Origin of the sequence: Bariatricus sp. HCP28S3_F11, from assembly GCF_052065395.1 — a bacterium.
GTDB lineage: Bacteria > Bacillota > Clostridia > Lachnospirales > Lachnospiraceae > Allocoprococcus.
Map to the genome: position 1 here is coordinate 57,672 of NZ_JBQHUC010000003.1, position 57,671 is coordinate 115,342.

Annotated in this window: 50 protein-coding genes, 1 tRNA gene and 1 riboswitch (2 of these 52 cut by a window edge); of the genes, 5 read left to right on the plus strand and 46 right to left on the minus strand. The window is 44.0% G+C overall.

What is annotated here, in order from left to right:
* The 14 genes from ACTNBR_RS02265 to ACTNBR_RS02330 all read right to left on the minus strand — a co-directional run.
* Window positions 1–668, minus strand: partial view of a hypothetical protein gene (locus ACTNBR_RS02265; RefSeq protein WP_441015758.1) — the beginning only. The gene continues 1,237 nt to the left of window position 1, outside the view; 668 of the gene's 1,905 nt are visible here — the first part of the coding sequence; it begins with the start codon at window positions 666–668; its stop codon lies off the left edge, out of view.
* Between the two features lie 159 nt (window positions 669–827).
* A complete protein-coding gene (locus ACTNBR_RS02270) occupies window positions 828–4,397 on the minus strand; it encodes a hypothetical protein (protein WP_441015755.1) in 3,570 nt (1,189 codons plus the stop codon).
* 768 nt (window positions 4,398–5,165) lie between these two features.
* Window positions 5,166–6,461, minus strand: a complete 1,296-nt coding sequence (locus ACTNBR_RS02275) for a sensor histidine kinase (RefSeq protein ID WP_441042660.1) — start codon at window positions 6,459–6,461, stop codon at window positions 5,166–5,168.
* Between the two features lies 1 nt (window position 6,462).
* Window positions 6,463–6,813 (minus strand): LytTR family transcriptional regulator DNA-binding domain-containing protein, encoded by a 351-nt coding sequence (locus ACTNBR_RS02280; RefSeq protein WP_441015834.1) that lies wholly within the window; start codon window positions 6,811–6,813, stop codon window positions 6,463–6,465.
* Between the two features lie 4 nt (window positions 6,814–6,817).
* Complete coding sequence (locus ACTNBR_RS02285) at window positions 6,818–7,576, minus strand: LytR/AlgR family response regulator transcription factor (RefSeq protein WP_441015749.1); 759 nt, start codon at window positions 7,574–7,576, stop codon at window positions 6,818–6,820.
* Between the two features lie 187 nt (window positions 7,577–7,763).
* Complete coding sequence (locus ACTNBR_RS02290; RefSeq protein WP_441015746.1) at window positions 7,764–8,141, minus strand: hypothetical protein; 378 nt, start codon at window positions 8,139–8,141, stop codon at window positions 7,764–7,766.
* A gap of 199 nt (window positions 8,142–8,340) precedes the next feature.
* Window positions 8,341–8,772, minus strand: a complete 432-nt coding sequence (locus ACTNBR_RS02295) for a putative ABC transporter permease (protein WP_427805751.1) — start codon at window positions 8,770–8,772, stop codon at window positions 8,341–8,343.
* A gap of 59 nt (window positions 8,773–8,831) precedes the next feature.
* The gene (locus ACTNBR_RS02300) at window positions 8,832–9,320 is read right to left on the minus strand and encodes an ATP-binding cassette domain-containing protein (protein ID WP_427805752.1); all 489 of its coding nucleotides are present in this window, start codon (window positions 9,318–9,320) and stop codon (window positions 8,832–8,834) included.
* Window positions 9,277–10,002 (minus strand): ABC transporter transmembrane domain-containing protein, encoded by a 726-nt coding sequence (locus ACTNBR_RS02305; RefSeq protein WP_441015743.1) that lies wholly within the window; start codon window positions 10,000–10,002, stop codon window positions 9,277–9,279. Before ACTNBR_RS02305 ends, ACTNBR_RS02300 begins: the two co-directional genes overlap by 44 nt.
* 194 nt (window positions 10,003–10,196) lie before the next feature.
* Window positions 10,197–11,654: a tRNA (N6-isopentenyl adenosine(37)-C2)-methylthiotransferase MiaB gene (gene miaB, locus ACTNBR_RS02310; protein WP_427805754.1), complete on the minus strand. Its 1,458-nt coding sequence runs from the start codon at window positions 11,652–11,654 to the stop codon at window positions 10,197–10,199.
* Window positions 11,655–11,677: 23 nt separating this feature from the next.
* The gene (locus ACTNBR_RS02315; protein ID WP_427805755.1) at window positions 11,678–11,857 is read right to left on the minus strand and encodes a DUF4250 domain-containing protein; all 180 of its coding nucleotides are present in this window, start codon (window positions 11,855–11,857) and stop codon (window positions 11,678–11,680) included.
* Window positions 11,854–12,423, minus strand: coding sequence for a DUF5662 family protein (locus ACTNBR_RS02320; RefSeq protein ID WP_427805756.1), 570 nt, complete (start codon window positions 12,421–12,423; stop codon window positions 11,854–11,856). The genes ACTNBR_RS02315 and ACTNBR_RS02320 overlap by 4 nt, the downstream gene beginning before the upstream one ends.
* Window positions 12,424–12,431: 8 nt before the next feature.
* On the minus strand, window positions 12,432–14,129 hold the full coding sequence (locus ACTNBR_RS02325; RefSeq protein ID WP_427820347.1) for an alpha-amylase family glycosyl hydrolase: 1,698 nt from the start codon (window positions 14,127–14,129) through the stop codon (window positions 12,432–12,434).
* Between the two features lie 10 nt (window positions 14,130–14,139).
* A complete protein-coding gene (locus ACTNBR_RS02330) occupies window positions 14,140–15,126 on the minus strand; it encodes a sugar ABC transporter substrate-binding protein (protein WP_441015740.1) in 987 nt (328 codons plus the stop codon).
* A 126-nt stretch (window positions 15,127–15,252) separates the two neighbouring features.
* Here ACTNBR_RS02330 and ACTNBR_RS02335 point away from each other — a divergent pair, with 126 nt between their 5' ends.
* Complete coding sequence (locus ACTNBR_RS02335; RefSeq protein ID WP_427805759.1) at window positions 15,253–15,588, plus strand: DUF1292 domain-containing protein; 336 nt, start codon at window positions 15,253–15,255, stop codon at window positions 15,586–15,588.
* A 110-nt stretch (window positions 15,589–15,698) separates the two neighbouring features.
* Here ACTNBR_RS02335 and ACTNBR_RS02340 read toward each other — a convergent pair whose 3' ends face one another.
* The 18 genes from ACTNBR_RS02340 to ACTNBR_RS02425 form a co-directional block, all read right to left on the minus strand.
* A complete protein-coding gene (locus ACTNBR_RS02340; RefSeq protein WP_441015737.1) occupies window positions 15,699–17,555 on the minus strand; it encodes an ATP-dependent helicase in 1,857 nt (618 codons plus the stop codon).
* Window positions 17,556–17,580: 25 nt separating this feature from the next.
* Window positions 17,581–19,038 (minus strand): glutamate--tRNA ligase, encoded by a 1,458-nt coding sequence (gltX, locus tag ACTNBR_RS02345; RefSeq protein WP_427805761.1) that lies wholly within the window; start codon window positions 19,036–19,038, stop codon window positions 17,581–17,583.
* A 73-nt stretch (window positions 19,039–19,111) separates the two neighbouring features.
* Entirely contained in the window at window positions 19,112–19,618 is a 507-nt protein-coding gene (locus ACTNBR_RS02350) for a threonine/serine exporter family protein (protein ID WP_427805762.1), read from the minus strand.
* A gap of 15 nt (window positions 19,619–19,633) precedes the next feature.
* The gene (locus ACTNBR_RS02355) at window positions 19,634–20,392 is read right to left on the minus strand and encodes a threonine/serine exporter family protein (protein WP_441015734.1); all 759 of its coding nucleotides are present in this window, start codon (window positions 20,390–20,392) and stop codon (window positions 19,634–19,636) included.
* Between the two features lie 110 nt (window positions 20,393–20,502).
* The gene (gene grdD / locus ACTNBR_RS02360; protein WP_427805764.1) at window positions 20,503–21,657 is read right to left on the minus strand and encodes a glycine/sarcosine/betaine reductase complex component C subunit alpha; all 1,155 of its coding nucleotides are present in this window, start codon (window positions 21,655–21,657) and stop codon (window positions 20,503–20,505) included.
* 14 nt (window positions 21,658–21,671) lie between these two features.
* Window positions 21,672–23,204 (minus strand): glycine/sarcosine/betaine reductase complex component C subunit beta, encoded by a 1,533-nt coding sequence (gene grdC / locus ACTNBR_RS02365; protein WP_427820384.1) that lies wholly within the window; start codon window positions 23,202–23,204, stop codon window positions 21,672–21,674.
* Between the two features lie 171 nt (window positions 23,205–23,375).
* On the minus strand, window positions 23,376–23,849 hold the full coding sequence (gene grdA, locus ACTNBR_RS02370; protein ID WP_427805766.1) for a glycine/sarcosine/betaine reductase complex selenoprotein A: 474 nt from the start codon (window positions 23,847–23,849) through the stop codon (window positions 23,376–23,378).
* Between the two features lie 151 nt (window positions 23,850–24,000).
* Entirely contained in the window at window positions 24,001–24,318 is a 318-nt protein-coding gene (gene trxA / locus ACTNBR_RS02375; RefSeq protein WP_427805767.1) for a thioredoxin TrxA, read from the minus strand.
* A gap of 25 nt (window positions 24,319–24,343) precedes the next feature.
* Window positions 24,344–25,291: a thioredoxin-disulfide reductase gene (gene trxB / locus ACTNBR_RS02380; RefSeq protein WP_427805768.1), complete on the minus strand. Its 948-nt coding sequence runs from the start codon at window positions 25,289–25,291 to the stop codon at window positions 24,344–24,346.
* A gap of 147 nt (window positions 25,292–25,438) precedes the next feature.
* The gene (grdB, locus tag ACTNBR_RS02385) at window positions 25,439–26,752 is read right to left on the minus strand and encodes a glycine reductase complex selenoprotein B (protein WP_427805769.1); all 1,314 of its coding nucleotides are present in this window, start codon (window positions 26,750–26,752) and stop codon (window positions 25,439–25,441) included.
* A 19-nt stretch (window positions 26,753–26,771) separates the two neighbouring features.
* The gene (locus ACTNBR_RS02390) at window positions 26,772–28,052 is read right to left on the minus strand and encodes a glycine/sarcosine/betaine reductase component B subunit (protein ID WP_427805868.1); all 1,281 of its coding nucleotides are present in this window, start codon (window positions 28,050–28,052) and stop codon (window positions 26,772–26,774) included.
* A 76-nt stretch (window positions 28,053–28,128) separates the two neighbouring features.
* Window positions 28,129–28,515, minus strand: coding sequence for a GrdX family protein (locus ACTNBR_RS02395; protein WP_427805869.1), 387 nt, complete (start codon window positions 28,513–28,515; stop codon window positions 28,129–28,131).
* Between the two features lie 204 nt (window positions 28,516–28,719).
* Window positions 28,720–28,843: riboswitch (glycine riboswitch) on the minus strand.
* A gap of 171 nt (window positions 28,844–29,014) precedes the next feature.
* Window positions 29,015–30,376 (minus strand): alanine/glycine:cation symporter family protein, encoded by a 1,362-nt coding sequence (locus ACTNBR_RS02400; protein ID WP_427820386.1) that lies wholly within the window; start codon window positions 30,374–30,376, stop codon window positions 29,015–29,017.
* Window positions 30,377–30,669: 293 nt separating this feature from the next.
* Window positions 30,670–32,103, minus strand: coding sequence for an adenylosuccinate lyase (gene purB, locus ACTNBR_RS02405; protein WP_441015731.1), 1,434 nt, complete (start codon window positions 32,101–32,103; stop codon window positions 30,670–30,672).
* Between the two features lie 59 nt (window positions 32,104–32,162).
* Entirely contained in the window at window positions 32,163–33,593 is a 1,431-nt protein-coding gene (purF, locus tag ACTNBR_RS02410; protein WP_427805771.1) for an amidophosphoribosyltransferase, read from the minus strand.
* Between the two features lie 99 nt (window positions 33,594–33,692).
* Window positions 33,693–34,454: a hypothetical protein gene (locus ACTNBR_RS02415; RefSeq protein WP_427805772.1), complete on the minus strand. Its 762-nt coding sequence runs from the start codon at window positions 34,452–34,454 to the stop codon at window positions 33,693–33,695.
* On the minus strand, window positions 34,429–35,712 hold the full coding sequence (locus ACTNBR_RS02420; RefSeq protein WP_427805773.1) for a DUF5716 family protein: 1,284 nt from the start codon (window positions 35,710–35,712) through the stop codon (window positions 34,429–34,431). Before ACTNBR_RS02420 ends, ACTNBR_RS02415 begins: the two co-directional genes overlap by 26 nt.
* A 66-nt stretch (window positions 35,713–35,778) precedes the next feature.
* Window positions 35,779–39,063, minus strand: a complete 3,285-nt coding sequence (locus ACTNBR_RS02425) for a DUF5717 family protein (protein WP_427805774.1) — start codon at window positions 39,061–39,063, stop codon at window positions 35,779–35,781.
* A gap of 124 nt (window positions 39,064–39,187) precedes the next feature.
* On the opposite strand from ACTNBR_RS02425, the gene ACTNBR_RS02430 reads away from it, so the two are divergent.
* Entirely contained in the window at window positions 39,188–40,321 is a 1,134-nt protein-coding gene (locus ACTNBR_RS02430) for a pyridoxal phosphate-dependent aminotransferase (RefSeq protein WP_441015728.1), read from the plus strand.
* 58 nt (window positions 40,322–40,379) lie between these two features.
* Here ACTNBR_RS02430 and ACTNBR_RS02435 read toward each other — a convergent pair whose 3' ends face one another.
* The 6 genes from ACTNBR_RS02435 to ACTNBR_RS02460 all read right to left on the minus strand — a co-directional run bounded on the left by ACTNBR_RS02435 (window position 40,380) and on the right by ACTNBR_RS02460 (window position 48,493).
* Window positions 40,380–40,928 carry a Uma2 family endonuclease gene (locus ACTNBR_RS02435; protein WP_441015831.1) on the minus strand — a complete coding sequence of 183 codons (549 nt, stop codon included), beginning with the start codon at window positions 40,926–40,928 and terminating at the stop codon, window positions 40,380–40,382.
* A 370-nt stretch (window positions 40,929–41,298) separates the two neighbouring features.
* A complete protein-coding gene (locus ACTNBR_RS02440; protein ID WP_427805871.1) occupies window positions 41,299–41,643 on the minus strand; it encodes a cupin domain-containing protein in 345 nt (114 codons plus the stop codon).
* A 17-nt stretch (window positions 41,644–41,660) separates the two neighbouring features.
* Complete coding sequence (gene carB / locus ACTNBR_RS02445; RefSeq protein ID WP_441015725.1) at window positions 41,661–44,861, minus strand: carbamoyl-phosphate synthase large subunit; 3,201 nt, start codon at window positions 44,859–44,861, stop codon at window positions 41,661–41,663.
* On the minus strand, window positions 44,861–45,931 hold the full coding sequence (locus ACTNBR_RS02450; protein ID WP_441015722.1) for a carbamoyl phosphate synthase small subunit: 1,071 nt from the start codon (window positions 45,929–45,931) through the stop codon (window positions 44,861–44,863). The genes carB and ACTNBR_RS02450 overlap by 1 nt, the downstream gene beginning before the upstream one ends.
* Before the next feature lie 178 nt (window positions 45,932–46,109).
* Window positions 46,110–47,228 carry an aldo/keto reductase gene (locus ACTNBR_RS02455; protein WP_427805778.1) on the minus strand — a complete coding sequence of 373 codons (1,119 nt, stop codon included), beginning with the start codon at window positions 47,226–47,228 and terminating at the stop codon, window positions 46,110–46,112.
* Window positions 47,229–47,242: 14 nt separating this feature from the next.
* Window positions 47,243–48,493, minus strand: coding sequence for a transglutaminase domain-containing protein (locus ACTNBR_RS02460; RefSeq protein ID WP_441015719.1), 1,251 nt, complete (start codon window positions 48,491–48,493; stop codon window positions 47,243–47,245).
* A 120-nt stretch (window positions 48,494–48,613) separates the two neighbouring features.
* Here ACTNBR_RS02460 and ACTNBR_RS02465 point away from each other — a divergent pair, with 120 nt between their 5' ends.
* The 3 genes from ACTNBR_RS02465 (at window position 48,614) to ACTNBR_RS02475 (ending at window position 50,580) form a co-directional block, all read left to right on the plus strand.
* The gene (locus ACTNBR_RS02465) at window positions 48,614–49,876 is read left to right on the plus strand and encodes a peptidoglycan-binding protein (protein WP_441015716.1); all 1,263 of its coding nucleotides are present in this window, start codon (window positions 48,614–48,616) and stop codon (window positions 49,874–49,876) included.
* Between the two features lie 252 nt (window positions 49,877–50,128).
* Window positions 50,129–50,335, plus strand: a complete 207-nt coding sequence (locus ACTNBR_RS02470) for a small, acid-soluble spore protein, alpha/beta type (protein WP_427805786.1) — start codon at window positions 50,129–50,131, stop codon at window positions 50,333–50,335.
* A 172-nt stretch (window positions 50,336–50,507) separates the two neighbouring features.
* Window positions 50,508–50,580, plus strand: a tRNA-Thr gene (locus ACTNBR_RS02475).
* A gap of 291 nt (window positions 50,581–50,871) precedes the next feature.
* On the opposite strand, the gene recG is transcribed toward ACTNBR_RS02475, so the two are convergent.
* The 8 genes from recG to ACTNBR_RS02515 form a co-directional block, all read right to left on the minus strand.
* Window positions 50,872–52,932: an ATP-dependent DNA helicase RecG gene (gene recG, locus ACTNBR_RS02480; RefSeq protein WP_441015713.1), complete on the minus strand. Its 2,061-nt coding sequence runs from the start codon at window positions 52,930–52,932 to the stop codon at window positions 50,872–50,874.
* A gap of 114 nt (window positions 52,933–53,046) precedes the next feature.
* A complete protein-coding gene (locus ACTNBR_RS02485) occupies window positions 53,047–54,720 on the minus strand; it encodes a DAK2 domain-containing protein (RefSeq protein WP_441015711.1) in 1,674 nt (557 codons plus the stop codon).
* A 17-nt stretch (window positions 54,721–54,737) separates the two neighbouring features.
* Window positions 54,738–55,097 carry an Asp23/Gls24 family envelope stress response protein gene (locus ACTNBR_RS02490; protein WP_427820370.1) on the minus strand — a complete coding sequence of 120 codons (360 nt, stop codon included), beginning with the start codon at window positions 55,095–55,097 and terminating at the stop codon, window positions 54,738–54,740.
* A gap of 203 nt (window positions 55,098–55,300) precedes the next feature.
* Complete coding sequence (rpmB, locus tag ACTNBR_RS02495; protein ID WP_427805790.1) at window positions 55,301–55,489, minus strand: 50S ribosomal protein L28; 189 nt, start codon at window positions 55,487–55,489, stop codon at window positions 55,301–55,303.
* A 96-nt stretch (window positions 55,490–55,585) separates the two neighbouring features.
* Window positions 55,586–56,326, minus strand: a complete 741-nt coding sequence (locus ACTNBR_RS02500) for a CpsD/CapB family tyrosine-protein kinase (RefSeq protein ID WP_427805791.1) — start codon at window positions 56,324–56,326, stop codon at window positions 55,586–55,588.
* Window positions 56,327–56,330: 4 nt separating this feature from the next.
* Window positions 56,331–57,038, minus strand: a complete 708-nt coding sequence (locus ACTNBR_RS02505; protein WP_320813514.1) for a CpsB/CapC family capsule biosynthesis tyrosine phosphatase — start codon at window positions 57,036–57,038, stop codon at window positions 56,331–56,333.
* Window positions 57,039–57,128: 90 nt separating this feature from the next.
* Window positions 57,129–57,350, minus strand: a complete 222-nt coding sequence (locus ACTNBR_RS02510) for a hypothetical protein (RefSeq protein ID WP_441015709.1) — start codon at window positions 57,348–57,350, stop codon at window positions 57,129–57,131.
* A gap of 79 nt (window positions 57,351–57,429) precedes the next feature.
* On the minus strand, window positions 57,430–57,671 hold the final stretch of the coding sequence (locus ACTNBR_RS02515) for an LCP family protein (protein ID WP_320813516.1). It continues 742 nt past the right edge of the window; 242 of the gene's 984 nt are visible here — the last part of the coding sequence; the start codon falls outside the window, past its right edge; its stop codon occupies window positions 57,430–57,432.

The window sequence follows — 57,671 nt, forward strand, 5'->3', positions numbered from 1 at the left end:
GTCAGTTTGATCTGGATTGCTTCAATTCGAAGTGATTGTCCTGTGGTTCCGCATAATTCACCGCCATGAACCCATTCCTGCCAGCCAATATTTTGAACATGTGCGCGGTATTCGATCTGGGCGTTCAGCTCTTCGTCTCCAAAATCCAGTATCAGTGCTTCCATACGTCTGGATTCTCCGGTTGTCCCCGCCTGTTCTCCATTGGTCTTCCATTCCTGCCATCCAATCCCTTGAATATGTGCCTGATACTTTAAAACAATCGTATTTTCTTCTACTGAACTTTCACTATCTTCTGTCTCGGATGAAGAATCTGTATTGTCTTCATTGGTATCCTGATCATTCTCTTTCAAAACCAGATCGTCTTCTGGGTTTTCTGCCGGTTGTTCATCCCGAATACTTTCTTCTTCCTCTTGCAGAACACTGTCTGGATCTGTTGCTTCAATTTCATCTTCGGAAACAGATTGAGACTCATTGGACTGGTAATCTTCTAAATCCGGATCCTCTTCGGTACTTTCTGCTATTGTACTGTTGTTTTCCATAGACTCATCCGCGATGATACTCTGCTCATCTCCAGAGATCGACCCTTCACTGGCAAATGCAGGCGCTGCCTGTGCACACATACACAGAATCATTCCTATTGAAATCAGTTTACGTATCCTCTTTTTCATTTTTTCTTTCTCCCTGGTGCTTATTCTGGCTTTATTATGCACAATCCTTCATTCCTGGATTTTTTTTGCAAAGGATTTTCCTATTAACGTCTTGTGATATGATCCCCCTCAAAAAAAGGAAGCACAAAATCTGCGCTTCCTCTTCTGCAAAGATTAAACTTATTTTTTCTTACGGCGTTTCCATGCAGATACCACTGCGGTTAAACCGGATGCAACTGCGGTCGTTCCGAATACTCCGATCATAGAAGCATCTCCTGTTTTTACTGTATTTGACTTCGTTGATGCGGATTCTTTCTTGGTAGTGTCTTTCTTTGAAGCATTCTCCTTTGATGTCTGTGAATCTGTTTTCTGGTCAGATGATGCTGTTTTATCATCTTGATATTTTTCATAAAGCGCCTGGGCATAAGCGAGTTCTACAGCCGCACGTTCGCGGTTTACTTTTGCTTCTTCGTAAATCATCTTTTTTCGATTTGCAGCCTGAGCGCATTCTTCCAACTGAATCTGTGCATCAATGAGCTTTTCTTTTGTCTCTTTAATGTTAACAACATATCCATTCAGATAAACAAAATCTTCGTCGGTGATCTCATGTTCCATTGCATCTTCCAGAGAGAGTTTGGAGGCAGCTTCCTGTTTTGCAAGAGCACGTTCCAGGATCATTTCACCTTTGCGTACCGTTTCAGCAGCAGCTTCGGCATCCTTATCTGCCTGCTCAGATTCTGCTTTCGCCTGTTCTTCTGCTTTGACTGCTTCGTTATAAGCCGCTTCCGCTTCGGTTACTTCTTCGTATCCAACAGAGAGTTCATCGTACTCAGCCTGAGCCTTCTCAAGAGCGTTCTGGGCATCCTCTAATTTTGTCTCTTTTTCTGCAAGGTCTGATTTGGCATCTGCCAACTCATTCTCCAGTTTATTCAGAGCGTCTGTATTTTCTTTGATATCTGCGCTCAATTTCTCAATCTCGGCGCCCTTTTTGTCTACGATTGCCTGTTTTTCTTCTACTTCTGCTTTCTCATTTTCATAAGCTTCGCGTTTTTCTTTTACCGTATTGTCCCATTCTTTTTCCAGTGCATCTCTCTTGGAAATGGCTTCATCCAGCTTTTTCTGTTTCGTCTGGGTCTCTTCCTTGGCGGCATCCAGTTCTTTCTGTGCTTCATCCACTTTCTTCTGTGCTTCCGTCACTTTCTGGTCAGCCGCTTCTTTGGAAACTTTTGCGGATTTCAGCTTATCTTCTGCTTCAGCCATATGCTGATTTGCTGTGTCGGCATCGACGGTTTCATTGCCGGTAAGGTCGTAAAGATTCTGTTTAGCTGCTGTAAGTGCCTCTTCCTTTTCCTGTGCATCCGCCTGTGCTTTTTTCAGCTCTGATTTAGCATTGATCACGTTGTTTTCTTTTTCTTCCAATACAGAATATGCTTCCCGGGCTTCTGCCTGCGCGTCATCAAATTCTTTCTGTGCTTTATCAAGCGCTTCCTGTGCTTTTTTAAGCTCTTCACCTGATTCGCCGGAAGTAAGGTCGTCGATAGTCTTCTGGGCTGCATTGATCCGGTTCTGGGCGTCTGCCTTATCCTGTTTTTTCGTATCTAATGCAGACTGGGCGGAGGCGGCACTTGCTTCTTTCTCTTTTTCGGCATCCTGCGCTTTTGCGAGCGCTGCTTTTGCTTCTTCCAGAGCTTTCAGAGCTTCTTTGGTTTTTTCCGGTGCATTCATCAGAGAATTGTAATATTCATTAAACAGCGCAATATATTCATCAAGGGTATAAACTTTATCGCCTTCTGTGTAACCAAATTCCTGGGCATGCGTAACTGTACAAGCTCCGCCTTCTTTAGTACACATTGCAAGCCCCGTATTGTTACATGCTGAACTGGTCATATTAATGTAATGTCCAATTGAAGGATCACTAAGGTTCACTGCGGTTGGATCACCGCCAGCCTCTGCTACTTTTTGATCAAAAATTTCTTTTTCATCATAATACCATCCATCATATGGATCATCATATCCATACGCAAGGTTCTCACCGTATGGGCTGGTGTAAGTATGTCCCACTTTTTCATGTGTTCCATTTGCCTGGATCTGAGCGACTGCCATGGCACGGCTCGTGACCGTAATTTCTTCCAATGGCTCTCCAGTAACCGGATCTACTTTTTCTTCATTTACACGAATGTCATTGCATTCTTTCAATAATTCTAACGATGCGTTCATATTTTCCAGGGAAGTGGCATCGCCCTCTGCACCAACTTCAGTTTTGTCGATGATGTCTGCATATGCATCGTTTTCAAATTCTTCAGCTGCTTCCGTATCACCGATGTATTCAAAGAAACCAAGTGATCCTCTCGCAATCTGTGCCTTGGCTTCTGCTTCCTTCTTAACCGCTTCATCATAAGCCTTCTGTGCTTCGTCAACTTTCGCCTGGGCGTTTTCCACATCGGTACGGGCGGCAGTTAATTCCGCATTTGCTTTTTCAAGTGCCGCTTCTGATTCTGAGATTTCCTTTTCAGCCTGTGCAAGAGCTGCTTCCGCGTCTTTCTTTTCCTGCTCCGCTTTTTCAATGCGTTCACTTGCGTCTCCTGTATTTGCGGTAGCTTCTTCTACCGCTCTTTTCGCTTCATTTAACGCATTTTCTTTTTCTCTCACAACCGCCTCTTTTTCATCTACGTCTCTTCTGGCGGCATCGTATTCACCATTTGCAGCTTCTAAAGCAGACTGCTTTTCTTCAACAACAGCCTGAGCTGAGTCGTATTCTTCCTGAGCTTTTACCACTGCGGCTTCCGCTTCTGCGATATGCATCTCTTTTTCGGCTTCGGTAATACCATTTTCCGCATCTGTTGCAAGATTCTTAGCTTCCGCAAGGACGTTCTGCGCGGAAGTAAGCTCCGCCTGTTTCTCTTCTTCTGCAGCTTTTGCCTGATCTAATTCATTCTGCGCGGCTTCTACAGCTGCAACTGCATTATGATACGCTTCGTCGCTGTCTACAGTTTCTTCTAAGACCGCATCATATTCGGCTTTTGCTGCATCGCAAGCTTTCTGTGCGGCTTCAAGCTCTGCTTTTGCAGTTTCAAGATCTTTTTCTGCCGCTTCCTTTTCAGCCTGAGAATTCTCAATCGTATTTTTAGCATCTGTCATCTGCTGGTTCAGAGAATCTACTTTTGCTTTGGCATCATCTACCGCTTTCTGCTTTTCAGCTACTATCGCCTTATGCTGTTCCAGTTCGGCTTCTTTCTGCTTCATCTGTTCTTCAGAAACAGCTGTATTTTTCTTTGCTTCATCCAAAGCTGTTTTTGCCAGCTTGGTTTTATCCATGGCAGTATTCCATGCCTCTTTCTTTGCCCGCTGAACAGCTTCCGCTTTCTTCTGTGCTTCTTTCTGGGCTTCCAAATCTGCCTTTGCGTTTTCAGCTTCTGCGTCTGCTTTCTCTTTTGCTTCCTTAAAAGCTTCCTCAGCTTTCTTTACAGCTTCTTCCGCCTGCTTCTCTGCTTCTGCCTTTGCTTTTGATGCAGCTTCCTTGTCAGCTAACGCTTTTTCATAATCAGACTTTGCGTCTTTTTCTTCCTTTGCCGCCTGATCGTATGTAGACTGGGCAGAATCCAGGTTCGCTTTCGCGTCAGCTTTATTCGTCACTTGTAAAGCGGTGTCGGCTGCTGTAGCTACCATACTCATTGGTGCTGCTACGGAAGAAACGATCATGGCTCCTGTTGTTGCCACTGTGGTTAATTTGGTTACTGTTTCTTTTCTCATATGAATACCTCCGTGTTTATTATCTTGCTGTTTTATAAATATATTTGTACAATATGTTTCTCTGAAATTTTGCTGCAAGAATTTTTTCAGTTATTGTATCAATGCAATCCGATGGACTGCACTTACATGATCTGATTATATTTGCATCAAATAATCCTGATTTTTTCGTTCAAGAAAATCATTCGAACAGATATAGAAGATGCAGAATTTTTCTGGCGTGTTCAGGCCAAACAATCACTGCAGAGACATCATTGAAACACTCTGAATCACAGCGGATGAGAGATGAATATAAAATGACTCCATTTTTGTTTAGCCCGATGGAACCGCAAAAGAATCATCCAATTGGAGTTCTTGCATGATATCTGCCGACATATTTTTGGATTGGGTAAATACCGAACATTACCAGGAGTGTTTCAAGTCCTTTGTGAATCATAATCCCCCATAAAATATACGCATTCGTCTTCTAATCTTTTTTACAGATCTTCTGTTCCGTCGATTTACAAAAAGGACTTTTTCTTGCAAACGGTCCTAATTCTGTTCGAGTATGCCGCTCAGATATTTTGATATGATATATGACAGAGCGTTCATAAGAATGTGCCATCCATATCGCTTACAGTATATCAAGTGACTTTTTTATTTCAATGCATTTGGCATAACCGGGCAGTTTTGCGACATCGATTGTATGATTTTTTGATTTTATATGAAAAATTGCAAAAAAAGAAGAGGTGAAACGCCTCTTCTTCATTTATGGAATATGATTCCTCATAATCATAATTCAATATAGATTTTCTGTATAATAACATGTTCCTGTATTTCAAACTCAAACTCTATCTCCTCATGCTCCAGTATCATTTCATGGGCATAATACATTCCAAGTCCCCGGTCTGCTCCTTTTGTAGAATACCCTTTTTGATAGAGATGGGCTAAATCAGGTTTTGTGAAATATGTGTTTTGAATAATGATCTGGTATCCATGTTCCATCTTTGCGATCCGGATATCCACAGATTTCTCATCCGTTTCTTCCGCCGCTTCGATTGAGTTGTCAATGAGAATCCCAAGAATACGGCATAAATCTTTCATTGCTTTATATTGGATATTGAGCTCATAATCCGGTATAACGCGCATGTTTACGTCAGCCGCTACCGCTTTTAATACTTTTTCATACAGGATTCCTTTGAGTTCCGCCGGTTGAATATATTTTACAGACTGCCATGCTTTGCCTTTCTTATCAAGATCCACCCAGGTGTTTCTGATATTCTGGTCAAAATATTCTTTAAGACGATCCATATCTCCTTCTTCAATAAATCCTGAGATGGTAGCGATTAGGTTCTTATAGTCGTGCCGGAGCTCTCTTGATTCATCGATCAACTGTTCCAGGCCTGACACATAATTCTCTGTCATTTCCAAACGTGCCTGATCTGCTTTCTTTTCTTCTTCTGAGCGAATGGTTCTTGTGAAATAAAGGAGTACGATACTCGTGCTGAGAAAACAAAGACCAAAAAGGACGCTATTCATCAGTAGTACAGATTGACTATAATTCACAGTTTGCCCCATAACTATGTTCGCAATAAAAACTGCGACAAAACACAATAAGTTGAGCAGAACGCCATAATTCATTTTATTATCTTCGATTTTATTAAGTATATTCAATTTGTCATATACAATTTTTCGTAATACAAGCATGAATATAACTAAGAAGAATGTATATATACATGAAAAAATACACACTGCTGTAAAATCACTAAAATCTAAATGTACAAAATATAATATTATTTGATTCATAATCACATCAAGCATATAACCGAAGCAAGCTATACATAGATTTATTATTTTATGCATTTTAGTGCCAACACAAATAATAAATAATATTGTTAAAATAGTTGGCAAAGTCACTTTTTGTCCATAATGAGTCAGATATGAAATTATTCCAGCCATAAACGGAATAATAAAAAGAAAAATATAATATCGTTTCCTCATTATCTCCGTCAATAACCCACACATAGCAGCCATAATCCCAATAGCAGTACATAATGAACATAATAACACTTCAATATAATACAGCATATTATGTTCCCTCCTCACACAATCCCATTACTTCTTGAACATGCCTCTTTGATATCCCGCATTCATACCCATTCGTAAGATAAACGATTCTTCTGGCGGCATCGACGCCTCTGATGTGCCGCTTGGATATGATACAGAAATTACTTATCAGGATAAATTCATTTCCCAGCAATTCTCCCATTTCTTTGATTGTTTTCCTCGCAATAAAGGATTTTTCGGTTGAATAGATTTCAACACTATGTTTTCCTTTTATGGTTTGTACAAAAATGATCTGGTCTACGGGAACTTCTGTTTTTCTGGTTTTATCACCAACCCAGAGTCGTTCCGGCGTTTTCTTTCGTTCCCTTTCAATATCCTTATCTCACCTCGCATATTTTCAATACTTCCTGGATATGTCTTCTTGATATTCCGCACTCATATCCGTTTGTAAGATATGCGATTCTTTTCGCAGTATCCACTTTTTTAATATGTTTCTTGGATATGATGCAGAAATTACTTATTAAAATAAAGTCATTGCCAAGTATTTCTTCCATCTCTTTGATTGATTTTCTTGTAATATAATTATTTTCAGTCGAATAAATCTCAACACTATGTTTTCCTTTAACGGTTTGCACATAAATAATTTGATCTACAATAATCCCTGTACGGCTGGTTTTGTCGCTGATCCAGATTCGCTCCGGCGGTTTATTACGCTCCTTTTCAATTTGCTCAAAAATCGCATTAAACCTGTTAATTACTTCTTCGCTTACTTCATTTTTCTGGAATAGTTCCGGTTTCTTTACTAAATAATCTACGATCCTGAGCCGGTAATCAAATACTTTATATGCCAATTCGCTTTTCGCCGTTAGAAAAACATACCAGTAAGGAAATCGACTTTCTTCAAGTTTCTTAACTAACTGAAATCCATCCATTGAAAATCCCGGGAGCTCAATATCAATAATGAATAAAGATGGCTGACTGCCGATCTTCATGGCATCGTTATAGGTGTCCTCAGGATCTCTTCTGGCAGAAACCAGTCTCACATCTTTTTGGTTCTCTTCAATGTATTGGCTTATTTGATATCTGAAATATTCCAATTGCATTTCTTCATCTTCGCATAAAAATACATTAATCAAAGCAAACACCCCATTTTATTCCTACGACTATGAATGTTAACATAATCTGAGATTATTTACAAGATTGCTGTAAAATAATTGTTATTTCACAATTTTTACATATGAAAAAAGGATACCTTAACGGTATCCTTTTGACTCATTTTTCGGATGTGCCTGCCATTCTCTATTTGTTCGTGATATAATGTGCTCAATCCTGAATCTGTTCATGAAGGTGATTTAGAACCATTTGATCGAACCATGTTCTGAATCCTCCCTTTTTCGGATTATAGCATCGAAAATTTTTGATTGCTTTAATATAAATATCATTCATTAAATCTTGAACTTCATCCTCGAAATCACCGGGATGGTCATATGTATCCATCCTTTCTTTCACCAATCCCTTTACCCACTGCCAGGTATTACGATAAATTCTGCGGAAAGCTTCATTTTGAGTTTTAATATCACTACTGTTCTTCAAATAGATATATGCATATGTATCAAGAAAATCTGTATCACATACAGGGCATTTATTCATTCTTTCATTATCTTGTTCTAAAATTTCATATCCACATTTTATACATTTCAAAGCTTCTCCCCTCCCCCTTTTATGAAATCTTTGATCCTTTCACATGATATTTCTCTGCAAATTCAAAATTTTCAAAAAGATTCCAAGATTTTCCTCTTCATATTATCCCAATTATAACAAATATATGCATAAAATCAACCAATTCGACATGAACGGTCATGTTCACGACATAAACGGTTTAATGGAAAAATCAGAAATATCAAAGAATATGAAAATCCGGCTTTCTTTCCCCATAAATCCAATATGTCAATGTCCCGCCCAAAAGAATTCCAATCACAATCAGCCCGGAAAATAAGATCATAAACGGCACACAGATCTGCCCCCATAATTGAAACGGCTGGTCGCTATAGTCCCACACTTCAAGATGAAGCCATTTATTCACAATAATCCCTGTTATAAATTCCAGTGAAGTAACAAATACGACCGATCTGATGACCTGAATCCATAATGGCTCCGTCCACTTCATCGCCTGCCCCTGAAATGTACAGAAACAAAGCGCAAGTCCGCCAACCACAAACATACTCCAATGCGAAAAACCTCGCGTCACCATCTCAATCGTATAGTAAATCGTTCCGCCCAGTGCCCAGATAAACAACACTTCACTGATATATTTTGATCTTCTGCTCTTCATAAAAATCGCCCTCACTATGCAAATCTTCCTACATAGTGTGAGCGATTTTGGGAAAATTATTACAGCCGATATACATTTTCATAAAGCATTACATACTCTTCTTTCAAATGATGTATGATCAGAATTAAGGTAAGTTCCGGGCAGTTCAAAAGTGCATGTTCGATTATCAATGCATTTTCCTGATCCAATGCAGATGTTCCTTCGTCTACGAGTAGAATTTTACGATCATGAATTAAAGCTCTGGCCACCGCTATTCTCTGTTTCTGCCCTCCGGAGAGATTCTTCCCGTTTTCTCCGACTTTGGTATCCAATCCTTCCGGAAATGTCCGAATATCTTCTTCCAGTGCGCTCATTTTAAGCACTTTATCTATCTCGTCTTCACAATACGAATCCCCCAGTGTAATATTATTCCGGATAGAGGTATCGAACAGGAATACATTTTGTTCGATGTATGCCATCTGTTCATAAAATGTATTTATATCATAGCAAGACAATTCTTTTTTATCATAGAGGATACTTCCCTGATATCCCGTAAGCTGTCCGAGCATGAGCTTCAGTAAGGTCGTTTTCCCGCAGCCGCTTTTTCACGGGTACGTACCTGCATCTCTGCCTTTCCAGCTCCCTGGATGCCGTCTGGATATTTTCCTTAAAATCCATCTCGTGTCCGAATGATTTCAGAACATGTACTCCACCTACCTGCTCTTTTACCGCCTGCGTAAATGTCTCCCATCCCTTGGACACTTTCCCGGACTCTTCTTCCACATTTCCATGAAAATAGTGAGAAAACACATAAACCATTCCGGACGTCAGCAGCGTACATATTAATAATTTCCACTGGATCCGGGCAAGTACCGCGATATCGATGGTCAGTTTAATCACTGCGTCCACAGCAGAATAAAAATTCTGAAATCCCTGTGTTTCTGCTTCTTTTAAATCATTGGTGTACCAGGAGATATATTCTCCCGTGTCCGTTCCGTTAAGCTCTTCTGCATTCCTCTCTATGATCTGCCGATTGAGGCTTGCCCTTACATCCTGATTCATATGCGCTATCGTTCTGGCAGTCTGCACATCATAGATCCAGAACAGGAAATGCAGCGTCAGATACACGATAATTACAAAAATCATACATGCCACGATTCCCTCGAAATCTCCGTCCATCACCAGACGCGCCATGCGCATCGTAGTCAGAGTACTCGCTAAAAGAAGCAGATTCTGGAGTAACAACAGCATAATTATGAAAACATTCTGATATTTGTAACTTCTGATGAATGAAAGCATTATTTTTCAACTCCCATCCAGCATCCTTCTGCACCCACACCGTCTTCCGGCGGCACGAGCATTCCTTTTTCAATCAGAGCCTCCTAAAGACTGCTTTCCAATTCTCTTAGAATATTTCTTTTTTTCCGCTTACAAAAACCAAAGGGCTATGGTCGTGGCAAAAGAACCGTCCCCAAATAATAGAATCCCTTCGCCTCATCCAGATGAACCGGTACGATTTTCCCAATCAACTCTTTATCCCCAGGGAAATGCACCAGCAGGTTATTGCTAAGTCGCCCGGTAACAAGACTTGGATCGTGATCGTTCACGCTTTCGACAAGTACTTCCTGAACCGTTCCTTCATGTACAGAACATACTTCCGCGGAGATTTCCTGTACTTCTTTCAAGAGTCGGTCAAATCGGTCTTTTACTACATCTTCCGGTATCTGTTCTTCCATCGCCGCTGCCGGTGTGCCTGTACGTTTGGAATAGATGAATGTAAAGGCGCTGTCGTAACGTACTTTTCTGACTACGTCAAGTGTTTCCTGGAAATCTTCTTCTGTCTCTCCCGGGAATCCTACAATAATATCGGTCGTAAGTGAGATATCCGGAACTGCGGCGCGGATCTTATCTACCAGTTCGAGATAGTGTTCTTTGGTATAGCGGCGGTTCATCTTCTGAAGGATCCGGCTGCTTCCTGACTGGATCGGCAAATGCAGATGACGACAGATCTTCTTTGATTTTGCCATCACTGCGATCAATTCATCGGAAAGGTCTTTCGGATGTGATGTCATAAAACGGATCCTTTCCAGGCCATCGATTTTCTCAATTTCTTCCAGAAGCTGGGCGAAGCTCATCGGCTCATCCAGTGTCTTTCCGTACGAATTAACATTCTGTCCAAGGAGCATGACTTCCACAACTCCGTCCGCGACCAGCGACTCGATTTCGCGGATAATGTCTTTGGGATTCCGGCTTCTCTCGCGTCCGCGCACATACGGTACGATACAGTAGCTGCAGAAATTATTGCAGCCGAACATGATATTAACGCCTGATTTAAAAGAAAACTTTCTCTCACTCGGCAGATCTTCTACGATCTTATCTGTATCCTTCCAGAGATCGATCACCATTCGTTCTGATTCAAAACGCGTCACGATTAATTCCGCGAACTTGTAAATATTATGAGTCCCGAAAATCAGATCCACAAAACGATAGCTTTTCTTGATCTTCTCGACCACTTCCGGCTCCTGCATCATGCATCCGCAAAGTCCGATAAACATGTACGGTTTCTGCTTCTTTACACGGTTTAACTGCCCCAGACGTCCATACACCCTTGTGTTTGCGTTCTCGCGGACAGTACAGGTATTAAAGATGACGAAATCAGCCTTCTCCTCGTCCGGCTCCTCCACATACCCGATCTGTTCCAGCACGCCGACCAGCTTCTCGGAATCTCTGGCATTCATCTGACAACCAAAAGTGGTCACGCAGAACGTGAGATCTCTCCCCAGTTCCCTGCTCTTTTCCTGCACATAATGCCTTGCTTTGGCCATAAAATAGTATTGACGCTGCGGCTCTTCTACCGGCGGCTGCTTTGTCAAATCAATTTCATCAAAATTTATATCAAACATGTTATTATCCTTCCATAATCCTGTTATATGAACTGATTCGTTTCCTCATCATAGCGATAGTCGATCTGTTCCAGTTTCTTTTCAATCATTTCCCGATCCACTTCCATATCCTCACACAGCTCATCCAGCCCGGAATATGAGTCTCTCAGTTTCATGTTGATCACACTCAGCAGGATCATCGGATCATTTGGCAATGATATCATCTCCTACTCCTCCTGTTCTTCCCCATATTTTCATAATCGTGCGTCTTCAGCACCGTATTTTTAATATAGGCAAATGTCTCCCTTTCTCCCTTCTCGGCAAGCATATGCAGCAGTTCTTCCAGCAGTGCCCGAGTATCTTCATGAATAAGCTGTCCGGCAATCCCATTGTCATAATACTGAAGGGGAGAAGAATCCGTATAATTCTCTTTCATATATACTTTCGATGCCGCAATCCGATCCATAAACATCTCAATCACATATTTTTTCGGCATCTTCATACCGGTTAGTCCCGGTTGTTCTAATCCATAGTCGATCCAGTATTCATAATGATGCTTATTGCGTCCTTTATGATGTAGCCAGGCCGTCGAACAACCGGTTATTTCACGCTCCGCATTGTTCGGGCTTCTGGTTCCCTGATAGTATCTGCATCCCACAAGGAACTCAGACGGCATATATTTGGACATATCATGCAAAAGCCCCTGACGGTACAATCCTACCCGGAAACAATTCTTCATAACCAGAATTTTATGATTTGTAATGGTGCAAAAATGCTGCCAGGCTTTCATATTTCCTCCTACTTCACAATGAATACTTTGATGGTACGTTCCTCTACTTCCACACACTTTGCTTCTTCAATGAGTACCGGTTCTTTCAATACTCCATCATCCGTAGAAGCTGCAAGATACCAGTGTTTACCCTTTGGAAGTGCCGGAAGCGCAAAAAGATGCGAAACCCAGTGCATATTATATGCAACATAGCAGCTTTCCTCCTCGTCGCTGCCGTGATAGAATACACCGATCTGTCTACTTGAAACCTCGGAGGATGTCTGCCATGCGTTTTCACTGTGATAAGAGATATCCGGAATTCCGCAGCTGGTACTGTCAATTCCCATCATTTCATGTTCCGGATGCAGCACCTTATGTGCCTTGCGGAAAGCGATCAGATCTTTTACAAACTGATGCAACTTCTCTTCTTTTTGAAGTTTGCTCCAGTCAAGCCAGGAAACCGGATTGTCCTGGCAATAGACATTATTATTTCCCTTCTGGCTGTTCGCGAATTCATCACCTGCAAGAATACAAGGTGTTCCCTGTGCAAGGAGCAGGAGGAAAAATGCATTATAGATCTGCTTTCTTCGCAATTCCACGACAGAGCGTTTGCGGGTCGGCCCCTCTACGCCACAGTTCCAACTAAAATTATAATCCGGTCCGTCCTGATTCTCCTCTCCGTTTTCTTCATTATGTTTTTGATCATAAGAAACCAGATCATTCAGAGTGAAACCTGTCTGTCCGGTGATATAATTAAAGGTCTCTTCCTCTTCTGACTGATGTCTCAGCCACCACATGACCCCCGGAACCATACCCTCGTCTCCTTTCAGGAAGCGGCGCATGGTATTCTGGAAATCATCCATTTTCTTCATGATCTTGGTACCATAGAGAACAGGATCGTTGATCAGAGACTCTCTGTCTATAATACATGGATTGAGAATAAACCCATCAATATGATATTCCATCACCCAGAAACGAAGACATCCCAGAATCATCATTTTCGGAGTATCTCCCGTAAAAGGCATTTCAAGGATCAACTCCATATTCTCCGAATGAAGAGTTTTAATCAGATTCTTCAGTTCTGTAACTTCCTCTTTGGCAGCATAGGAGCTCTTAGGAGCGAAATAATACCCTTCTCCGTATCCCCAATAATTCAGGTAGGATTTATTCTCCTCAAAATCATATATTGGCATTACATGAATCTGATTCACTCCAAGATCCTTTAAATATGGCAATTTCTCCAGAACACCTGCAAAAGTTCCCTTATATCGCACCTTTGAAGAACTGTGTTTGGTAAAGCCACGAACATGAAGGCTGTATGCAATCACTTCATTTTGTGCCAGATGAGGCCTTTTATCATCCTCCCACGGAAATTCCGTATCAATGATCCGGGCACGGACTTCATGCTGTTCTATATTTCTGGCTTCACCCCAGACTTTACGTCCCGCAAAAGCTCTTGCATAACTGTCAATTACGATTTCTCCGTCAACTCTGTAATTATATTCATAAGCTTCAGCTCTTGGTATACGAAGCGCAATACAGCGAATCAGCCCGGAAGAACCCGTTTCCTGCATGTCAAATATCTGCTCCGGAACCTTCTTCCCCTTTTTATAAAGAAGGAGCTCACATTTTTTTCCAGAAGGAACACATACCGAAAAATTCACATTTTCGCCGCGCACTGTACAGCCCTGCGGCAATGGATAACCTGTTGTTACTTTTATCATCATCTTCTCCTCTTTACTGCCATCCGTCAGCACCATACATTTCTACATTATCTGCATCAATAAAAAAGACATCTTCATAAATCGCCTCTTCATATTTTTCCCCATTTAAAATGGCAAATGCTGTTTTTGCGGCATCTTTTCCTATATTAATAGGGGATTGACCACTTGTCCCCCGAATCAAGCTCCCCGGTTTCAAAAGCTCTTTTTTGAGATCGGGTGAACCGTCAACACCATAAATCATGATATCATGCAATGCTTCCGTACGAGCTGCCACCAGCGCACCAAGTGCGATCTGATCATTTCCGCACATGACCGCAGTGATGTCCTTATGCTCAGCAAAGATCTGGTTCGCCGCTTCTCTCGCCAGATTGAGATCCCCCTGCGTATCCATGCGAGCAACCACTTCAAAGCCTTTATCCATAATCGCTTCCTCAAATCCGGTAATGCGCTCATTGACCGAATTCTGAGTCGGACTTTCCAGGATCGCAACCTTTCCTCCTTCCGGACATTGCTTAATCAGATTTTCTCCACAAATATAACCTGCATTATAGTTGTTGGATCCTATAAAAGCATCTACATAATCCATTTCCTTTACTTCTGAGTCGATATTAATGATTTTGACATCCGCTTCTTTCAGATGTTCCAGCGCCGGTGTGATTTCTTCCCATTCGACCGGGCACAGAAAAATGGCATCGATTCCCTGCTCTATCATCTCATCGATCTGTTGAATCTGCGTATTCACATTCAGCTCCGGATCCATCGTAATCATCGTGCACCCTTCATTCTCCACATACTCACGAAGCGACTGCTCCAGTGTAATAAAATAAGGATTCTCCATTGTGATACAACTGAACCCAAAGGTATAAGACACCGTTTCCTCCTGATCTTCTTCCGGCTTTATTGCATTATCCTCACTGGTCCCCACATTTTTCTTACAACCTGTAACCATCATACAACACATAAGAAGTGTAAGAAACAGTGCTATTTTTCTCTTATACATACCAAACCTCCCTAAACCTTTCTTTTATTGTAACTTTTTTATCGTCAATGTCAATAGTTTTTCCCCTTGCAAATCCTTGCATAGTCTGTTAGAGTGGAAGTATCATATGAAAGGAGAAGCCGAATTATGGGACATAATCATGAAGGCGGAAATGAAGATAACGATCTTCTTGAAACACAGGTAGTCACGATTACTCTTGACGACGACGAGGAGATTGAATGCTCCATCATTACTACATTTGAGGTTAATTCAAAAGAATACATTGTACTTCTTCCATTAGACGAGAACGGGGAGAACGAAGACGGCGATGTATGGATTTATCGTTTCATCAGGGATACGACCGGTGGAAACAATCATGATCTCGAAAACATCGAAGATGATGATGAATACGAACTTGCTGCGGATGCATTCGATGAATGGCTGGACGAGCAGCAATTCGAAGAGTTTGGTATTGATGACTAGAACCGTCTGTTTCAATCCATTAAATGAAAGAGTCTGGCATGCCAGGCTCTTTCCTGCTCTATAGAAAACTGCATTTTTAAAGAGATAAATATCCGGTGAACATCGTGTTGTCAAACATGTCTTCCCAGAAGCTCTTCTACAAACCGGGAAGCTTTGACTGCATTCCCATTTTTTTCTGTTATATAAGAAATTGTAAGATGCTCCTTTGCTCTTGTCATTGCAACATAGAACATACGTCGTTCTTCTTCCATCTGTTCTGGTGTCACCGCCTTCTGATAAGGCACTTCTCCCTCATTGGCATGAATCAGAAATACAGTCGTAAATTCCAGACCTTTCGAGGAATGCATCGTCATTAACTGTACCTTTTCAGGATCTGCCGACTGTCGATTTCTACGAGCTTTCTCCTGCTCTTCCAGATCAGCGGTGTATGTATCAATATGACACATCCAATCCTGAAAGGTACGATAGGGCTTGCATCGTTCTTCCAGTTCGGTCATGACTTCAAGCAGAGTATTCCAGGGAACTTGATGTTCTTTCGCATATTCTTTCAGAAATGTATCGTAACCGATACGCTTCCTGATATACTGGATCGCCGAATAGGGCGTCATGTTCTCCAGCATTTTGATATCAACCTCAAACTGGTCAATGATGTCCTGCATCCATTCTTTATCCAGATAAAATCTTCGCAGATCTTCAAATTCCACTCTGGCACCATCCATACTGTTTCTGGCAAGATATCGCACTGGCCTGTTTGCAATCATCAAAAACCAACGTCTTTCCCGATTCCCGGCCGCAAGCTGCATATAAGCGATCATATCCCGGACAATGAAATGATCATAAAAATTAGGAATATGTTCTTTCATCTCAAACGGGATCCGGTATTCATTCAGGATCTCCGTCAGCATCCGCGCCTGAATTCCGGCACGGAAAAGTACTGCAATCTCTCCCGGCTTCTCACCAAGATCCAGATGTTTCTGAATCTCACCTGCCACATATCTGCTTTCTTCATTCTCATCCAGCACTTCCTGAACATGGACACTTTCTCCTTTTCCTTTCGATGACTGGACCCTTTTATAGAATCTCGACTCATTATGCAGGATCACCCGCGATGCGGCACCTACGATAAACTCGGTAGAACGGTAATTTGTTGTAAGCGGAATCTGCCTGATATTTGGAAATTCCTGCTTCATGTAAAGCATAAGTTCAGGCTTTGCCCCACGGAATCCATAGATAGATTGGTCATCATCCCCTACAACAAACAAATTGTATTCAGGAGCCGCAATCATCCGAATCACCTCATACTGCACCCGGTTGATGTCCTGAAACTCATCGATCAGAATATATCGGAAACGTTCCTGCCACGCTTTTAAAATGTCCGGACGTTTCTGAAACAATGCATAGCACTGAACCAGCATATCGTCAAAATCAAATTTCTTTCGTTCTTTTTTCTTTTTTTCATACTGGCGGAACAAAAGCGTAAATTCTTCCTGATTCAAATATTGACTGTGAAAGTCCTTCAAATGGAGAAGGCTGTTCTTCACGATTCCGATTTCCTGCATCAATTCATGTGTCAGTTCTTCATCGTCTTCCGGTCCTTGGAGTGATTCAAGTTTCAGTTCATCCATTGCCTGTTTCAGGATCTCAAGTCCTTCCTGCTCGGCAAGCAGATTCGAACCGTTGATGCCATAAGCACATTTCAGTATCCCATAAAAAACACTGTGGAAAGTTCCGAACGTGACCGGATAATGCTTTCCTTCGGTCAAAGAAGTAAATCGTTCTCTCATTTCACGCGCAGCAAGCCGTGTAAATGTAATCACAAGTATCTGACCGGGATCGATTCCGGCCTCTTCAATCAAATACCGGATTCTTCTGGTTATGGTCAGTGTCTTACCTGACCCCGGCGGTGCAATCACCATACATGGCCCCTCCAGGTGATGTACCGCCTCTTCTTGTCCTTTGTTCAGCATTCACCAAAACCCCTTATTATATTAATTATTTACTCAGCATTTCAATTGCTTTTCTGATTCTGGCACAGGATTCTTCTCTTCCAAGTATCTCCATCAGTTCGGTCGCTCCGCCCGGTGTGTTCTGTTTACCGGAAACCGCCGTTCTGACAGGCCACATTACATAGCCGTTCTTACAACCTTTTTCTGCCACATAATCCTTCAGAAGACCGTACAGCGCATCATTACTGTAATCGTCCCATGCTTCCAGACGCGGAAGCAGTTCTTTCAATACCTCAAGAGAAGTCTCTTCATTCGTTTTCATCTTCTTGTGACAATACATAGCCGTATCATATTCCGGAAGTTCTTCGAAGAAATCAATCTGCTCTGCGATATCCGGGAAGATCTCAATTCTACTCTTAACAAGTGCAGCAATCTTCTTCAGATCATAATCTTTTGTAATAACTTTTCTGATATATGGTTCAGCCATCTCATAAAAGGTATCGAAATCCATAGCTTTCAGGTATTCACCATTCATCCATTTCAGCTTAGTTGTATCAAAAACAGCCGGCGATTTACTCATATGATGATAATCAAATGCCTCCACCAGCTCAGGAAGAGAGAAAATCTCCCGGTTATCCTGTGGACACCATCCAAGCAGTGCAACATAATTGACGATTGCCTCACTCACATATCCCTGATCTAACAGATCTTCATAAGAAGAGTGTCCACATCTCTTGCTAAGCTTCTTATGGTTTTCATCTGTGATAAGCGGACAATGTACATAAATCGGAACTTCCCATCCGAACGCCTCATAAAGACGATTGTATTTCGGTGCAGACGATAAATATTCATTACCTCGCACGACATGTGTGATTCCCATCAGATGATCGTCAATGACATTAGCAAAATTATAAGTCGGATATCCGTCTGATTTAATCAGAATCATGTCATCCAGCTCGGCATTCGGAACGGTGATATCTCCATAAATCTCATCATGGAATGTCGTTGTACCTTCTGTCGGCATATTAATACGAATAACATAAGGCTTTCCTGATGCAAGATTTTCCTCAATCTCTTCCTTACTGAGATGCAGGCAATGTTTATCATAGTTTACAATTTCAGTACCTTCAGAAGAAACAGAAGTTTTCAAAGATTCCAAACGTTCTTTGTCGCAAAAACAATAATAAGCATCTCCCTGTTCGATGAGCTGTTTAGCATATTTCAAATAAATGCCGGACGCATTACGCTCGCTCTGAACATACGGTCCATATCCGCCGTCTTTGTCCGGGCCTTCATCATGAACAAGCCCAGTTTTCTCCAGCGTACGGTAAATAATATCCAGTGCACCTTCCACAAATCGTTCCTGGTCCGTATCCTCAATACGAAGCATAAAATCGCCATTCTCATGCTTTGCAATCAGATATGCATACAATGCGGTTCTAAGATTTCCAACATGCATACGTCCGGTAGGACTCGGCGCAAATCTTGTTCTAACTTTACTCATAATCGGTTCCCTCTCTTTATCTTAATCTTTTCTATCTTTAAATGTCCCAAAATATACTACCACATTCCGATTTTTACTTCAAGTGGGCATCGTTACTTCCCTCTTCTTTTCGAATGTATTTCATGGAATTCTGCTTCCATTCACCCTTCTGGAACGAATAAAAAACAGTATCTATAATAAAGATTGCCAGCGCAAAAACCCCCGCAATCTGAAGCGTCTGAATCAGATAGTACCCAGTCATTTTCTCATTTCCTTCCAGTATATAATGGACGATCCGGTACATGCCGGCTCCCGGTACAGTCGGCAAAAATCCTGCAATCAGAAACAGAGTGACCGGAGTCTTAAATATACGTGCAAAAATATGGGATATCACTGCCACTACAAGTGCAGAGATAAAAGATGAAAAAACAACACCCAATCCATTCTGAATGCAGATCAGATACACCAATCCTCCTGCCGCACCGACACCCCCTGCATGAAACAAATACTTTTTTGGAGTATCAAGCAGTACGGCAAAACCGTAGATTGCCAGAAATGCTCCGGAAACCTGAATCATTATTCTAAACATCTCTCGATTCATAACTGTCTCCTCCTTCTAATAACTCCCCATAATTGCCAGACCGATACCAATACCGATAGCAATTCCTGCCGCCTTGATGAATGCTTCCAGCATTCGGGCAATGCCTGAAAGATAATCGCCTCTAAGTGTATCTCTCGCTGCATTTGTGATTGCCATTCCCGGAACAAGAGGCATGATACAAGAGATGATTACAATATCAATATCCATTCTGCCACCAAGCATGATTTTCATAACTGCACTTGCCATTGCAATGCCCATAGACGAAAATACGTCTTCTATAAAAGCATGGACCTTAAGATCACGCACCGCTTCGATACAAAATGCGAGAAATGCGCCTACAATCAGCGATGACACAACCTCCCAGATTCCTCCTCCAAAGAAAAGGGAGAATCCCACACAAACAGCAACCGTTGCAGTACTATAGGACAAACGGCGATATTCTTTCTTTTTCAGTGAATTCAGCTCCTCATATGCCGCCTGCAAGGACAATTCTCCACCACAGTAACGTCTCGAAATATCATTAACCGAAACCACACGGCTCAGATTATTTTCACGGCTTTCCACACGCTTCACAAGTGTCACAACTTTCTCACCCTTCACCTTCACAGAAGCTGTGATTCCTGTCATCACGACCAGTACTTCTGACATTTCCAGATTATCTGCTGTCTTTAAAATATGGTACATGGTATCTTCCACCCGGTAAGTCTCAGCTCCGCTGCAGAGCATCAACTCACCTGCAGACATCGCTGTTTTGATTAGCAACTGTAAATCCATACTACACTCCTGTCTCCCCAATTACCCAGCTGATCTAAAAACTACGAAAGGAGACGCAGCAAAAACGCTACGTCTCCCAATATTATACGTTATTTCCATCAATTAATCAACTAATTGATATATCCTGCCTTCTTCAGCTCTTCTTCTGCTTTCGCAAGATTTGCATCAGACACACGGATGATCGGGCCTGTACATCCCATTCCGCTCTCTGCGTAGATGTTGATCTTCCAGAGTGCTTTCACCGCATCTTCAAGATCCATAACTTCGATTCCAGGAATCTGTGCTGTTACGATTTCCTTCGGCGGCTCTTTTACTTCTTCTTCTGCAGCTGCAGGTTTCTGTGCTGCCTTGTGAGCATCCAGAATTTCCTTCAGACCAGCTTTCTTAGCTGCTGCAAATTCAGCTTTTGCTACTTCAAATACTTTTCCTCTTACGAGCTGTGCTGCGTAACGGATTGCATTTGCAATAACCGGAGCGCCAGATGCACGGGATACGATCATAACGAGCTGTTCATATCCTTCTCCGATACCAGGTCCATAACCAAATCCGGTTGCTTCGAAGCTTCCGCCTGTCATGAAGGATGAAAGCATCTTAACAAGGATGTTACCGGTCAGGGAATCTGTTACCATGATGTCCGGAGCTGCCTGAAGAACATCGTTTCCTCTCATAACGCATCCGCCGTCTGCACGGGTAGATTCAGCAAATGTGATATCATATCCGTTTTCTTTCAGCTGTTTCAAAGCTTTTTCTGTCTGACGTGCACCGTCAACATTCAGAATACCAACTGTCGGATTCTTTTTACCGCATGCTTTCGCTGCGATGATTCCGTAGATCGCATTCTTGATCATTCCTTCAATACGGTCTGTGCTGGATGTACCTGTTGTGTTAGCAACAAACATCTCTTTCGCCTTTGCAGGTGTTACACAGCGTCCAACGGTAGAAACACCGATCGGGAATGGGAAGTGCATCGTTACAGCAGCGTCAATTTCTTTATTTTTGAGCATTTCTTCCATCTTATCATGGCCTTCTTCGTCGTTAGCCACTTTAACGGTCGTAACACCCTCTGCTTCTAACGTACCGATGTAGTATACATCGATTCCGTCTTTTGCCGCCTCAATTGCAGCTGCCATAGAGTTTTCTTCTCCATGCTCGCTGCCCATACCGGTCAGAGCAATTTTCGGACGTTTTCCGAAGCTTCCGGTCTCCAGTCCTTCTGCCATGCTCATGAAGGTCTCGGCGATCATTTTTTCAATTCCACTTGCCATAATCGTCCACCTCTCTATTCTGCCAGCATTGATGCAGCAAAGTCTTTCATAGCTTTAGCGATTAATCCTTTAACTTCTTCTTCAGAAACTCCGCTGTTGTCTTCTGCTCCGGTATTAGCCTGGATTACAAAAGAAACACCGTCAAACAGGTTGGTCATACGTCCAAGGAACAAGCTTCCTTTTCCGATAATCATTGCATTCTTGATCTTGCCTGCAAGAATATCTTCTCTTGCAAATCCGATGTACGGCACACCTGAAGGAATGTGTCCCTGTGTCGGAGCCCATCCTGTAAGTCCGTGCTCGGTTGCAAAGCTTGCAAGCTGTTTCTTGTCAAGGTCACCACGCTTAACAGCAAGTGCACCGATCATCTTGTAGTTAGCAAGCGGTACATCTCCTGCTCCAGCCGGTTTTGTGATATCCGGGTTCTGCATTTCCGGAGAGAATTTATCAATATCAGTAATCTTCATTCCAGCTCTTTCCAGAGGATCAGCTACAAGGCTTCCGATAACGTTCTGCGGAGCACTTCCTGTTCCTACTGTATGACGTCCAAGGATATCAAGGTTGATTTCCGGGTTCACACCATCGTTTTCAGCAATGATTACACAGAATCCGCCAAGGCAGTCTTCCAGGATCGGAAGGCCTTTCTTAACATGGTCTTTACCGTTCATACCAAGTTTAGCAGTACATCCGCCAGCTGTAACAGCTACGCATTTGTATGCTCCAGACTTAACAAGAGCTGCTGCTTCAATCAGTGCATGAGAAGGTCCTGCACAGAATCCACGAGAGTCAGATCCGGTAGCATTCATAAGACCCGCAACTTCAGCTGCCGCCTTAGCGAAGTTACCGCCACCTCTCTGGTTCATATCACCACATGCTTCCTCAGCACAGTCGATAACATATTGAATATCTGTCTTTTCGATACCTGCATTTCTTACACCATATAATAATGCAAGAACGCTGGTAGCTTTGCTCATGATATTTTCATGCATAACATGTGCAGAAAGGTTTACATCGATATCATGTGCTCTCTTAACGCATCCAACAAGCTTTCCGGCATGGTAAATACCTTCAGCATGCTCTTCGTTAACAAACTGTTCAATTTCAGAAAGTTCAACACCTTCTTCAACTTTAGCAACAATATCTTCCGTGATAATCGGATCAGCTGCGAAAGCTTCTTTGTGAGCTGCAACAAACTCTTTGTCAAGTTTAACAACTTCGAACATATCGCAGGTCTGAGCTAAAAGAATGAATTCTTCTTCCGGCATAATCTCGCCGTATTTTCCATATCTTTCAGCGCCTTCTTTAACTTTATCATAATAAGGGAACTCTACCTGAGCCAGTTCATCCGGATGTGCATTTCCGATATATACCTGGTTCGGCCAGTAGTTTACGCATTCTTCATAAGAACGAAGATGACTTTCTAATTCTTTTAAGTATTCTGATTCTGGATTCACAACCCGCTCTGTTGTCTGAGTTGTTCCGTTGTATACTACCATCTGCGGAGTATGTGCCAGAACATAGCTGGCTCCTTTAATTACACTGTTCATCGCAAGTGTCCACCTTTCTTAAAGATATCAGATAAATATGCCCCCGCCATTTATCTGACTATATTTCCTCAAATTAAATGAATTCAAGGATAGACTCTGTAAAGCAAAAGCGATGAGGTAAGTATTTACCTCACCGCTTTTTGAAATCTAAGACGTCGTCAAAGATTCTTCTTATAAATACTTACAGTATTCGTCACGGATAGCTGACATTTCGCTTACGATATCATCAACATCAAGTACCATTTCCATCATACCTACCTGTTCATCGTAAACTGCTGGGTCAAATTCTTCCTTCAATTCTGGTTCACATACGTGATATGTCGTAAGTCCAAGCTGGACTCCTGTCAATGGACCTGCAAAAGTCGGGTCACCTGCTGTTACAGTCTCAGCTGCAAGACCTGCAGCTTCACCTTCAGCAGCACCTACGATTACGACTACGTTTTCCGGGCCGTATTCTTCAGCGAATTCTTTTACCCTCTTCTGATTTTCAAGATCCATTGCGCCTGCGCTTGTTCAGACGAAACATTCTGTTGAAGAAAAAACAACTTCTCCTCCGGCTGTCTTAACGCATTCAGCGATAGCCGGTCCTGGAACACCATCACGGTCACCAATAATTACAACTTTTTTACCTTCTAAAATTGCCATGATGTTTTTCCTCCTTCCCTTCATTTTATTTTTTATTAATGAAATGCAAGCCAATTGCATTTCCGTAAAAGCCCGATGGCTTTGTACGCATTTTCGCTTGTTTACCGGTTATTCCCGGTCATTTTGCCGATCAAATCCGGCGTTCAAAAAATTAGATATATTTTTTAATCATTGCTTCGATGCTTTCCTGAGTAGCATCTTCTTTAACAACTTCTTCTATTTTCTGTCCATCTTTGTAGATAGCCATTACCGGAAGTCCTAAGATCTGCTGTCCGATAGCAAGACGACGAGCTTTTGTAGTATTCAGAGATGTGAATTTCAGCTTATCGCCATATTTGTCTGCCATTTCATGTACGAACGGCATAAGAGCCTGGCAAGGTACACATCCATCACCGAAGAAATCTACAAAAACGTAGCCTTCTGCTTCAAGTACTTCTGTTTTAAATGTATTTTTATCTACTTCTAACATTGATCTGTTCCTCCTCGAAGTCTAATTATTCATGTTCGTTAAGATATTTTTCGCACTGAGTAGCTGCGATTGCTCCGTCAGCAGCTGCAGTAACAACCTGACGAAGGCTCTTTACACGTACATCACCTGCTGCGAATACACCAGGAATATTTGTATGCATATCAACGTCTGTCGGAATATATCCTCTTTCATCAAGCTGAAGAGGAGTTCCTTCGAAGATCTTTGTGCTTGGCAGAGTTCCGATAAATCCGAATACACCAAACATTCCGTCTTCTTCATCTGCTTCAATCGTGGTAACTTCACCAGTCTTAACATTCTTAACTTTCATCCATGAAAGAATGCCTTCACCGCCGACTTCTTCTACAACGGAATCCCACATAAAGTGAAGTTTTTCGTTCTTAAATGCTTTCTCCTGAATGGACTTAGCTGCACGAAGTTCATCACGTCTGTGAATGATCGTAACTTTTCTTGCAAATTTTGTAAGATACATAGCTTCTTCAACAGCTGAATCGCCGCCGCCAACTACGAATACTTCAAAATCTTCAAAGAAGTTTGCGTCACAGGTAGCGCAGTAAGAAACGCCCTTGCCCATGAATTCTTTCTCGCCTTTGCATCCGATCGGTCTTGCAAAAGCTCCTGTTGCGATGATTACTGTCTTTCCACAGTACTCACCTTTTGCGCTTTTCAGCTTCTTAACGTCGCCTTCAAGCTCAACCGCATTGATGACATCTGACACACGCTCAACACCGAATTTTTCACACTGCTGTGTCATTCTGGCGATAAGAGACGGTCCGCTCTCTCCTTCAACAATCTGTCCAGGATAGTTTTCGATATCATCTGTAATAGCGATCTGTCCGCCATCTTTGCCTTTTTCTACTACTAATGTAGAAAGACGGCTTCTTCCTGCGTACAGACCGGCAGCTAAGCCTGCCGGTCCTGCACCCAGGACAATTACGTCATAAATTTTACTCATAACGCATTTCTCCTTCACATATTTTTAAGATTATCCGATTCGTCACAATAACTAAGTTATCGCGATTACATCCCATCTATTTACATTATACCACACAATTTTAAATCATACTAGTATTTTGCAAATATTTTTTCTTAACAATTATGCTTATTTGTCAAAGATTGTCTGATCTTCAACTTCTGTTGTCAAAGCATTTAATGCTTTCATAACAAGGTCTTTACGAAGTGCATATTCTTCATCTTTATCCAGAGCCGGATTTCCAAGTGGATGAGGAATAGCAATTGTAGGAACGATTCTGTTAGCTCCAACTGTCATAGAGATTGGAGTTACAGTACACATATGAACTACCGGAAGTCCTGCTGCTTCAATAGCTTTTACCATCGTTGCACCGCAACGTGTACAGGTACCTCAAGTAGAGGTCATGATAACTGCATCTACGCCGTCAGCGATCAGTTTCTGAGCATATTCGTCAGCGAAAGCTTTAGCAGAAGCAACTGCAGTACCATTACCAACTGTTGTGTAGAACTTGTTGTGTAATTTTCCGATAACGCCTTCTTTTTCAAGTTCGCGGAGTACGTCAACAGGAAGTACACGGTCAGCATCTTCATTAGCGTATACCGGATCGTATCCGCCATGAGCTGTCTCGTATGTCTCTTCTGTCAGATCCATAACACCTGTGATATCGTATTCGCCATAGTGAGAAGCATTTGAACTTTCGATATGGTCCGGATTTCCCTTCGGTACGATACCGCCTGATGTACACAGAGCGATTGTAGCTTTGCTGAGATCTTTAACAGCCGGGTTCGGAGCAACTCTGTCGAATGTCGGCATCGGATACTCTGTTTCGTACGGTTTTCCAGCAAGTTTCTTAAGAAGCATTTCAACTGCTCTCTGAGATCCACGTTTCTTCTCGAAGAAGTTTACACGGATTCCGTTCGGCATATAGCCTTCTTCGCAGGAAGCACCGATTGGCTCGCCTTTAGCAAGTTTCAGAGCGAGTGGAGCAAGTTTGCCAACCGCATCTCTCATACCAGCTGCGCTGTTCTTTGTAGAAACCATATATACTTTGTTTTTGAACATATCAGCGCCCGGGTTCTCAACATACATACCGGTCACTGCAGGAATTCCAAGTTCTTCCTGAACTGCATCTGCGATGGTACCGCAGGCTACACCGTAACGTCCAGCGTTGAAAGCTGGTCCAGCTACGAATACATCCGGAGCCTGTTCTTTAACCCATCCAAGGATATCAGCTTTTGCTTTTTCAAGATTTTCATTGAAGTAAGAGTCACCGCAAACGATCGTAGCAACGATTTCTGCTTCCTCTCCAAATTTCTGTGCAAGTGCCATACCTGGTCCTACTACTTCGCCAACACGAAGTTCAGCCGGGTAATCAGCTTTTTCTTCTCCACCGATATTAGCGAAGAACTGATTGATATAATGTACAACTCTAAGTTTACTCATTGTTTTACGTCCTCCCTTCCTATCGTGCGCTTAAGTAGTTGAAACCTGTTTCGTTTGTAGCGCCTGTGATAGCCTGAATTTCAACTTCGATTGTTCCGTCTTCACGAAGTGAATGTTCGTTACCACCAGCGATTGTGTTTACATAATCCAGAGTTCCGATTACTTTGTCAAGCTTCGGAAGTACGATAACCTGGTTAGCATTTCCGCCGGTTACTACTGCATCTGCAGCTGGATCGGCATCAGCAAGTGACTGAGATTTTCCATCACGTCCTGCATATTCATCAGTGATGATTACAGTCTTAACGCCTTCAGCTTCGATCTTCTTGGTGTTCATAATAAGGTCAGTATCCGGGTTACCGAAACCTTCCTGAGATACGATAACTGCATCCAGATCGAGGAAACGGCACATCTTAGCTGTCCAGTCAGAAGAACGCATCTTGTCAGCAAGGTATACGTTTTCGTTTGTAAGGATCTGGCATACAAAGTTGATAGTTTTTCCGTGCTGTTCGAACAAGTCATGAACTACCGGGTTGTTCTCATGTACATAAGTTGGGTTCTTATCACATGCAGATACACAGTTACCAGATACAATAGCTCCGTCCATAACTTCTGTCGGATTCATGATTGTAGAGAGTGTCTTCTTTGCGTCAACACCGTATACATAGGTGTCATGAAGAAGTCCCTGGCTCTGTAACATCTGAACATAAGCTACTCTCGGCAGGTTCGGGAATTTTTCTTTTCCTTCCATCACGCCGTATGTTTCATAAACTTTTGTCTCATCCGGTGTAAGTTCACGAGCAAGTTCACCAAGGTAAACAGCTACTCTGAATCCTGCAAGACGAACAGCTTTTTCATAATCATGCTGTTTGATTCCTTCAACAGGTTCACATACAACTACAAAGTTGTTCAGTTTAGAGAATGGTGTGTAATCAGCACCCGGGCCTGTCATATCGATGATACCTTCCTGGAAACCAACGATCTTACCAGCTGTAACAACAGCCATGCCTTTCAGTGCATATGTCTTACCACTTCCTACTGTATCAACCTTCGCGATAACACCCGGGAAGACTCCTCCTCTTCCTTCAACCTTAACACGTGGTTCGATAACGTCTTTAACCGGCGTAATACGTACGCTTTCGCCCGGTCTGGCAATATCAAATTTTACGCTTTTGATCTTCTCGTCTTCGAGAACGATTTCTTTTACAGCTTCTTCGGATACATAAAGAACTCCGTCTTCAATTTTGGACTCAGCTGCGAACTGAATGTCCTTGATGAAAATGTGACCCATTTCTAATCTTATCACTGTAAATTCCCTCCTTTAAAAAATTTGTTTACTATATGCCCCAAAAGTACTTTCGTACTTCTATAGCCTTTGTTTATGTCCAGCATTCAGCGGACGGTAACGCGCTTTCCAGCAGCGTGCAGTCAATCAATCTGAAATCATCATACACTTCCGGTTTGTACTTGTCCGACTTGAATTGGAATTTGCCGCATGCATGGATTGCATTCTCTATGATTTCCATAGATCGCATATCTAATTCACCGGGTTTCATAGAAATCATCACTGATTTGTATGGTGTCTCGTTCGGTTTTACACTTCCCGAAAGAGGATGTGTAAGGAGCTTATGTCCGAGATACACTCTGTCACGAACTTTTCTCAAAGTATCTTCATAGGAAAGATCCTCATATTCAACATGGTAATTCTCACCAAGTTTTTCCTTTACCAGAGTGTTGTTCGTAATAATTAGAAATCCGTCGTTCATTGTCTTCACCTTTCAGTAATAAATGTTGATTAATCAGTTTCCGAATCATCACTGTCGGAGCCGTACCTGACGGTACACAGCGAACGATTCTGTTTACAGCACCCGGACAAAATGCTTTTAAAAAAGGACGACACAAACATTTTACTGCTTTGTCGTCCTTCTGTTTCCTGCTTCTATCCACAAACTGCCTGGATTCAGAGTGTAGTACCTTTCCTGTTCCTTTTGCCTGAAAGTTTCACCTTGTCAAGATCAGCTTACATTATCCGACATCCGGTTTGCATCTTCGGCGACTGCTGTTATGTACGCAATTCTCTCACAGGAAATATCTGCCTACTATTCAGTTAACTGCATTAAACTTGATATCGTTCATATATTAACGATACTCTTTTTAACAAAGTCAGTATAACACATCTAAAATTAAAATGCTAGTCTCTTTTATAGATTTTTACACTTTTTATTATAGATTTTTTCAATAAATATATTCCGTTACATATTGGAATTATTTGCTTGTCTTCTTTTGCTTTGGCAGGAAATTATGATAGTAATCGTTATATACTTCCTTAATTGTTCCCGTCAATGCCAATAGAGCTATAATGTTAGGAAGAACCATCAAACTGTTGAAGCAGTCTGCCATATTCCAAACGAGTTCCACTTCCTGAAGAGAACCAAATACTACGCATACACAAACAAGTACTGAATAAATCTTAACTGCTTTTCCGCCAAACAGGTATCTGATATTTGCTTCTCCGAAGAAATACCATCCGATAATGGTAGAGAATGCGAAGAACAACATACAGATTGCAATAAAGATTTCACCAAACTTACCGTATAATGTAGAGAAAGCATACTGGCTAAGTTCAGCACCGGTCTTTCCGGTTGCTCTGGAACCGGTTGTGATAATAACGAGTGCTGTCAGGTTCAGGATTACGAATGTATCAATAAATACACCTGCCATAGCTACGAATCCCTGTTCAACCGGATGATTTACTTTCGCAACAGCGTGAGCGTGCGGGGTAGAACCCATACCAGCTTCGTTAGAGAAAAGACCTCTGGCAACACCTTTTGTGATTGCAAGTTTGATCGTTGCACCAAGTGCACCACCGGCAACTGCTGAAGGATTGAAAGCGCCAACTACGATGTCCTTGAATGCTCCAGGAATTGCTGTAAAGTTAGCAAAAATAACAATCAGAGAACCGATAATATAGAACGCTGCCATAATCGGAACGATCGTCTCTGTAACTTTCGCAATACGTTTCATACCACCTGTAAATACGAACAGAGAAGCGATTGCAATGATAACACCCATAACGATCTTCGGAATTCCGAAAGCGGTGTTCCATGATGCTGCAATGGAGTTCGCCTGAACTGCATTTCCCATAAAGCCAAGCGCCAAGATGATCAGGACTGCAAATATAGCTGCAAATACTTTTCCGAACGTTCCCTTAAATGCTGCACGGATGTAATAAACAGGACCACCTGTAACTGTTCCGTCTTCTCCGACCTGTTTATACTTCTGAGCCATGCAAGCCTCACCGAAAATCGTTGCCATTCCGAGGAATGCACTGATCCACATCCAGAAGATCGCTCCAGGACCACCAACTGCGATTGCAGTTGCGGCACCGGCGATATTACCTGTACCTACCTGAGCTGCGATTGCGGTTGCAAGAGCCTGAAAAGATGACATACCGTCCTTGCCTGCATCACCTTTTTTGGAAAACAATCCTCCGAATGTTCTCCTCATACTTTCGCCAAAACCTCTCACCTGAATAAACCCTAATTTGAACGAGAACCAGATACCAGCTCCCACAAGGGCAATCAGAAGAACCGATCCAGTCAATAAATCATTGACTTTCAAAACCATGCTGTTAAATACTTCGTACACAACATACCCTCCTTTTTGTCTCATAGATATTTTTTATGAATATCATTTGTTATATCTATAATATCGTATTTGTCTAATTTATTCAAGTTTTTTTATTCAAAACAATCATTTTTGTGCATATTGTCTTTTTGCAAAATGTTAAAATTGTCATATAATCCAACAAAAATGCCAAACCGCCTAAAATGGGCGGTTTGGCACATTACGATTTTATTATAGATTTTTTCTATTTCTTAATTTTCGTCAATATATCCAAATTTTTAACAATCTGACCACTATACATTGATTTCGGCTTTGACTCCAAGAAGTTCTTTATTCTCTTCCAGAATAGGCGCAATTACATTTTTCAGGAATGCATCCACCTGTTCAGGAGAACGTCCTACATATTTAGAAGGATCCATGGTCTTCTGAAGATCTTCAAGGCTCAGGTTGAACGCATCGTCCTGCGCAATCAGTTCCAAAAGATTGTTGTCCAGTCCTTTTTCTTTCACATTACGCCCTGCTTCCATAGAAAGCTCACGGATTCTTTCATGAAGTTCCTGACGGTCTCCACCGGCTTTTACTGCATCCATCATGATATTCTCTGTAGCCATAAACGGGAGCTCAGACATCAGACGTTTTTCAATAACTTTCGGATATACAACCAGTCCATCCACAACATTCAGGCAAAGATCCAGAATACCGTCGATCGCAAGGAAGCCTTCCGGAACGCTGAGACGTTTATTTGCAGAATCATCCAGTGTTCTTTCAAACCATTGTGTGGCAGAAGTAATCGCAGGATTCAGTGCATCAACCATCACATATCTTGACAAAGATGCGATTCGTTCACTTCTCATCGGATTTCTCTTGTATGCCATTGCGGAAGAACCGATCTGTGTCTTCTCAAACGGCTCTTCTACCTCTTTCAAATGCTGAAGGAGACGGATGTCATTGGAGAATTTATGTGCACTTGCTGCGATTCCGGCAAGGACATTCATTACCCGGGTATCAACTTTACGGGAATAAGTCTGTCCGGATACGGGATAGCATGCCTCGAATCCCATCTTCTGGGCGATCATCGGATCAATCTTATCGATCTTCTCCTGATCTCCCTCGAACAGCTCCAGAAAACTTGCCTGGGTTCCGGTCGTTCCTTTTGATCCGAGAAGCTTCAGGCTTCCGAGAACATAGTCAAGATCAGCAAGATCCATGGTGAATTCCTGCATCCAGAGTGTTGCTCTCTTTCCCACCGTGGTCGGCTGCGCCGGCTGAAAATGAGTAAATGCAAGTGTCGGCAGACTCTTATACTGATCCGCAAATCTGGAGAGCTCGTCAATTACATTTACCAGTTTCTTTTTCACAAGCTTCAAAGCTTCTGACATAATGATGATATCGGTATTATCGCCGACATAGCAGGAAGTAGCTCCAAGATGAATGATTCCTTTTGCTTTCGGGCATTGCTGTCCATATGCATACACATGTGACATAACGTCATGGCGCACGATTTTTTCTCTTTCCTTGGCCACTTCGTAATTAATGTCATCCGCGTGGCTCTTCAGCTCTTCAATCTGTTCGTCCGTAATATTAAGTCCCAGTTCTTTTTCTGTCTCAGCCAGAGCGATCCACAGCTTTCTCCAGGTTCTGAACTTCATATCCGGAGAAAAAATATACTGCATCTCCTTACTTGCATACCGCTCGGAAAGCGGACTTTGATATCTGTCGTATCCCATAGTTTCTTCCTCTCTTATCATATACTTTTCATATTTGAATGCATTCGGGAATAAATCAATTATTCTTCAAACGCATGTGAAACATCTTTTCCCGGCACTTCCATCGGATAGCTGCCGGTAAAGCAGGCATCACAGTATGACAGATCGCCTACCATATCTTTCAATTTCGCAATTTCCATATAACCAAGTGAATCGGCCCCAATCATTTCACGAATCTGCTCGGTTGTATGCGAATGTGCGATCAGCTGTTCATTCGAAGGCACATCGGTTCCAAAATAGCACGGATACAAAAACGGCGGAGAACTGATCCTCACATGTACTTCCTTTGCGCCGGCTTTTTTCAGCATTTTGATAATATTTGCGCAGGTTGTCCCACGCACGATGGAATCATCCACCATAACGATCCGCTTTCCGCGCACCACTTCTTCAATTACATTCAGCTTGATCTTAACGCTGGATTCTCTCTGACTCTGCTTCGGTTTAATGAACGTTCTGCCCACATAGCTGTTTTTATGGAATGCCATTCCGTAGGGAATTCCCGACTGTTCGGAATACCCCTTTGCAGCAACAAGTCCCGAATCCGGAACACCTACCACAAGATCCGCCTCAACCGGATACGATTCAGCCAGCGCTTTCCCGGCAATGATACGGGAATGGTAAACGTTGACATTATCGATCGTGCTGTCCATTCTTGCAAAATAGATGTATTCAAAAATACATCTCGCCTGTTTCTCCGGTGCGATCGCCATACTCTTATCCGAAGTAACTCCATTTTTCGTAAAGCTCACGATTTCTCCCGGCTCTACATCGCGCACAAACTCTGCCCCCACAGCAGCCAGTGCACAGCTTTCTGAAGCAAGGAACCACGTATTATCACGTTTTCCGATACAAAGCGGTTTGAATCCGAACGGATCTCTTGCCCCGATCATCTTACGGGGACTGGAGACCACCAGCGCATACGCACCTTTAATCTTCCCCATGGCATTCTTCACCGCCATCTCGGCATTCGGTGTCTTCAGACGTTCTCTTGCAATATGATATGCGATCACTTCGGAATCGATCGTTGTCTGAAAAATAGCTCCCGTATATTCCAGTTCATGCCGGAGTTCCACCGCATTCGTCAGATTCCCGTTATGCGCGATTGCAAGAGTTCCTTTCACATAATTAATGACAAGCGGCTGCGCATTCTCAGCTCTTGTACCGCCTGCCGTAGAATACCTTACATGGCCTACCCCAAGATTCCCCTTCAGGCCTTCCAGGCATTCTTCATCAAAAACCTCATTGACCAACCCAAGCCCTTTTTTGAAGAGCACTTTCCGCTTTCCATACGTATCGGTCACTGCAATACCGCAGCTCTCCTGTCCACGGTGCTGCAAAGCAAATAGCCCATAATACACCGACGGCGCGACATCTCCACCATCCATATCGTAAGCTCCAAACACACCGCACTCTTCGCCTAATCCTGTCTCAACTCTTTCAAGTCTGCTCATTGGTCTGTCTCTCCTGTTCAATTGAATGTAGTCAATTTTTCATATTAATTCTTATTACAAAGAGAGTATAATACACCGAATATAGAAAATCAATCTTTTTTACCCTCTTCTGTATTCTCTCTTCCACTCTTCCAGAAGCTCCGGCGATGCCTTTAACGAAATTTTTCCCTTTTCCCTGGCAATTTTTTCTGCAAGTTTATTATCCACTTCAAGGAAAATCTGGTTTCCTGAGATCATTTTCTGATACTCGTCCACCGGCATATACCGGTAGCAGGCATAGACATATCCTTCCAGCATCCGGCTGTCTTCACATATCTTATATGCCTTCTCGTACATCCTGGCGGATTCCTCGTAAAGAAACGCTCTTCCATATGCACTCGCAAGACAGGCATATACTCTTCCATAAAAACGTTTGTCCACGCTGTCATCCCGCTCACTGTTCACGATCGACATATAGACAAGAATCGCGGACTCCAACTCTCCACTTTCCATAAGTGTGTCAGCCTTGTATTTCTGGCGTTCCACTTCTTTCTGGTTTTTCAACTTTTCGAGCACATTCTGAATATGAGCCAGTTCTCCCTGAGTATATATCTTGGCATCGTTCAGGACATACAGTACAAACTGCTCCACAGAAACATGATTTTTCAACATTTCCATCAAAGACTCCGCCAACGAAACCAATTCCAGTTCATCCCGGATCCAGCGGCAAAGCTGTTCGTTGATAATCGTATAATCAATCAGATACAGGTTATTACAGAGGTAATAGCACAGCTCTTCAATTGTATAAATCCGCTTGTGGATACGGGTTATTTCATATGGATGCTTCGCGCGTTTTTTATGACAAAGAATTAAACTGCCCATTGCTTCCTCCTAATTCAATCACTTTTTCCGTAAAAAATCCCGTCGGCGGGAAGAATTCTCCGAATCCCACATCCTCAAATGTTATGTGGCAGGTCCGTTCATCGGTGAACATCGTGCGTATCCGAAGCCGCAAGGCATAATTCTTACGTTCCGGAAGCCCTTCCAGTGAAACCGTCTCCACACGGAGCTTTCCCGTTACCAGAGATTCGATATGAATCTCGATATCCTGATTATCCTCCAACAGCACCTCACACTGCCGGTCCGATTCATACCAGTGTGATCCCCACGCAACCAGTGGATACCACCCTTCTTCTCCCCGGCTGCGCATTTTCAGACAGATCTGTTCCGTCATCTTCGTCTCATCCAGGTAGACCGGTCCGTCGATCAGATCCATACTGCGCTGCATCGCCGTATAGCATGCACCTTTGCTGTAGAGATTGTTTCCCATAAAGGCTCTTCGTCCGTTGCAGAGAACTCTCAGCGAATTCGGATACCAGTTATTCTCAAACCCGTCACCGGTCAGGAAGACGGAGGAAACCACTTTCTTATCAAACACGCTTTGAATAAAGCTTTTGAAATGTTCATCTGCTGCTTTCGCCTTATCCACATTTAAAACCGGATACACGGATTCCAGCTCTTCCATCTGCGCTTCTGCCACTTTATCGACCGTCACAAAGCTTTCCTTTCCTTTCCGGTAACCGGTCTTCAGCTCCCGAAGCATAAAAGCACGTATCACATCCTGATCACAATAGAAAAGTGCCGATTCATACTGCCATAGTTCCTTGGGCTGGTTAAACATATAATGGCAGAAACTTTCTTTATAATCCTGAACGTAAATATTTTCCTTCATAACACCCAGTTTCTGCCCGATTCCTTTCATTAAATAACGAATATCCTCGCTCATCTCCGGTACAGTAAAAGTGATACTTTCTATCTTTTCAAAAGACTGCAGCGTCTGCCGTATAAATTCTGCCAGAAGCCATACCGCTTCAAACTCTTCTCCCGCAATCTGAAGCCGTTCCTTTTTCAGTGCTTTCTCCCAGATATCGGTAACCTGCACACTCCCGCGTACACTGCCCATTCTTTTCGCATTTTTTCCATATGTCCACACTTCTTTATAATATGTCATTGCCAGCGGGATCTGATGATTCTCCGACCCGGTATCCAGTGTATCCGGTTCCTGCGTTTCTTCATTCAGAAAACTGATCTGGCAAATCTTCGAATTAATATCGTATCCTATGATACTTCCATGTGACATGAAGTATTCCTCCTTAAATTATCCGTAAGCATCGTGGGGCAAAAGACCTTAACTCCGTAATTTCATTTAATAAGCGACGAAAATGTCTTCCGCCAGCGCCAGTTCCGCAGCATATTCGGTCATGGCGATCTGCAATGCGTCTTCTTTCAATCCGACCATATCATTCAGCCTTCCGTAACGGCCGATCGGCTTCACCTGCTTTGGTTCATAGACATGTTTCTCCGTTACCGTAACTTCTCCATTTCCGGTTTCAGTAAAATAATACCGGAGCGATTCGTCTCCAAAGAGAATCCAGGTCTTAATATAAGTATCTTCATATGCAGGCGTTAATGCTTCCTGCTGATAATTCAGACTGTCGTTGCCATCTTTCCTGATCTGATAAGATACCGTCACTTTGCTGCCCGGTTTCGCATGATATTCGATCATCGTCTTGTCATAAAGCTGTACTTCTCTCAGCCAGGTTTCGGGATAGTTCAAATAGAATGAAAAGAAAACCTGCTTTTCACACATTTCTCTCAGAAACTCTCTCAGCATCGGCTCCAGTTCCTTGTGCACTTCCCGGCTGGAATAGTATTTCAGAAGAGCAATCTTACAGATGTCGGCCAGTTCCTCTTCCTTCCGGTATTCATTTGCAATAATTGTAAAAACGCATCCTTTTACCTGACGCCCGCATACCACATACTCGCGCGATACATAGGCCAGATATGCCTGTTTCAGGCGGAAATAGGTGCGGCCCTCATAATAATCCGCAAAAATTTCTTCTTCTCCGAACATCATTTCAGAGAAAAGCATCTGCGTGATGATACGCTCTGACAGTTTATAAGTGGTAATATCGTAATCTCTCGCCTTATGCCACAATTTCTTCATATCTTCCGTAGCGCCGCAATAGTATTCGGCAAGATACGTCAGTGTCACTTTATCATACTGATCTCGTTTAAAGAGTTCAAAGCATACATAACTCAGGAAATCGTCTTCCTCATATCCTTCTTCCCGGATCCGCATACTGCAGAGGCGGAAAATATCCGCTTCCTCAAACGCATCTATTCCATATTCACGGATACTCTTCCAGTTTAATTCTTCCTGTTCTCTCTTGTATCCACCATCGCCGTTTTCAAGCTGGTATTTGCGGAAAATTTCCATATAACGGCTTTCATAAAACAGCCGGATTGTATCATAGGGAATCGAATCCACATAATGCCTTCCTTCCTTGGACTCCCACACGATCCGAGAGTCTTTACTGTATAAGTAAACGATCGTTCCGGCAGGATTATAGGCCACTCTCTGTCCAATCGTCCCATCCGGTTCCAGAACCAGGATATACGCCATATTCTTCATAGGCGTTTTTACTTCGTAAGCATGACAGATATCGTACATCGCCTTCATCCGTTCCGGTGTCATATCACGCTCGGTGCAGCAGCGTTTGTAAATGATCCGCAGCGCCTCATTGATTCTCCGCTGTTCCAGCTGCTCCCACGCAAAACGCTCCATCTGTTCACGATACGCTGCATACAACGGTCCTGTCTCATCCTGATAGGAAATCATATTCGCATACAGTACCGCCGCTTTTTTATAATTCAGATTATTTCCATGCATAAAATACAGATATACCGATTTCGGAAATTCTTTTTTGAGATGATCATCGTCGATCGTCATCATATAGTACTCATACAGCTGCGCAATCTTAAGATCGGCTTCGACTGCTTTTTCATACCATTCAAAGCAATCCGGAGTCGTTCTGTTTCCGCGGATGAGCAATGTACAAATTGCAGTGAGAATCATGGTATCCGGATACATCGCATACACTTTTCGAAGGACCCGATCCAGATTCTTGTCGTAATTTCTCTGCTGCGTCGCAAGATTTGCCATATAAAGCGCAATGTCCTTGGTGAGTAATTTATATTTCACAGCGAAATTCAGGATCTGCACCTCAAAAGAGCCGAGCTTCTTCAGTGAAGTCGGATGTTCCAGGAAACAGCGGTATGCCTGCCAGTAAAGGATGATCTGATTCGCTCCGTTATAGTAGTGTCGTTCCAGAACGTGGAGTCTCTTGCTGTAATTCTTATATTCCGGATCGATCTCGACCAGCATACAGACAAGCTGCCATGATCTAGGCCGCTTCATATATGCTTTATTCAGTTCTTCCACCACTCGATTTACATGGCTTCCTGTCTTGCGGATCAAGGCTGTAAGATACAGGTAATATGCAGAAACGATTGCATCCTTTCCAATCCCGAAACGACTGTAATTATAGTCGTCCAGAATATCATTTGCCTCGCTGACCTCTCCGCAGAGCAGATGCATATGTGCATCGATCAGCGGATACACATCGCCTTCGCCCGTGTAGATATCCAGCTTCGAGAGCTTCTCTCTCGTATGTTCCGCCCATTCTTTTACCGGAATTCTTCCCGACATGCTGGCGAGAAACTCCTTCATCACCTCTGCAAAGATCATATCCGCATCTCTGTGGTCTTCCGCATGATCCTTGTGATCCGCCACCATGATCTCATAGGTCAGTGATTCATACGGACTCTCAAACACGATCTTTCCGTAATTGTTCCCGGCATGGGTCTTCTCCGGATGGATGATATAGCTGAAATCATACAGATTTCCGACAAAATCATCTGTCGAAAAATTGTCTCTTGCAATCTGGATAAACTTCCCGTCCACATGGACTCTCACCGGCATATATCCCCAGGTATTCTTTGTAAAATGAATGATCTCTTTCGTCGCTTCCTTCAGGTTACGGAACGTTCTCTGAGTCCTTCCCATTGTCAGGAAAATGCACTCTTTCTGCTTGATTCCCACCAGAAACTCTTCCATTGCCTGTTCGCCCAGCGACCATTTTCGCATATTATCATAAAGGGCGCGGATCCGCGGCTCTTCATACTTAATCACTTCATAGAAATCTCTGGAACGGAACAGTCTCTGAGCCTCTGTAAAATCCTGAAGTGCCAGTTTCTTAAAATCACGGGTATTCTGCACCTTTCCATAAGAAGTCATGATATATGGTTTCTCTATAATCACAGTGTATGTTACTTCAAATTCTCCTCCACTGCACACGATCGTAAATTTCCCTGATTCTACATGTCCCGGCTTCAGTCCCTTCCCGTCATATGTGAACCAGATTTCTACCGGATTCCCCTCAAATCCCTGTTCATCAAGATGTACACGAAAAGAAGAAGGATATACAAGTCCTCTAATATCTCCTTCTTTCCTGTTCTTCAGGGTAAAGCATCCGCGATACACTTCACCTTCTCCAATTGTCAGTACGAGATTCGTCTCCGGAAGTACAATATCCGGTCTGGCCATGCCAAAATCTCCCTTGGAAAATCGTTTAATTTTATTCTTCATGCTAAGCCACCTACTTCTTGCATTGCATTTTTTCAAAAAGGCATTATAATGAATTATAACATTATTCGACTTATCAGGCAACGCAAATCTGAAAAAACGTACTTCAGAAAAGGAGAACTATATTATGAATACAAAACCACAATTTCACGGCAGCGATCTGGAAGCGGTCGAGGCCTATTACCACATACCAAAAGAGCAGATCGTAAGCTTTGGAGCAAATGTCAACCCACTCGGACTTTCTTCCTACGTAAAAAAACAGCTCGCCGCGAATCTGGATGTCCTGTCCTCATACCCTGACCGGAATTACACCGAACTAAAGACTGCGATCAGCCAATATCTTGGCACACACGGTTCCTGTGATGCCAAAACTCCATCTCCGGAACATATCATCGTCGGAAATGGCTCCACGGAACTCATTTCACTTCTCATTCAGACTAGACGCCCCAAAAAAGCGCTGCTTCTCGGCCCTACCTATTCCGAATACAGCCGGGAGCTTACCCTTACAGAAAGCACTCTTTCCTATTATAATTTAAAAGAAGAACTGGATTTCCATCTGGATATTCCGGATTTTTGCCGTACGATCCGGGAAAATGACTACGATCTTGTCATCATCTGCAACCCGAATAATCCGACCTCCTCCGCCCTCAGCAAGGAAGAGATTCGCACCATACTGGAAACTTGCCGCAGTGCCGGAAGCTTTCTCATGATCGATGAAACCTATGTCGAATTTGCTCCCGACATCAGTGAGATCACCGCCATGCAGCTCGTCCCGGACTATCCCGAACTAATGGTTCTGCGCGGCGTCTCCAAATTCTTTGCAGCCCCCGGACTGCGCCTGGGCTACGGTGCCACAAGCAACCACGATTTTCTCTCATCCCTGATCCAGATGCAGAACCCATGGAGCCTTAGCAGCATCGGCGCACTCGCCGGCAGGCTCATGCTCACCGACGAATCCTATATTTCCAGAACCCGCTCCCTGATCCTTAGTGAGCGCGCCCGCATGCTGGAAACATTGGCAGGCAACAGCCACCTGAAAACCTACCCGGCCTACGCCAATTTCATCCTGGTCCGCCTGCTCACCCCCGGCCTCACCTCCCAGGAAGCCTTCGATCACCTCATCCGCCAGGGCCTCATGATACGCGACTGTTCCACCTTCGAACAGCTCAAAGGCGAATACATCCGCTTCTGCATCATGTCTCCCCAGGATAACATCCGACTCCTGGATGCACTTAACAACTATACACTTACTTTAAAATGAAAACTTAACAAGAATATGCTTGCCAATAGAACAGGCTGCCGCATGCGACAGCCTGTCCTTACTCGATATCCAAATCATTAAAATCAATCTCAAAGTCCTCATAAATGTTCGCTTTGATCTTATCCTCAAATCCATATAACACCGGTGCTTCATCCTGATCAAGATAATATACAACAACAATCATCTTCATCGGATCTACAATCCAATAATCCCGCACTCCGGATTCCTTATACAACGATAATTTCGTATAATAATCCATTCTCTTACTCCCAGGAGACACCACTTCAACAATCCAATCCGGTGCACCATGACATCCCTTTTCATCCAATTTCTTCAAATCACACACCACCGAAATATCCGGTTCCACATACGTACTGTTATCGTCATCTAAAAAAACAGCAAAAGGTGCAAGATCCACCTCACACTTTCCCCCATGACAATCAATATAATCCGCAATCTTCCTCCCAATCGCAAAAACAATCTTCTGATGCATCCTTCCCGGAGGTGCCATATAAAAAATACGCCCCCCAATCAATTCCGCCCTCTCCCCCTCCGGCAGAGCATAAATATCATCTATCGTATACACTTGCTCCCTAAGCAAAGCCATAAAATCACCCTTTCCAATATCAATACTTCCATTCATATTCTACCAAAAAACCACAAACCTCACAACACCATTTTCGCACCAATCTCCCACACCATTACCTCACAAAAATTCCCTCCCCAAAATGATTCGTGCCTCCCCAGAGGCGCCAAATCATTTTTCCCAACCACTATACCTTAGTCGACTCCCTCCCGTCATCACCTCTACGCATTCCCGTCTTAAATCCCCAGGCCCCGGAGGAGACACAGGGATTGTATTGCGACTAGAACGAACAAAAAAGGCAGACTGTCCGCCCAAAAGGGCGAACAGCCTGCCGAATTTTGTCCGTTCTCCGGAGTGAGAAATCCCTGTGTCTCCTCCGGGGCCGTCCGATTTAAACAAACAAAATCAATGCAATAATCACCATATCTTCATCACCGGTATTCAGCAGCCCATGTCCGCTTCCATCTTTGCAGAAGGTTACGTCCCCTGTCTCCACCGGGTATTTTTCCCCATTATCTGTATAGACTCCGGATCCCTTTACGATATAGTAAGTCTCTGTCTCTCCGTGATGCTCATGGTATCCGATTTCGCATCCCGGTTTGAGAGTCACCTGTCCGAACAGCTTGCAGTACTCTCCCATTTCTTCTTTGCCAAGCAGCACTTCTTTCAGGATATAGCCTGCTCCTCCGGACATGTTTTCAATTTTGAGCGTCTCTCTTTCATTTGCTTTTGTCATCATTCTCACCTGCACTTTTATTTAATCTTCGCGATATCGATCAACATAAGTTGCCGGATATCGGTATTTTCCAAACTGGTTACAAGCGCGTTTGCGGTATCCATCGCGGTAAGGACGTTGACACCGGTCTCGATCGCATTTCTACGGATCAGGAATCCGTCTCTGGAGCGATCTGCTCCCTGCGGAGGTGTATCAATAACCAGATCGATCTGATGTCCCAGGATCAGATCCATCAGGTTCGGAGATTCCTGCTCGATTTTCTTGATTGCGATTGCCTTGACGCCATGCTCATTCAGATAATCTGCGGTTCCTCTTGTTGCGAAAATGCGGTAGCCCAGTGCACGGAATCTGCGTCCGATCTCCACTGCCTCCGGTTTATCATCATCACGTACTGTCATGATCATATTCTTATATTTCGGAAGGTTGACACCTGCACCGAGGAATGCTTTATAAAGTGCTTCATTAAATGTCTTTGCAATACCAAGACACTCACCGGTGGACTTCATTTCCGGTCCGAGGCTGATGTCCGCGCCGCGGATCTTCTCAAAGGAGAATACCGGCATCTTGATCGCGATATAGTCCGCTTCTTTCTGAAGCCCCGGAGTATAGCCGAGTTCTTTGAGCTTGTGTCCGATGATCACCTGGGTTGCAAGCGGTACGATCGGAATACCCGTCACCTTACTGATATACGGCACCGTACGGCTGGAACGAGGATTGACCTCAATAACATAGACTTCTTCGCCGCATACGATGAACTGAATGTTGATCATACCGATCACATGCAGCGCTTTGGCAAGTCGTTTTGTATATTCTTCAATTTTGCGTTTTGTCACTTCGGAAATGCTCTGTGCCGGGTAAACCGAAATACTGTCGCCGGAATGGATTCCTGCACGTTCAATATGTTCCATGATTCCCGGAATCAGGATATCCTCGCCGTCGCAGACCGCATCGACCTCGATCTCTTTTCCCTGGAGATATTTATCTACCAGGATCGGGTGATCCTGCGCGATCCGGTTGATGATACCGATGAATTCGTCGATATCGTGATCGTTGATTGCAATCTGCATTCCCTGTCCGCCAAGCACGTAGGAAGGACGAACCAATACCGGATAACCGAGACGATTTGCAACCTCTTTTGCTTCCTCTGCGGTAAATACTGTGTCTCCCTTCGGGCGCGGGATGTTGCACTGTGCCAGGATCTCGTCAAAGAGTTCTCTGTCTTCCGCGGCGTCTACATCTTCCGCAGCGGTTCCGAGGATCGGGACTCCCATCTTCATCAGGGATTCGGTCAGTTTGATCGCCGTCTGGCCACCGAACTGCACCACGGCTCCGTCCGGTTTTTCCAGATCCACAATACTCTCCACATCTTCCGGTGTGAGCGGTTCAAAATACAATTTATCTGCGATATCGAAGTCGGTACTTACCGTCTCCGGATTGTTATTTACAATGATCGTCTCATAACCTTCTTTTGCAAATGCCCAGGTACAATGTACAGAACAGAAGTCAAATTCGATTCCCTGTCCGATTCGGATCGGTCCGGAACCAAGTACCAGAACTTTCTTCTTGCCGCTGGTCTCTTCCACTTCATTCTGACTGCCGTATACGGAATAGTAATACGGTGTCTCTGCCGCGAATTCTGCCGCACAGGTATCGACCATCTTATAGGCTGCAACGATTCCGTTTTCATGGCGCATGTCATGGATCTGGCGCTCACTCTTTCCGGTCAGGCGCGCGATCACATTGTCCGGGAATTCGATTCGTTTTGCTTCTTTTAAAAGTTCCGGAGTAAGTTCCTGTGTCTTCAGTGCCTGTTCCATCTCTACCAGGATCGCGATCTTGTCGATAAACCATTTGTCGATCTTGGTGATGTTATGGATCTCATCGTAGCTGATTCCCTTGCGGATTGCTTCTGCAATCAGCCAGATACGACGATCATCTACGATCTCCAGTTTTTCCAGGATCTCCTCTCTGGAAAGTGCTGTGAAATCATAAGACATCAGACTATCCACATGCTGTTCCAGAGAACGGATTGCCTTCATCAGGGCTCCCTCAAAGTTATCACAGATACTCATGACCTCTCCGGTCGCCTTCATCTGTGTGGTAAGGGTTCTCTTCGCACTGATGAATTTATCAAACGGAAGTCTCGGCATCTTGACTACGCAGTAATCCAGCATCGGCTCGAAACTTGCGTAAGTCTTCTTCGTAACTGCATTTTTGATCTCATCCAGCGTATATCCCAGCGCGATCTTGGCCGCAACCTTCGCAATCGGATAACCGGTCGCCTTGGAAGCCAGCGCGGAAGAACGGCTTACACGCGGATTTACTTCGATTACACAGTATTCAAAAGTCTCCGGATGAAGCGCGTACTGCACGTTACATCCGCCGGTGATGTTCAGCTCGCTGATGATGTTCAGCGCAGAGGTACGGAGCATCTGGTATTCTTTATCTCCCAGAGTCTGGGACGGAGCAACGACGATACTGTCTCCGGTATGAACACCCACCGGGTCAATATTTTCCATATTACATACGGTAATGCAGTTGCCTTTGCTGTCACGCATTACCTCATATTCGATTTCCTTCCATCCTGCGATGCAGCGCTCAACAAGCACCTGTCCGACACGGGAAAGTCTCAGTCCGTTCGCCAGGATCTCTTCCAGTTCCACCACATTGTGTGCGATACCGCCGCCGCTTCCGCCGAGGGTGTATGCCGGGCGGAGCACGACCGGATATCCGATCTTAGCCGCAAATGCAACACCGTCGTCCACATTCTCCACTACAAGAGAAGCTGCCACAGGCTCGCCGATCTTCTCCATAGTTGCCTTGAATTCCAGACGGTCTTCCGCCTTTTTGATCGTCTCTGCTGTGGTACCGATCAGACGGACATTATGCTCTTTTAAGAAACCTGCCTCTTCCAGCTCCATCGCAAGATTCAGTCCGGCCTGTCCGCCCAGTGTAGGCAGGACGCTGTCCGGCTGTTCCTTCAGGATCAGCTGCTCTACAACTTCCGTTGTCAGCGGTTCAATATACACACGATCCGCAATGTCTTTATCCGTCATGATGGTTGCCGGGTTTGAATTCAGAAGGACAACCTCCAGTCCCTCTTCTTTCAGAGAACGGCAGGCCTGCGTTCCCGCATAGTCAAATTCCGCGGCCTGTCCAATGATGATCGGACCGGAACCGATCACTAATACTTTCTTAATATCCTGATTTCTTGGCATTATTCTGTTCCTCCCATCATCTTCATGAATCTGTCAAACAAATAGCCGGAATCCTGCGGTCCCGGGCAGGCCTCCGGATGGAACTGCACCGTGAAAATGTTCTTACCGATATATGCCATTCCTTCATTCGTCTTGTCATTGACATTTTCAAATGCCGGAACTGCCACAGATGGATCCAGACTGTCCGCATCGACTGCATATCCGTGATTCTGTGACGAAATATAGACTCTTCCCGTCTCCAGATCCTTAACCGGATGATTTCCTCCGCGGTGTCCGTACTTTAATTTGTATGTTTTCGCACCATTAGCAAGCGCCATAAGCTGGTGTCCCAGACAGATCGCGAAAATCGGAATATCGGAATTATATAATTTTTTAACTTCTTCAATAATGGAGGTGCAATCCGCCGGGTCTCCCGGTCCGTTTGATAACATAATTCCGTCCGGATTGCTGGAAATGATCTCAGCAGCCGTCGTGTGAGCCGGATAGACCGTCACTTCACAGCCACGCTGATTTAAAGACTTTGCGATATTATTCTTAGCCCCGAAGTCCATGAGAGCAACCTTCGGGCCGTTTCCTTCAATTACATATTTTTCACTGCAGGTCACTTTGGAGACGACATCCCCTACTTTGTACGCGTGCAGCTTCGGAATGATCTCTTCCAGATCGTAATTCTCATTGGTAGTGATCATGCCGTTCATCGTTCCCTTTTCACGGAGAATCTTCGTCAGTGCTCTGGTATCAACTCCTGCAATTCCCGGAATATCCTGTTCTTTCAGAAAATCCTGAATCGTTCCTTCACATCTGAAATTACTTGGCATTCTTGACAATTCTCTTACGATATAACCATCCGGCCACGCTTTTTTCGATTCCATATCCGGTGTGATCCCATAATTTCCAATCAATGGATATGTCATAACAACGGCCTGTCCGGCGTAAGAAGGGTCTGTAAGCACCTCTAAATATCCTGTCATTGAGGTATTAAATACTATCTCACTAATCATGTCTCTTGTCGACCCGATGCTCGTTCCTTCGAACACAGTTCCATCTTCTAAAATTAGAAACGCTTTCATATGTTCACCTTATCCCTTCATAGTATTTTACTTCATCAATCCTTAAAAGAAGGCACTCATGGAGTCTTTTCCTCAACCATGAGCGCCCACTTTCTCAAATTGTAAAAATTCTAACACATATGAGACCAGATTTCAACTACTAATTTACTTCTTCATCTGACTTATCGTTCTTATGTCCTTATTCCTCAATGTCCGGAAGTGCTGCGATCTCGGCAAGCCGCTCAACGATTGGAAGATGCTGTGTGCACTGTCTCTCACATTTTCTGCATCCGATGCATTCTGCCGCTTTCGCTTTCGGAATATCCCAATGATATGCAATTCTGGATGTAATTGCATCCTTCTTGCCGGTCAGTATGTACTGATTGTATGCATCCATCATCTTCGGAATTGGAATTTCCTTCGGGCATCCCTTACAGTAACTGCAGCCGGTACACAGGTTATTGAAAGAAAGACCTTCTGCCTCATACATGGCCGCGATTTCCTCTGCCGGACGTTCTTCCAGATTTTCGACTGCCTTCACAGCGTCATCCACATGTTCCTTCGTCGTGCATCCTGCCAGCGCAACCGTGATCTCCTTGTGGGAAGCCACAAACCGGAGCGCCGCCTGTGGAACCGTCAGATCCGTTCCCCTTGTCAGATAGGAAAAAGCATCCGGATTCTGCGGAATCAGACCGCCGCCGAGCGGATTCATGACAACCACACCCATTCCATTCTCATGAGCCGCTTTGATCCCGCTCTGGCGGAACCGGTAGTTGAGCGCATTGTAGCCGATCAGCATTCCCTTAAATTTCCCGGTCTCCACAACTTTCTCGATATCATTTCCCTGCATATGGGAAGAAAATACAATATTCCGGATCAGTCCCTCTGACTTCGCCTCTTCAAAGAAACCGTATAAAAGTTCCATGTGCTTCTCCCAGGACTCCAGGTTCAGCATGCACCACATATGATAGAAATCAATATAATCCGTCTTCAGCCGGTCTAAAGATGTCTCCAGTCTCCTCCGGAAATTATCCCGGCTTGCATCTTCGTTCAACGTTCCGAGATTTACCTTGGAAGTCACATACACGTCGCTTCGTTTCACCTGGGAAAGTGCGATTCCGGTAATGATCTCACTCTTATCATGACAATAGGCAGGTGCCGTATCCCAGTAATTGATTCCCTTCTCAAATGCGTAGAGCGGAATCTCGGCACATTTTTCCAGACGTCCCGCCTTTACGTCCTCCTCATCGTACCGCATGGTTCCAAGCCCGACTGCCGAAACCTTCATATCCGTGTCTCCATACTGCTTATAATACATTTCTTGTTCCTCCTTTATGAATAATTCCAATAGATTGTAAGTTTATCCAGAAGCGGTTCCTCCACATAAGAATAATGAACTTCCCTGAGCCCATACATCCTGCCAAGATACGAAGCGCCTTCCTGAACCAGTTCTCCTGTGACCGCATCGTGTGCCTGTTCATACACGGCATCACTTACGAATTTAAAGATAACGCTCGCCTCACCCGCATCGATCGAATCATACATAGCTTCAAGCAGCGTATCCCGTTCATAGCTCTCATAAAACATCCCGTTCATGCGATAGTAATTCCACCGGTCCGGCCCACATTCGGGATAATCATATCCCTCTTTCAGGGTATGCGTTCGTAAAATCATATCCTCCGTACAGCAAAGATAATCGTAGGTCATCGCTCTGGAAGCGACCTGCTCCTCTTCCTGTTGAAACATAGGATCGCCCCACGTCGTATCCACGAAATACCATTCCCCCTCACAGCGTACCATGTTCCACGCATGATCCTCCGTATTTCCGTCCGCATCCGTCGTCGTTCCCGTGACATAGGCGCAGACGATTCCCAGCCGGTTCAGAAGATACTGCGTACTCCGTGCATATCCGGCGCAGACGGATTCCTTCCCCGCCAGTGCACTGTAGATATTTTGATTATCCGGTGCATCCAGATTATATTCCACTGTCTGGATCAGATATTCGTAAACCGACTTAATTTTCTCATAGTCGGATGCCGTCTCCTGAATCGCCGCCAGACATTCCCCGGCCGCAGCATCAATCTCCTGCTTTTTCCTCTCTTTCTCCTCGCCGGTACACAAATATTTCGGTGCAAAGTCCACATAGGCTTCCTGCAGAATCGTCTCTGAATACGAAGTCGACACTGCATTCCCGTCGCACCAGAATATTTCCGGATGATCATTCAACACATGCAGGAAAATCGCATTTGCCAGTTCTCCCCCTGATGCATGAAGCGAAATATGTTCTTTTTCTTCCATCAGTCCCTGATAGATTTCCTTATATACCGTCTTCTCTTCCTCTGTCTCCAACAGTCCATAATAGAATCCGTCCGCCATTTCCTCTTCCGTGACACGCACTTCTTCAAACAGAGGAACATCATCCTTTCCCGATTCCGTGCTCAGAAATCCCACCACCTCAAAAGCATTCGGATTTCTCAGGAAATACGCAGCACTAAGACAGATCAGTCCAGCCGCAAAACAGAGAAATACAGTGACTGCTCCGAGACATCCTGATTTTTTCTTTCTTCTATTTCTTCTTCCCACAATCAGACTCCATTCAACAATGATTTCTTTCTTTCAAATTGTATCATAACCGGAAATTTTTCACAATATCGGGGAATCGGAATATATTATTCATAACAGCATCCTTGTGAGGTTTTCCATATGAATTTTCTCAAAACAATGCAGGAGAATTCGTCCTATCACGGCAAGCTTCAGGTGTCGGTCACTTCCCAGATCAATGCACGTCCCATAGCAGACGCCACCATCCAAATCTCCTATTCCGGTGTCCCGGAAAATACCATTGAGAAGCTGACCACCAACTCGTCCGGTCAGACGGATACCATCGAACTTGCATCCCCTCCTCTCGAATACAGCCTGAACCCTTCCATCGAGGAACAACCCTATTCCGAATACACCCTGAACGTTTCCGCCCCTGGATACGAACCGGTCAGCATTTCCGGTGCCGAGATCCTTGCGGATGTCACAGCGCTCCAGAATGTACGCATGCGGCCCATCGAGCCGGAACAGCCGCCGGAGATCTTCGTGATTCCGGCCCATACACTCTACGGCGTCTACCCGCCCAAAATTCCCGAGGATGAGATCAAGCCGGTCAATGAAACCGGAGAAATCGTCCTGAGCCGCGTCGTAGTGCCGGAATTCATCGTCGTCCACGACGGTTCTCCCAGAGATTCCACTGCCAAAAACTACTATGTGAAATATAAAGATTACATCAAAAATGTGGCATCCAGCGAAATCTATGCCACCTGGCCGGAAAATACGATCCGTGCAAATGTGCTCGCGATCATGTCCTTCACTCTGAACCGTGTCTATACGGAATGGTACCGGAATCAGGGCTATGATTTTACGATCACCTCTTCCACCGCCTTCGATCACAAATGGATTCCGGAGCGGAACATTTACGATACGATCTCGGTGATTGTGGATGAACTCTTCGGGAATTATCTCTCCCGCCCGAATGTGCGTCAGCCGATCCTGACCCAGTACTGTGACGGAAGGCAGGTGCAGTGCCCGAACTGGATGGTTCAGTGGGGAAGCATGGCTCTCGGAGAACAGGGCTACACTCCACTCGAGATCCTTCGCTATTATTACGGCGACAATATGTATATCAATACCGCTCAGGAGATCTCCGGAATACCGTCGTCCTGGCCCGGATACACACTGGGGATCGGATCATCCGGCGAGAAAGTGCGCCAGATGCAGGAACAGCTGAATGTGATCTCGGATGCTTATCCGGCGATTCCGAAAATTGCCGCAGACGGAATCTACGGCCCTGCCACTTCTGAAGCAGTCCGCGTATTCCAATCCGTTTTCGGCCTGCCCCAGACCGGCACCGTTGATTATCCGACCTGGTATAAAATATCAGAGATCTACGTCGGTGTGTCCCGGATTGCCGAACTGGTCTAGTTGCACCAATGCCACCTGCTTGTCATTTCTTATGCAAGAACAAACATTTTATCATTCACAATACTATATGCCACTGATATATCCACAATATGTTGATTATTTAACAATAATAATCTTTCTCACAATCACCCAGTTTTAACAGCAACTTCCAGTTTAAGACTTTCTTTTCTCCATATACTATCATCGTAACATCTAAAAAGAAGTTACAGCTAAAAATGAAAATGAAAAACATTACAAAAGGAGGAAATTGAAATGACAAGTCGTTCATCAAACAGAGCAGCCGTTCCGGAAGCCAAGGGCGCTCTTGACAAATTCAAGTACGAGGTTGCCAGCGAACTGGGAGTGCCGTTATCCGACGGATATAACGGAGACCTGACTTCTAGACAGAATGGTTCTGTCGGCGGATATATGGTTAAGAAAATGATCGAACAGCAGGAAAAACAGATGGCAGGTAAATAGCACCAAGGCTGTCAGGCAATAAAGCCGGAAAATATCCGCTCTTCTTTTTCTACCGGAAAAGGAGACGCGGATATTTCTGATGTAGTTGACAAATCTTTCAATCTTTTCAAAAAAACTATTGCATTTTATTCAGAATTTGTTATAATAGTTTTGTTACTGCGAAGGAACATTTGCTGGAATAGCTCAGTCGGTAGAGCACTTCACTCGTAATGAAGGGGTCGTCGGTTCAAGTCCGATTTCCAGCTTTATATTTCCAGTATCCTTATCAGTATTACCAATTAGAGCTTCCCTTATCATAAGGGAAGTTCTTTTTTTATCTCAAATTCAAGTACGCCTCGGCGTACTTGCTGCGAGGTGCGCGTCATGCTTTGCATGACACAATACATCTGCGCACCTCTGCAATCCGCCGGAGGCTTTATCTTGGAAGGAGATTGGACCCCCACCAAGACATATTTGTCACAACTCACCCCTATAGAGGTGGGAGTCTTATCTTCTTTCAAGATAAAATCTCCGGGAACAGTCCCCAAAACCATATATTACAAAGTTGCCTCCAGATCCGCGCTCGCACAATACTCTTCCAGATGTTCTTTCAACCTGCGATGTTTCTCCATCTCCATTGCCGGATCTTCATCCAGAATCATATTCGCCGCATCATTGGCCATTTTCAGCACATCTGCGTCCTGGAACACATCGCCGATCCGAAAATCCATAAGTCCGCTCTGCCGGATTCCGAATAGATCACCGGGGCCGCGCAGTTTCAAATCCTCATTCGCAATATAAAATCCATCGTTGGATTTGTTCAATATCTCCAGACGTTTTTTCGTTTCTTTTGTTCTGGAACCGCTCATGAAGATGCAGTACGACTGGTGTTCGCCTCGTCCCACGCGGCCGCGGAGCTGGTGAAGCTGGGCCAGTCCGAATCGCTCGGCATTTTCTACCATCATGACCGTCGCGTTCGGCACATTGATTCCGACTTCAATAACCGTCGTGGAAACCAGAATCTGGATCTCATTGCGGCTGAACCGTTCCATGATCGAATCCTTCATCGTCTGTTTCATTTTACCGTGCAAAGCCTCCACACAGATACCATTTCCCATCTCTTCCTGCAGCATGGCAGCGTAATCCATGACATTCTCCGCTTCCATCGCCTCGCTCTCTTCCACCATCGGACAGATCACGTAGCATTGTCTTCCCGCAGCAACCTGCTTTTTCATAAACTGATAGGCCGTCTGACGGTAGCTGGTATCCACCACGCAATTCTTGATCGGGAGGCGGTTCGCGGGCAGTTCGTCGATGACCGAGATGTCCAGATCACCGTACAGAATGATGGCAAGGGTACGCGGAATCGGCGTGGCACTCATGACAAGTATATGCGGAATTCTCCCTTTTCCGGCAAGTGCCTCTCTCTGGCGGACACCGAACCGGTGCTGTTCATCCGTTACCACCAGCGCCAGATTCTGATACACCACCTTTTCCTGAATCAGCGCGTGCGTTCCGAGAATGATCTGTACTTCACCACCTGCGATCCGCTCGTACGCGAGACGTTTCTCCTTTGCCGTCATGGAGCCGGTCAGCAGTTCAGCTTTTAATGGGATATGATAGGTTTCAAACAATTCTGTCACCGACTCGTAATGCTGTTTTGCAAGCACCTCCGTCGGTGCCATCATGGCTCCCTGCATCCCGTTCAGTCCCGCGAGCATCAGCGCCAGCACCGCGACAATCGTTTTCCCGGATCCCACATCGCCCTGGATCAGGCGCGACATCACATAGGAGCCCGTCATTTCTGTTTCGATCTGTTCCCACACTTTTTTCTGCGCCCCTGTCAGTTCATAGGGAAGCGCCGCAAGAAATGCATCCGTCTGTGCTTTCTTCTCGATGGCAAATCCATTTTCCGCGCGTTCACTCTTCTCGCGAGTCTGCCTGAGTGCAAGAATAAACGTAAGAAATTCTTCAAATACCAGTCTCTGCCGTGCATGATAGAATTCCTGTTTATCCAATGGAAAATGAATTCCGTGCAGCGCATAATTATATTCAGCCAGATGATACCGCATTCTCACATCATTCGGGAGAAAATCGCGGCTCAGATCCAGATAATCCAGGGCCTGACGCACCGCTTTCGCAACCGCATTGCTGGTAATTCCGGCTGTGAGCGGATAGATCGGCTGCATCGTCCCCTGTTTGACCTCATAGTTCTCCGGCGGACTGAAAATCTCAGGATGCTCCATGACAAGCTGGCCTTTCTTGTCGATCACGCGCCCCCTGACGATAATCGGAGCACCGCTTTTCAATGTATTTTTCAGAAACGGCATCCGGAACCAGATCACCTTCAGCGTACCGGTCAGATCCTTCACATAGGCTGTCGTCACCTGCATATTTCTCCCGCCGCCCGTCTGGACTCTTCCGTAAATGATGCCTTTGACAGCCTGAACCTTTCCTTCTTCCAGTTCTCCGACACTGACCGGCTCTTCGTACACATCATACCCGCGCGGATAATACCGGAGCAGATCACCGACCGTATATACACCCATTTTCTGGAACAGCTTTTCCGTCTTTTCTCCTATTCCTTTCAGTTCACTGATTCTCGACTGCTCATTCATTTCCAATAATTCCTTTACTCATCAAAAGAATGGGAGTATTCCACAACACTCCCATTCCAACTTACTATTTTCGCTATATTTTATCCAATCTCTCAATCACTCTGATCCCGGGTTCTACTCAACCGCCAGAACATAGTAATAGATCGGCTGTCCGCCGCTGTGCACATCCACATCCATATCCGGATACATTGCTTCCAGATCTGCCGAGAATTTCTCAGCCTCCTCATCGGAAATATCTTCGCCGTAATAAAGGCTGATCAGTTCCGAATCTTCATCGACGAGCTGAGCGAGCATGTCCTTCGTCGTCGTCTCGATCGCAGTGCCGACAGCGAGGATTCCATGATCTCCGATTCCCATGATATCCCCTTCATGGATCTCTTTGTCATCAATGTGTGTATCACGAACCGCGTACGTTACCTGTCCTGTCTTCACATTCTTGATCTCTTCAAGCATAGCCTCTTCATTCTCGGCAGCGCTCAGCTCTGCATTATAATTAATCACAGCCGTAATTCCCTGCGGAACCGTCTTTGTCGGGATCACTACAATATGCTTGTCCGTGGTAAGATCCCTTGCCTGGTTCGCTGCCATCACAATATTCTTATTGTTCGGAAGGATAAAGATCGTATCGGCATTGACCTGTTCGATCGCCGTCAACATATCGTCCGTACTCGGATTCATGGTCTGACCACCCTCGATGATATAATCCACACCCAGCTCACGGAAGATCTCGTTCAGACCTTCACCGATGGAAACTGCGATAAATCCAACCGGTTTGCGCGGTTGCTGTGCCGCTTTTTCCTTCGCTTCCTCAGCCTGTGCCTTTGCAAGCTTCTCGGCATCCTTGATGAGTTTCTCCTGATGTTCCTCACGCATATTGTCGATCTTCATTCTGGAGAGCTGTCCGAATGTCAGTGCTTTCTGAATCGCAAGTCCCGGATCATTCGTGTGTACGTGAATCTTGACAACATCATCGTCCGCCACACAGACAATGGAATCACCGATGGATTCCAGATAAGCCTTAAATCCGGCCTCGTCCTCGTCTGTAAATTCTTTTTCCAGCAAAATGATGAATTCGGTACAATATCCGAACTTGATCTCCGCCGTTGCATCAGCCGAAATCTTCGTCACATTCACTCCGCTTCCCGGTTCGATCGCTTTGTATTCGATCTCTTTTCCGAGAAATGCATCGTATGCTCCGCGGATCACTTCCAAAAGTCCCTGTCCGCCGGAATCCACAACGCCTGCTTCCTTCAGAACCGGCAGCATCTCCGGTGTCTTCTCAAGAACAACTTCCGCTTCTTTGATAACTTCCGGAATAAATATCTCCAGATCATCCGTCTCTTCGGCCATCTGTTCCGCTTTCTCCGCGATTCCTCTTGCCACGGTAAGGATCGTTCCCTCCTTCGGCTTCATAACCGCCTTATAAGCAGTTTCCTTTGCACGAACCAGCGCTTTTGCAAGCGTCGGAACATTGATCTCCTTCTCATCACGGATCGCTTTCGTAAATCCACGTAGGAGCTGGGACAGGATAACACCGGAGTTACCTCTTGCTCCTCTTAACGATCCGGAAGAGATTGCCTTCGCAAGAGATGTCATATCCAGCTTCTCCAGCGCAGTCACTTCTCTGGCTGCCGCCATGATCGTAAGAGACATATTCGTGCCCGTATCTCCATCCGGTACCGGAAATACGTTCAGTTCATTGATAAATTCCTTCTTCGCCTCAATATTTTGTGCGCCTGCAAGAAACATCTTTGCAAGCATCTCCACATTGATAGTTTTCGTTGCCACGACAAGATCCTCCTTAATTAGTCGATTACCCGCACACCTTCGATATAGACATTGATCTTATCGACAGTCATTCCGGAAAACTCTTCTACTTTATATTTAACGTTGCTGATCAGGTTCTCTGTAACCGCAGAAATACTCACCCCGTAAGCTACGATCACGTGAAAATCCAGCGTGATACGGTTATCATCCGTAATGGAAACACGAATTCCCTTTGTCAGGCTCTCCTTCTTCAGAAGCTTTACAAGTCCGTCTTTCACATTCACCATTGCCATTCCAACGATTCCGAAGCACTCTACCGCAACAGAACCCGCATATTTTGCAATGACATCAAGGTCAACGGTAATAATACCTAAATCAGTACTCATACTACCTTTCATAATCTGTACCTCCAATTCTACGACTCCATATAGGCTTCTATTATTATACTCTATTCAGAACTATTTTACAAGAAAAAGAGAACCTAAGCTGTCAACACTCGGTTCTCTACTTGTCTGAGTATGCAAGATAATTTCAAAATAATCTTTCTCTCTTCCGTTCCAACTCAAATGATCTGCCGGATTCTTCTGCTTCAATCTGATAATTAAGCTCTTTCTACACGACCGGATTTCAAGCAGTTTGTACAAACATACATTTTCTTAACTCCGCCGTTCTCTGTCTTAACTCTTACAGATTTAACGTTAGATTTCCACATCTTAGATGATTTTCTATTAGAGTGACTTACGTTGTTTCCAAAGTGAACACTCTTTTCACAAATAGCACATTTAGCCATGATTGCACCTCCTACCGTTCAAATATGTCCAAATGCATGGACTCACAACAATGGTTATTTTATCAGATATTAGCGATAAATGCAAGAGAAAAAATACTATTTTTTGGATTTATTCGATTTCTTACCAGCCGTATCCGCGGCATAATACTCGCCATATCCTTTTTTCTTGTAATTTTTTCCGTAATATTTGCTGTAATAGCCTTTATGTTTCTTACGTTCTACCTTGTTCAGTACAACTCCAAGTATCGGAATTCCCGTAAGTTCCAGCTTCCCTTTCACTTCCTGTGCAAGTCGGTACTTGGTCTTGGATGACTCTACGACCATAATTGCGCCGTCGCATTCACGTGCAATGATCGCGGCGTCAATGACAAGCCCAAGCGGCGGGCAGTCGATAATGACATAATCATACACCTTGCGTAATGAGTCAACCATGCCCTGAAATCTCTTTGTCTCCAGAAGCTCTGTCGGATTCGGTGCAAGAGGTCCGGACATCAGCATATGCATTTTCGGAACATTGGTAGCTACAATTGCCTCTGCCAATGTACACTGTCCTGAAAGGAAATGTGACAATCCTTTGTCCACCTCACTTACCTTCAACCTGGATGCCATTACGGATTTTCTCATATCTGCGTCCACCAGAATAACAGTCTTCCCCATATCTGCGATAGCTTCTGTCAGTTCGATCGATACGGATGTTTTACCTTCTCCCGGAAGACAACTGGTCATCATGATAACCTGTTTATCATCTCCGCAGAACTGCAGATTCGTACGGAGTGCCCTGATTTCTTCTCTGATTGAATAGCTTTTCTGTTCAAGCGTTATATTCACTCTTTTCATCTGTTCACCTGTTCTTCAATATATTTAACGGATTATTGAAAAATATCCTTTCTGCATATTGTTTTCCCATTTTTTTTGTAACATAAGAAGCACATTTCTTCAAATTCAGTTTCCGGTCACTCGTATTATGCGTATCCGATGCAATAAAATCAATCAAATCTTTCTTCATCAGTTCCAGACAGAATTTCTTAAGCTTCCATCCTTCTTCACCCAGTACAGACCCGGCATTCACCTGGATCAATGCTCCCATGTCCTTCAGTTCCTGTATCTTTTCCATTTTCTGACAACAGAAGTACCGTTCGACATGTGCAACGATCGGTTGATATCCGTGAGTAACTAACTCGTACACATAATTGCGAACTGTCGGGAACAAATCATTCATCGAGAACTCAATGAGTACATATCTGCTTCCGGCCATACTTGGTCTCTTTCTGTTATCCATATGATCTATGATCTGTTCATTCCGATAATATTCACAGCCAAGGCTCATAGATACGCCCATCTCATATGCAATATCGCGCAAATGCCGATATGAATAAATAACCCTTTTCATTGATGGTTCAAACATCTCCGGACGGTAGTGCGGCGTAACGATAACATGCATTATCCCTTGTTTTTTCATTTCTCTTAGAATCTTCAAGGATTCTTCAACAGAATCCGGTCCATCATCAACTTTAGGGAGAATATGACAATGAATGTCAATCAAATTCATTTTTATACTCCTACAAGCAGAAAACTCTTCCTGCGGTCAGATAATCCCGCCGCAAAGAAGAGTTTTTCTTCCAATCACATCATTAACCAATTAGTCTTCTTTCTTCTCAAGAGCTTTAGCTCCGGCTAATGCTGCAAGTCCGGCAATAGCAGCTACAGATGCTACAGATGCGCTTGTCTTAGGTGAGCTTGCTTCAGTTTTTGTTGTCTGCTCAACTTTTGCGCTTGGGCTCGGTGCAGCAAAAGCTGTCATACCAGCGCATGCAACCATAGCTGCTGTAAGACCAAGTGATTTAACAAACTTTGATTTCATAGCAATCGTCCTCCTCAATTAATAAAATATTGTGATACTAATATGAATTGTATCCTTATCAGACTATAATATAACACATTTAGTTGCTTTTGTAAAATGTTTTTAACACAATTCTTTGTAAACTTTTGTTATCAACAATATATTGGGCGTGTCCGTCCTTGTAAATCACCTCTCCAGGCACTTCCATCGTCTGATCCTCTATATCGTATTCAGTCAGTGCAGCCATCTCTTCCGCAGTCATATTCGTCACCATATACGGCTCCATTTTTTGATAGAGGCTCATATACTGCGCTTTACCTTCCATACTCTGTATCTTTTGGA

Coding starts and splice junctions, on each gene's coding strand:
- ACTNBR_RS02435 (WP_441015831.1), bottom strand. CDS start 40,928: ATGGCTTTGCTTAGGGAGCAAGTGTATACGATAGATGATATTTATGCT.
- ACTNBR_RS02315 (WP_427805755.1), bottom strand. CDS start 11,857: ATGATATCATTGCCAAATGATCCGATGATCCTGCTGAGTGTGATCAAC.
- purB (WP_441015731.1), bottom strand. CDS start 32,103: ATGGGATACGACAGATATCAAAGTCCGCTTTCCGAGCGGTATGCAAGT.
- ACTNBR_RS02300 (WP_427805752.1), bottom strand. CDS start 9,320: ATGCTCGGACAGCTTACGGGATATCAGGGAAGTATCCTCTATGATAAA.
- ACTNBR_RS02510 (WP_441015709.1), bottom strand. CDS start 57,350: ATGAAATCAAAGTTTGTTAAATCACTTGGTCTTACAGCAGCTATGGTT.
- grdC (WP_427820384.1), bottom strand. CDS start 23,204: ATGAACAGTGTAATTAAAGGAGCCAGCTATGTTCTGGCACATACTCCG.
- ACTNBR_RS02395 (WP_427805869.1), bottom strand. CDS start 28,515: ATGAACGACGGATTTCTAATTATTACGAACAACACTCTGGTAAAGGAA.
- trxA (WP_427805767.1), bottom strand. CDS start 24,318: ATGTTAGAAGTAGATAAAAATACATTTAAAACAGAAGTACTTGAAGCA.
- ACTNBR_RS02455 (WP_427805778.1), bottom strand. CDS start 47,228: ATGTATTATAAGCAGTATGGAGACACGGATATGAAGGTTTCGGCAGTC.
- ACTNBR_RS02465 (WP_441015716.1), top strand. CDS start 48,614: ATGAATTTTCTCAAAACAATGCAGGAGAATTCGTCCTATCACGGCAAG.
- ACTNBR_RS02500 (WP_427805791.1), bottom strand. CDS start 56,326: ATGAAAAGAGTGAATATAACGCTTGAACAGAAAAGCTATTCAATCAGA.
- carB (WP_441015725.1), bottom strand. CDS start 44,861: ATGCCAAGAAATCAGGATATTAAGAAAGTATTAGTGATCGGTTCCGGT.
- ACTNBR_RS02400 (WP_427820386.1), bottom strand. CDS start 30,376: ATGGTTTTGAAAGTCAATGATTTATTGACTGGATCGGTTCTTCTGATT.
- ACTNBR_RS02470 (WP_427805786.1), top strand. CDS start 50,129: ATGACAAGTCGTTCATCAAACAGAGCAGCCGTTCCGGAAGCCAAGGGC.
- rpmB (WP_427805790.1), bottom strand. CDS start 55,489: ATGGCTAAATGTGCTATTTGTGAAAAGAGTGTTCACTTTGGAAACAAC.
- ACTNBR_RS02295 (WP_427805751.1), bottom strand. CDS start 8,772: ATGAAGAGCAGAAGATCAAAATATATCAGTGAAGTGTTGTTTATCTGG.
- ACTNBR_RS02440 (WP_427805871.1), bottom strand. CDS start 41,643: ATGACAAAAGCAAATGAAAGAGAGACGCTCAAAATTGAAAACATGTCC.
- ACTNBR_RS02355 (WP_441015734.1), bottom strand. CDS start 20,392: ATGGATTTACAGTTGCTAATCAAAACAGCGATGTCTGCAGGTGAGTTG.
- ACTNBR_RS02305 (WP_441015743.1), bottom strand. CDS start 10,002: ATGCTGTTGTTACTCCAGAATCTGCTTCTTTTAGCGAGTACTCTGACT.
- ACTNBR_RS02490 (WP_427820370.1), bottom strand. CDS start 55,097: ATGAAAGGTAGTATGAGTACTGATTTAGGTATTATTACCGTTGACCTT.
- purF (WP_427805771.1), bottom strand. CDS start 33,593: ATGAGCAGACTTGAAAGAGTTGAGACAGGATTAGGCGAAGAGTGCGGT.
- gltX (WP_427805761.1), bottom strand. CDS start 19,038: ATGAGTAAAGTTAGAACAAGATTTGCGCCGAGTCCTACCGGACGTATG.
- miaB (WP_427805754.1), bottom strand. CDS start 11,654: ATGTTTGATATAAATTTTGATGAAATTGATTTGACAAAGCAGCCGCCG.
- ACTNBR_RS02275 (WP_441042660.1), bottom strand. CDS start 6,461: ATGCTGTATTATATTGAAGTGTTATTATGTTCATTATGTACTGCTATT.
- ACTNBR_RS02505 (WP_320813514.1), bottom strand. CDS start 57,038: ATGAATTTGATTGACATTCATTGTCATATTCTCCCTAAAGTTGATGAT.
- ACTNBR_RS02335 (WP_427805759.1), top strand. CDS start 15,253: ATGGGACATAATCATGAAGGCGGAAATGAAGATAACGATCTTCTTGAA.
- ACTNBR_RS02415 (WP_427805772.1), bottom strand. CDS start 34,454: ATGGGCAGTTTAATTCTTTGTCATAAAAAACGCGCGAAGCATCCATAT.
- ACTNBR_RS02425 (WP_427805774.1), bottom strand. CDS start 39,063: ATGAAGAATAAAATTAAACGATTTTCCAAGGGAGATTTTGGCATGGCC.
- ACTNBR_RS02330 (WP_441015740.1), bottom strand. CDS start 15,126: ATGTATAAGAGAAAAATAGCACTGTTTCTTACACTTCTTATGTGTTGT.
- ACTNBR_RS02340 (WP_441015737.1), bottom strand. CDS start 17,555: ATGCTGAACAAAGGACAAGAAGAGGCGGTACATCACCTGGAGGGGCCA.
- trxB (WP_427805768.1), bottom strand. CDS start 25,291: ATGAGTAAAATTTATGACGTAATTGTCCTGGGTGCAGGACCGGCAGGC.
- ACTNBR_RS02350 (WP_427805762.1), bottom strand. CDS start 19,618: ATGAATCGAGAGATGTTTAGAATAATGATTCAGGTTTCCGGAGCATTT.
- ACTNBR_RS02270 (WP_441015755.1), bottom strand. CDS start 4,397: ATGAGAAAAGAAACAGTAACCAAATTAACCACAGTGGCAACAACAGGA.
- ACTNBR_RS02420 (WP_427805773.1), bottom strand. CDS start 35,712: ATGTCACATGGAAGTATCATAGGATACGATATTAATTCGAAGATTTGC.
- grdD (WP_427805764.1), bottom strand. CDS start 21,657: ATGGCAAGTGGAATTGAAAAAATGATCGCCGAGACCTTCATGAGCATG.
- ACTNBR_RS02450 (WP_441015722.1), bottom strand. CDS start 45,931: ATGAAAGCGTTTCTAATTTTAGAAGATGGAACTGTGTTCGAAGGAACG.
- ACTNBR_RS02320 (WP_427805756.1), bottom strand. CDS start 12,423: ATGAAAGCCTGGCAGCATTTTTGCACCATTACAAATCATAAAATTCTG.
- recG (WP_441015713.1), bottom strand. CDS start 52,932: ATGAATGAGCAGTCGAGAATCAGTGAACTGAAAGGAATAGGAGAAAAG.
- ACTNBR_RS02325 (WP_427820347.1), bottom strand. CDS start 14,129: ATGATGATAAAAGTAACAACAGGTTATCCATTGCCGCAGGGCTGTACA.
- ACTNBR_RS02430 (WP_441015728.1), top strand. CDS start 39,188: ATGAATACAAAACCACAATTTCACGGCAGCGATCTGGAAGCGGTCGAG.